A 56,880-nucleotide genomic window follows, 5' to 3' on the forward strand; every position below is an offset into this window, starting at 1 on the left:
GGCGGAAAGGAATCGCTTCAGTTCGGCGCCCATGCCGATGCCTTCGAACCCTTCGTGGCGAACCAGCGCATTTACCGGAAGGTGGCGCCGTGAGCGCGGACATGGCATGGCCCAGCCCTTTGGAAGCGCTGGTCATCGGCGCTTCCGCCGGCGGCGTGGCCGCACTGCAGACCATGCTCGGCAGCCTCCCCGGGTCGTTCCAGGCGCCGGTGTTTGTCGTGCTGCACGTGCCCAAGGATCGTCCCAGCGGCATTCCGGAACTCCTCGGAGGGTACTGCGCGTTGCCCGTGCTGGAGGCCGACGACAAGCAGCCGGTTCGGCCGGGCCACGTGTATTTCGCGCCGCCTGACTACCACCTGCTGGTGGAGAGCAGGGACGCCCTGGCGCTGTCGATGGATGAGCCGGTGCTCTTCTCGCGTCCGTCGATCGACGTGCTCTTCGAGTCCGCGGCGGCCGTTTACGACAGGGGCCTGCTCGCGATCCTGCTCACCGGCGCCAGTTCCGACGGCAGCGAAGGTGTCGCCGCCGTTCGCGCGGCAGGCGGCAAGGCCTGGATACAGTGCCCTGTCGAAGCCGCAGCCCCCGCCATGCCCAACGCCGCGCTGGCCCATGCGGGGGCCGACGCGGTCCTTCGCCTCGGCGAGATGTGTGAACGCCTCAAGGGAAGCCCCGCATGAGCCTCGCTCCTGACATCGTATCCGTGTCGCCCGCCGGCGCGCCGGAAACGCATATCCTCATCGTCGACGACGTGCCGCAAAACCTCGTCGCGCTGGAGGCGCTGCTGGCGCAGGACGGCGTCGATATCCTGAAGGCCGGTTCGGGCGCCGAGGCGCTGGAACTCCTGCTTCGGCACGATGTGGCCCTGGCATTGCTCGACGTGCAGATGCCCGAAATGGATGGCTTCGCGCTGGCCGAATTCATGCGCGGCTCGTCGCGCACGCGCCACGTGCCCATCATCTTCCTCACCGCGTCGCCGAATGACCCGGCACGCTCGTTCAAGGGATATGACGCCGGAGCGGTGGATTTCCTGCACAAGCCCCTCGATCCTCGCGTGTTGCTGGGCAAGGTGAACGTGTTCATCCAGTTGCATCGCCAGCGGCTCGAACTCAAGGAACGCAACGAGCGGCTCGAGCGCTCGCTTCAGCTCAACGAAACGATGATCGCGGTGCTTACCCACGACCTGCGCACGCCGCTGTCGGCGATCAGCCTCTGCGCCGAGCGGCTGGTGGAGGAAGCGGACGGCACGCCGCTCGCGCGCACAGCCTCGCACGTGATGACCAGCGCCGGTCGCATGGCGCGAATGATCGAGCAGCTGCTCGATTTCTCCCGCATCCGGTCCTCCGTCCTGAAGATGGACTTCCAGAAAGGCGACCTGGGCCAGGTGTGCGAGGACGTTGTGGCCGAGATGCGCCGCGCGCACGACGGTCTTCCCATCGGCCTGTCGATCTGCGGCAACCTGCACGGCGTCTTCGACGTCGTAAGGATCGCGCAGGCCGTGTCCAACCTCATCGGCAACGCCGTCCAGCACGGCGAAGCGGGCGAGGTGAACGTGGCTGCAGAAGGTGTGGACAAGGACTGGCTGGAGGTTTCCGTGCGCAACGCGGGCAGGATTCCGGAGCCGGTGCTCGGCCGCCTCTTCGAGCCGTTCAAGGGCAGCTTCCATCCAAGCAAGGGACTCGGTCTCGGGCTCTACATCGCGGACCAGTTCGTGCGCGCGCACGGCGGAACGCTTCGCGCCGAAAACCTTTCGTCCGAGGTCTGCTTCCGTCTCAGGCTCCCGCGTGTTGGGGTCGCGGCGCAAGGTTAGCTATGCTGGCGCCGGTCCATCCGGCCAGACATAGGCATTCCGACGCTTCGTGACTTCGTCGAACCACAACGCATGCGGCAGGGACGGTCGCCGCCATGGATGAGCTGGAACGGAGTTCCGAAAGGGTTGCGGCCGTTTTCATTGCGCTGATGTCGCTACTGACGCTGGCGGCCCTCAGCGCGCCGCGTTACGAGCAGGAACGGTTGGCGGCCGCGCAAGCGGCCGACGTCGCGCCCATCATGCCCGTGGTGGAGGTCTGGCTGAGCACCACGGGCGGCAAGCTCCGGCTGGCGCCGCAGCCACACCTGGCGATGGCCGCACGGGGCGATGCGCCCGTCGACATCGCCATCGATGTCGACGCCAGGTACCAGACCGTCACCGGCTTCGGGGCGGCGATGACGGATGCTTCGGCGTGGCTGATCCGCAACCGGCTCGACGAGTCGCACCGACAGGCCCTCCTTCGTGAGTTGTACGGGCCGCCGCCCGGTCTCAATTTCAACATGATGCGCCTGACCATCGGCGCGTCGGACTTCTCGTTGAACCTCTACACCCTCGACGACATTCCCTTCGGGGAATCGGACCAGGAACTGCGCTACTTCAACGTCGCGGCCAACCTGCGTGACCTGATTCCGACGGTGCGGGACGTGCTGGCGGTAAACCCCGGCCTTCTCATCGTCGCATCGCCGTGGAGCGCACCCGCCTGGATGAAGGACAGCCAGAACCTGATCGGCGGCGAACTGCTGCCCGAGTACGAGAGCGCATTCGCGGACTACCTCATCAAGTACGTCGACACCTATCGCAGTCACGGCATTCCCATCTTCGCGCTCACCTTGCAGAACGAGCCGGCGTTTTCGCCGATCAGTTATCCGGGCATGCTCATGGGCGCGGCGACACGGGCGCGCATCATCGCGAACTACCTCGGGCCCAAACTCGCGAAGCGCAAGCAGCGGACGCGCATCCTCGACTGGGACCACAACTGGAGCCATCCCGAACAGCCGCTGGCGGTGCTCGGCGACCCTGCCGCCGCGCCTTACGTCGACGGCGTGGCCTGGCATTGCTATGAGGGAAGCCAGCACGCACAGGGGCGCGTGCACCGCGAGCATCCCGACAAGGACGCCTATATCACCGAGTGCTCCGGTGGCGACTGGTCGTTGAACATGAATGGCGAACTGCTCTGGGCGGCACGCAACCTGCTGGTGACCGGCATGCGTCAGTGGGCGCGAGGGGTGATCTACTGGAACCTTGCCCTCGACGAGAACCACGGCCCGCACTTCGGCGGGTGCACCCTGTGCAATGGCGTGATCACCATCGATTCGGTGTCCGGCGAGGTGACCCGCACGGACGAATACTATGCATTGGCCCACTTCAGCCGATTCGTGTTGCCGGGTGCTTTCCGGGTGCGATCTACCGACACCGACGCCGACAAGGGCATCGCCAATGTCGCCTTCCAGAATGTGTCCGACGACTCCGTCGTTCTGGTCATGGTGAACATCCGGAAAGAGGCGCGTACCGTCTCCGTGGCGCAGGGACAGACGCGCTTCGAGTACACCATGCCGGCGGAAAGCGTGGCCACGCTTACATGGAACCCGAACCCGGTGGGCGTATGGATGCGCCGGGCCCTCGGTTGGCTGGGCAGGCCCGGCGTGCCCCCTGGGACAGATTAGACATCAGGGCTCGGGGGATTCCGTCCAGATACCCTTGATCTGCGACACCTTCAATCCACTGATGAGGCAGTGGTTGGGGTTGCCCGGCTGGGCGTCCTCGACCACCTTGGCGCCGAGACCGGTGGCCGTGGACACGCGCGCGATCCACCACGTGGGGCCGTCTCCCCACTTTCGCGTCTTGTCGCTCTGCACGAATTTCTTCACGCTGTCGGCGTCCACGTCCTTCGGCTTGATGTCCTTGCACAGCGCCGACACCTGTTGCAGCTTGCCGGTGATGTCCTCGTCTTCGCCCTCGTAGTTCTTGTCTGTGTTGGCGGCGCCGCTGCGTGCCATGAGATACGTTCCGGGAACGGGATCGCCGTTCTTCGCCACGGCGCTGGCGCTGCCGGAAAGGACGATCAAACCGACGAGCAGTGCTTTGCTGGTGCTCTTCATGAGGACTTCCTCGATGTCATGGATGCGCGGCCGTTCGGGACGGTTCCGTCCGGACGGTGGCTGGCCGACACGACGCCATCCGCCCGCCGTCAGCGTCGCTGTGCGGGCGTGCGGGGCGTATCGGCCATATGCTGATTTGCGGCGCGATCCTTGCCGATCGGGCAATGGAGATTTCGCGTGGGGCTACTTCGGCCGCAAGGGGTCGAGCAGCCGCTTCAGGCCGTTGTGATCGAGTTCCAGTGCGAGCGCGAGCAGGCTGCCGAGGCGGCCGGGCGGGAAGCCCTTGCGCGCGTACCAGGCCAGGTACGCGCCCGGAAGGTCCGCGATAAGGCGTCCCTTGTATTTCCCATAGGGCATCGCGGTAGTGACGAGGCTTTGCAGGTCTTCGGGTTGCATGGCCTCAGGGTAGCCGGAACCATTCTGAAAGGTAGGCCCGCCACAATCTTGCGACCCACGTTCTTGCGGCGGCATTCACCCCATGGCCAGATACCTGGTCTTCGCCCTGCTGGTCGGGGCAGGCTTGGCCGGTTGCGCCAGCCAGCCACTGCCCGATCTCCACGCACCCGTTCCCGGCGAGTGGCGGCACCCCGTGGCCGACGCTCCCGCAGGCGCGCCCGTCGACCTTCGCGGCTGGTGGCACAGCTTCGCCGACCCCTCCCTGGACGCGCTGGTGGATCGCGCGCTGGCCAACAACCTCGATGTGGCGCAGGCGGCGGAACGCGTGCGCGCGGCGCGGGCGCTGCATGGCGTGGCCAGTTCGGCCCTCCTGCCGCAGCTGCACGCGAAAACCGAGGACGTGGACGCCCCGGATGCCAGGGCCTCGTATTTCGTGGCCGGATTCGACGCTGTCTGGGAGCTGGATCTCTTCGGCCGTGGCACGGCCTTGCGCCGCGCTGCCCAGGGCGATCTCGATGCGGCGGCGGCGGATCTCCAGGGCGCCAGGGTTTCCCTTGTGGCCGAGGTGGTGCGCGACTGGCTGCAACTGCGCGCCGCGCAGCAACAGTTGCAATGGTTGCAGCAGATACGCGATGCCCGCCAGCACCAACTCGATCTGGTGCAGGTTCGCGAGCGCCTGCGGCTCGCAGGCGCGGAAAGCGTGCAAAGGGCCGTCGCCGCGCTCGCGCAGGCGGACGCGGCCATGCTCGAACCGCGCGAGACGATGGACGCGAACGCACAGCGCCTGGCCGTCCTGCTCGGCACGGCGGAGCCGGACCCGGCCTGGATGACTACTGGGCCGCTTCCCACGCTGGGTGCATGGAGCCTGCAAGCCGCTCCTGCCGACCTGCTCCGTTCGCGGCCGGAAATCAGGCATGCCGAGGCCGATGTGTTGCGCGCCGCCGGTGCCGCCGGCATCGCTCACGCCGATCGCTATCCGCGCGTTGCCATCGGCGGCTCGCTGACCTGGTCGGCCAGCTTGCAGTCGAGCCGTGGTGGGGGAGCCAGCCCGGTTGCTTCCATCGGCCCGCTGATCGACATTCCGCTGTTCGACTGGGGCATGCGGGCGGCACAGGAGGATGCGAAGCGGCACGAATTGCAGGCGAGTGTGCTGGCGTACCGGCAATCGGTGCTGGAAGGCGTGGCCGACGTGGAAACCGCGCTCGGACGCCTGCAACGGCAAGGCGAGCAGGAACGGCAGTGCACCGAAGCGACGGTGGCGCTCGCGCACGCCGACAGCGCGGTGGCGAAACGTGCCGCGTTACATCTCGCCGGTGCGGACGAGGAGATCGAAAGCGCCATCGCACACGACGAGGCATCGCTGGCGCTCGTGCAGGCACAGGCCGGACGTGATCTCGCGTTCGTGTCGCTGTTCAAGGCACTTGGCGGCGCACCGCTCCCATCCGTGGATAGCGCGACCACGGAGGACCGGCACTGATGGTCGCCCTGGCGCGCAAGACGCTCGTGCACGAATGGCGCCGCTTTCTGCCGGCGATCCTCGCGGTGGGCTTCGCGGGCCTGTTGCAGCTGTTGCAGGCTGCCCTGGTGCTGGGCATCTTCAGCAGCGCGAGCATTTACGTCACGGGCTCGGCGGCGGACCTCTGGGTGGGCTATCCAGGTACGCAAAGCGTCAGCCTGGGGCGGTCCATCGACCCGAACGTGGAGGGGCGCCTGCTCATGGATCCCGCGGTCGAGCGCGTCGAACCCTTCCTCTGGGTCGACGCCGACTGGCGCGGCCAGTCGGGCACGGGCGGCGAATCGGTGTACGTCTCGGGCGTCGACCCGCGTCCCGACGGGCTCGTGTTCGCGCGTGTACTGCCGCCCGCATTGCGCATGCGGTTGCGAGAGCCCGATGCCGTGATCGTCGACCAGGCCGATATGGACAAGCTCGGCGTCAGGGTGGGAGACAGCGCCACGATCAACAGCTATCGGGTACGTGTCGTGGGCGCGAGCAGCGGCTTGCGTGCGCTCGGCGGCGTGAATGTCGTCGCCTCGTTGGATACCGCTCGCGTGCTCGATACGGACCCCGCCGATCGCGACCGCCCGACCTACCTCGTTGCCCGGCTGCACGACCCCGCCGCGGCCGACGCGGTGGCGCGGCGAATCTCCGGAGCCCGCGGGTTCGACCGCTACGAGGTGTGGACCGCTTCCGCCTTCGCTCGCCGCTCGGTGCTCTACTGGATGCTGGACACCGGCGCGGGCGCCGGAGTGCTCTTTCTCGCGGGCGTCGTGTTCGTGGTGGGGGCGATCATCACCAGCCAGACCCTGGTAGCCGCCGTGGCCGGTTCGGTGCGCGAATACGCCACGCTCAACGCCCTGGGCGTGGGTATGCGGGCCCTCCGCTGGGTGGTGCTGGAGCAGGCAACCTGGGTCGGTGTGTGCGGGCTGCTCTGCGCCAGTGTGTTTGGCGCCGCGTTGCTCGCCCTCGCGCGGGGACAGGATGTGCCGGTGGTGCTGGACGTGCCGGTCGCGCTCGCGTGCGCGGTGTTGACGATGGGACTCACCACGGTTTCCGGGCTCGCGGCGATTCGCAGCCTTCGCCACGCCGATCCGGCGAGTCTGCTGCGATGATGCCCACCACCTCCGCCACCCGCGTGACACTTCGGGCCGAAGACATCGGCAAGGCATTCATGTCCGGCAAGGTGCGCACGCCGGTGCTCGACGGTTTGTCGCTATCGGTGCGGGCGGGCGAATTGACCTTGATCTCCGGGCCGTCCGGCTGCGGCAAGAGTACGTTGCTCGCCATCCTCAGCGGCTTGCAGAGGGTGGACACCGGCCGTGTGTTCGCGCTGGACCAGCGGCTGGACGATCTGGATCCGAGGGCCCTGGAGCGCTTCCGGTTGCTGCACACCGGTTTCGTTTTCCAGGGCTTCAATCTTTTTCCCGCGCTGACCGCGCGCGAGCAGGTGGAGTTGCCGCTGCACTACCTGGGCGTCCCTCGGCGCGAGGCGCGCGAGCGCGCGGCGCGTTCGCTCGAAGAAGTGGGGCTCGCGCATCGCATGGCATTGAGGCCGGCGGAGCTTTCCGGTGGCGAGAAGCAGCGCGTGGCGATCGCTCGCGCGTTGTCGAAAGAGCCGGCCCTGCTGTTCGCCGACGAGCCGACGAGCGCACTCGACGCCGCCAGCGGGCAGATCGTCATCGACATGCTGCACCGTATCGCCAGGGTGCATGGCACCACCGTGCTGTGCGTAAGCCACGATCCGCGCCTCATCGGGCACGCCGACCGCGTGTTGTCGATGGAGGACGGACGGATCCTCAACGACCGGCGCGAAACCACGCCAGGTGTCCCGACGGAAGGTCTGGTTCCATGACGCATTCCATCTTTCGCCACGCGGCCGCGCTTGCGTTTGCGACGACCCTCCTTGCGGGCTGCGACAGCCATCACGACAAGACTCCGCCAACGCAGGCGCCTGCTCCTTCCTATGCGGCCGTGGCCCGTGGCCGCGTCGACGTGGAAGGCGGCCTGCTGAGCCTGGGCATGCCCCGCGAGGGCACCCTTGCGGAAGTGAACGTGCATGAAGGCGACCACGTGCGGCGCGGCCAGCCGCTGGCGTCGCTGGATCTGGAGCCGGGCACGCTTGCCGTCGCGGCGGCACAGGCGGAACTGGACCAGGTGCAGGCGCAGCTGAAGCTCCTCGGCGACAAGCTGGCCACGGCGAAAGAGCGTGCGGGGCGCCTCGCCGCGGCGGAGCGGGCCGGTGCCGGCGACGGCCACAGCGCCGACGAGGCGCGCGCGTTGGCGACCGAACTCGCCGCGCAGCAGACCGCCATGCGTGCGGAGGTCGCAGGCGCCGGGCAGAAGCTCGCCGCCGCACGCTTCGAGCTTGCACGCCGCACGTTACGTTCCCCGATGGATGCGGACGTGCTGCGTGTGACCGCCCAGCCGGGCGCGAGCGTCTCGCCGCAGGGCGGCCCCTTGTTCGTGTTGCTGCCGCGCACAGCGAGGATCGTGCGCGCCGAGCTGAGCGAGGCCTACGCCGACGCGGTACATCCCGGCATGTCGGCGCTCGTGACGGCGGACGCCTCGGCGGACACCGACCCGTGGCCGGCTCGTGTGCTGCGCGTCGGCACGGTAGTGGGACCTTCCTCCCTCGAGGACGATCCCCAGGTACGTGCCAATAGCCGCACGGTGGAGTGCGTGCTGGCCCTGGACGGCGGGCTGACGCCACGCGTGGGCGAGCGAGTGATGGTGCGCTTCGGCCCCGGGGATTCGCGGATTCATGCGAAAGGCGAATGAAACGGCTGCGTGCGAGCCTTGTGACATCCCATTCGAGGTAGCCGCGTGATCCGCCAAGCCGAATTCTTTCTCGAAGGCGACAGCAGGGGCGTCCTGCTGATCCATGGACTGACCGGCACCCCTACGGAAATGCGGATGCTCGGCAAGGGACTGAACAAGGCCGGCTTCACCGTCCACGGCATGCAGCTGGCCGGCCACTGCGGCGACGTGGAAGACCTGCTGGCCACCGGCTGGCGCGACTGGTACGCCAGCGTGCAGCGCGCGGCCGACGCGATGCTGACGAAGGTCGACACGCTGTTCGTGGGTGGCCTTTCGATGGGCGCGCTGCTCGCTCTGAAACTGGCGGCCGACCGCCCGGGGCAGATCGCCGGCGTGGGCGTCTACGGTGCCACCTTTCGCTACGACGGTTGGAGCGTGCCCTGGACGGCGAACCTCTCGTTTCTGCTGCCCATGTTCAAGCGTCTCGGCATCGGACGTAACCGCGCCTTCCTCGAACAGCCGCCCTACGGCTTGCGCGACGAGCGCCTTCGCGAACAGGTGAGCGCGGCGATGCGCAGCGGCGACAGCACGATGGCCGGGCTGCTCGGCAATCCCTGGCATTCCCTGGCCGACCTTTACCTGCTGTCGGCACAGGTGCGCCGGCAACTGCGTGACGTGACCTCACCCTGCCTGGTGGCGCACGCGAGCAACGACGACATCGCCAGCGTGCGCAATGCCGAACTGGTGCTGCGCGAGGTGAACGCACCCGCGGAGTTGCTGCTGCTCGACGACAGCTACCACATGATCACGATCGACAAGCAACGGCGCACCCTGATCGACCGCTCCGCGCGGTTCTTCGACACGATTGCCCCCGCGCAGACGCTTTCCGCGATGGCGGGCTGACGATCATGACGCCCCTGATTCTCGGTCTCTGGATCGCCAACGTGGCGTTCGACACGGTGGGGCAGCTTGCATTCAAGGCCGCCGCAAGCGGGACGGAGGAAGATGGAGGTCTGGCGCATTGGCGCGCCATGGCCATGCGCCCCTGGATCTGGCTCGGCATCGGCTGCTACGGGGTCGAATTCCTCGTGTGGATCGCCTTCCTTTCGCTGGTGCCGCTGTCCGATGGCGTGCTGCTGGGTTCCATCAACATCGTGGCGATCATGCTCGCGGGCCGGTGGCTGTTTGGCGAGAAGCTCACCGGGCTTCGCGTCGTCGGCATCGGGCTGGTGAGCCTGGGCGTCGCGATCGTGGGGGCAGGCGGATGAGGCGCTTCTACCTGTTCGGATTCCTGCTGCTGATGGCGTTCGACACGCTTGCGCAGCTGTCGTTCAAGCTGGCCGGCAGCCATGCGCTGCCGGTGACGGCGGACGCCGCCTGGCTGGCGCGCGTGTTCGCGCAGCCGTGGGTCTACGGGGCCGTCGCCGGCTACATCGGCGCCTTCTTCACCTGGATGACCTTGCTGCGCCACGCACCCATCGGCCCGGCCTTCGCGGCGTCGCATCTGGAAGTGGTGAGCGTGATGCTGCTTTCCGCGTGGTTGCTGCACGAGCCGTTGACCTTGCCGCGCGTACTCGGCGCGGCCACGATCGTGGCCGGCATCCTGTGCCTTGCCGCCGCGGAGCGGGAGACGCTGGTGGTTGCGCCCGGCCCGGCCGGATGAGTGCCATGCGCAGGCAACCGTTTCGCGAGGTTCCCCCGACCGATGGCCTGCCGCTCCGTCTTGCCGATCTGCTGCCGGGCTCCAGCGACCTGACGGGGACGCTCGCCGCGCAGCTCGGCACGCCCCCCCTGCTGTTGACCTGCTCCGGCACGGCCGCGTTCATGGTGGCCTTGCGCACGCTATCCGAACGCGCGCCACAGCGCCGCGACGTGGTGGTGCCCGCGTACACATGCCCCCTCGTGGCGATCGCGGTGCACGCGCTGGGTTTGCGCTTGCGACTTTGCGATACGCGCGCGGGCCACTTCGACATGGACGAAACCGAGCTGTCCGCCATCTGCAACGAAGAAACGCTCGCAGTGGTGCCCACGCACCTCGCCGGGCTCGTCGCCGATGTGGATGCGGCAAGCCGTATTGCCCGGCGCGTGGGTGCGTGGGTGATCGAAGACGCCGCACAGGCGTTGGGCGCGCTCGACCATGGGCACAGCGTCGGATTGCGCGGCGACATCGGCTTCTTCAGCCTGGCGGCTGGCAAAGGTTTGTCGATCTACGAAGGTGGCCTTCTGGTGTCGCGGGACGAGACGCTTCGCGATGCGATGCGCCGCACGCATGAGGCGATGCTGCCGTACGACCGCCGTTGGGAATGGCGGCGCAGCCTGGAACTGCTCGGTCTGGCGGCCCTCTATCGTCCGGTGGGCCTGACCGTCGCGTACGGCATGCCGTTGAAGCGACGCTTGCGGCGCGGTGACACCGTTGCTGCGGTCGGGGACGACTTTCCCGCACGCATTCCCATGCATCGCGTGGGCACCTGGCGCCAGGGTGTGGGGGCGAAGGCGGCAGCGCGCTGGCCCGGCTTCCTCGCCGAACGCCGCGCGAGGGCGGCCCGGCGCATCGACCGCCTGCGGCGGATCGAGGGCCTGGAGGTGCTGTTGCCGCGCGAAGGCAGCGAGGGAAGCTGGCCCTTCCTGCTGCTGCGTTTTCCCGACGCCGCACGCTGCAACGTGGTGCTGGGAGACCTGTGGTGCGCCGGTGTCGGTGTCAGCCGGCTGTTCGTGCATGCATTGACCGACTACACCTACCTCGCCGATCGCGTGCCCCGGGTGCCGACACCTCATGCGCGCACGTTCGCGCAATGCACGGCTACGTTGAGCAACAGCGCATGGCTGGACGAAGCGACCTTCGAGCGGGTGGCCAAGGCGATCGAGCGTGCCCTTACGCAGGCTGAAACGCCGGATACGTCTCCGTGCGCTGCGCGATCGCCGCAAGCAGGCGCTCGTTGAGCCGCTGCTGTTGCGCCTGCCACAACGCCAGCTTCTCCGTGTCCACAGGCGGCTGTGCGTCCCTGGCCGAGAGCAGGCGTTTCCACAGGCTGCGATAGCGGTAGTGGGACACCTCGCCGGTGATGTCGCTGCCCACGAGCCCGCTGCGCAGGCTGTCGATGATGGCGAGTGCGTCTTCGAGCCGGAACACGCCCTGGTCCCAGTTCGTGCGGGCCACGTCTTCGGCGAACACATCCTTGTCGATGGAAAGGTAGGCCGGTAGCGGGCGGTGGGCCTGGTATTCGCGGAACGCCTCGATCAGTGCCGCCGCGCTGTCGAACCCCCGGAACGCGTGGCCGAGTCCGGAGCGGGCCGCCCACGAAACGTCGACGCCCACGCTCCAGTATGTCAGCCGCCCGTCGCGCAGCGGCGCGCGATAGTTCTCCCAGGCGTGGGCCGCGCCGATGTCCCCGGAAGTGATGCCCAGCACGTGCACATGGGCGACCCTGGGCACCATGGCCACCCGCCGCACCCACGAACCGCAATGCACGCCGAACGGGAACAGCATGTTGTCCGGATGGTTGTCGAGCACGACGACCTGGAACGTTTCACTGCCCGGTACCAGCGCGATCAGGGGCCAGCTGAGGTGGTGGAAGTCGCCACTGCCGAGCAGTACAGGGCCGCGCAGGGGGAGCTCCGCCAGCACGAGTTCGAAGCGCCTGAGGGTACGCAGCGAACAACCGAAGCGCAGGGCTTCCTGCCAATGGCCCAGCGGCACCACGAGACTTTCGGCGGGCGGGATGACCGAGTGATCGATGTCCAGGACCGTGACGCGGTTCATGCGCAGACACCCACACGACCGTTGGCCAACGGCTCGCCTTCGAAGTGACGCGCGAACCGGCGCAGCAGCATCCTTGTCACCGGGTTGCGAAGGTATACGGCGTGTCGCGTATAGCTGAGCCGCGCGCCGAGCCGCGTCTTCACTTCCGGGTCCGTCCATCCGGCTACGTAGTGGCTCAAGCCGCGCTGGCGCGCATATTCCAGGTTGTGCATCCAGCTCACGGCGTAGAGGTTGTGCTCGCGTGCCTGCGGGTAGGCGAAACCGATGTACTTGTCGATCAGCATACCGCCGTATTCGTAGCAGAGGTTCCAGCCGATCAGACCGTCGGCGCTTCGGTACATGAAGACGACGCCGTTGCTGTGCGCGTCGCGCAGTACGGCCGTGAAGAAGGCCTTGCTGAGGAGATCGAAGTGGATCTCGCTCTGCGCATGCACGTTGCGATAGAGCGCGTAGCATTCGTCGATCGCATCGTCGTCGTCGAAGTACGCGGAGCCCGTGGCCAATGCCTCCACCTGCACGCGGTCCCGTGCCTTCAGCTTGCGCCGGACATCTTTACGCCGGCTCGACGACAGCCGGGCGATGTACTCGTCGACGGAGTCGAAGTCGATCGGCACCCAGGCCAGCGGCATGCCTTCGAGGATGACGAAGCCGCGCGCGGCCAGGGCCGCTGCGAAGGCACCCGTCTTCGCGTTCGCGGAGGCATTCAGCAGCGGCGAGTCGACAGCCAGGTCCTTGACGATAAGCAGCGGGCACTCGCGGCCATGCGCTTCCAGCAGTTCAGCCACCAGTTCGTCCGCCGCGGGACGCACTGGTACGGGTGCGTACTCGGTGACCGTGCAGCCGGCGAAGCGCACGCGCCACTGGAGCAGACGCCCCCACAGGCGATACAGCGGCAGCGACGTGATCCGCCGGCGCAAGGCTTCGTCGGCCGTGGTGAGTATGTCGAAGCGCGTGTGGAAGGTTGGCATGCCGGACGCGGAGCGACCGGCCGTGAACCCTTCGGGCGGATGTTCCAGGAAGTGTTCGACGAGCGACACGGGCTCCAGGGCGGTGCAGAACGGCATGGCTGTAATACTCAGATCCGTTTCAATGCGAGTACGGCGTTCAGTCCGCCGAACGCAAAGGAGTGACTCAGCGCCGCGCGAACCGGCCAATCGCGCGCGGTGTGCGGCACGTAATCGAGGTCGCACGCGGGGTCGGGTTGGTCGAGGTTGGCGGTAGGCGGTACGACGCCTTCGGTCATGGCACCAAGCACGGCGACCAGTTCCAGCGCACCGGATGCCCCGAGCGCGTGACCGTGCATCGACTTGGTGGACGACACGGCGAGGTGTCGCGCGTGCGACCCGAACACCTGGTGGATGGCGCGAGTTTCGCTGACGTCATTTGCCTGCGTGCCGGTGCCGTGGGCATTGATGTAGTCGATGTCTTCGACGTTGAGCCGAGCCTCCGACAGCGCTTGGGTGATGGCCGCGGCGGCGCCGGCTGGGGTCGGCGCCACGATATCGCCGGCGTCGGCACTCATGCCCACCCCGGCGAGCGCGGCCAACGGCACGGCGCCCCGTGCGTGCGCGTGTTCCGCGGATTCGAGCACGAAGACCCCGGCGCCTTCGCCGAGTACCAGGCCCCGGCGGTTGGCGCTGAAGGGGCGGCAGGTATCGTCGGAAAGTACGCGCATCGCCTCCCATGCCCGGAGGGCGGCATACGTGAAGCACGATTCCGTGCCGCCGGCGATCGCCACGTCGGCAAGGCCCGCGCGAATCAGCAAGGCGGCCTGCGCTATCGCATGGTTGGACGAAGCGCAGGCGCTGGCCACGCCGAAGGCGGGGCCGCGCAGGCCGTGCGCGATGCTGATCTGGCTTGCCGGCGCATTCGCCATCATGCGCACGATGGTGAGCGGGTGCACCCTCGGCGCATGTTCCGCGTAGAGTCGCTGCGACTGCTCGTCGTGCGATGTCTCGCCACCCGCACCCGTACCGATCACCACCGCCGTGCGCGACCCGATACCGTTCGACCCGAAATCGATGCCCGACTGTGCAATGGCTTCACGCGCGGCGACCATGGCGAACTGGGAGGTTCGGTCGAGCATGGGCAGAACGCGCTCGTCGAACCACATCGACGGATCGAAGCTTTCCGGCACCTGCGCCGCGACCTTCACCCGCAGCTGGCTGGCCTGTGCGTGACGCAGCGGTCCGATGGCGCTGCGCCCTTCCCGAAGGTTCCGCCACAGGGGGCCCGCGCCCTCGCCGAACGGGCTGACGGCACCCATGCCGGTGACGACGACGCTTTGCGCACCAGGACTCACACCGCCGCCCCGGTACCGTCCGGCCGCGCCGCCAGTGCGGCCTGCACGGCGCTTATCAGGTGTCCGACGGAATCGGACTCGAAGTTCGCACCCTCATCGGGAAAGTGTATGTCGAAGTGCTCCTCGAGTTCGAAGATCAGTTCGATGGCGTCCAGGGACGATATGCCTAAATCCTTGAGCGTGGCCTCCGGAACGAGCGATGCGGGTTCCACGTGGGTCTGCTGGGCCACGATGGCTATGATCTGTTCGCCGACATGGTCGGCGAGTGGCGAGACGTTCATGGTGCATCCTCCGGTGGACGCGCTCGGCTTCAGGCACGCTTTGCGCGCGTCAGCAGCTGGTCGAGCAGGGCGATTGCCAAGTCGATTTCCTCGTGCGTGATGTCGAGCGACGGCGCAAGCGTGATCACGTTCTTGTACCAACCGCCCACATCCAGCACGAGGCCAATCTTCTTGCCGTTGTGCTCGAGATCACCGGCCAGGCCGATATCCACCATGCGGTCGAGCAGGGCCTTGTTCGGCGTGAACCCGTCCTCGGTGCAGATCTCGGCACGGAGCGCCAGACCGAGGCCGTCCACGTCGCCGATTTCCTTGTGGCGCTTCTGCAGGTCGCGCAGGCCATCGAGGAAATGGGCGCCCTTGGCCGGCACGCTGGTCTCGTAGTCCAGCTCGTAGCCCATGCGGATGACTTCCAGGCCCACGGCCGTACCGAGCGGGTTCGAGTTGAACGTGGAGTGCGTGGAACCCGGGGGGAACACCACGGGATTGATCAGTTCCTCGCGCGCCCAGAGGCCGGACAGCGGATTGAGGCCGTTGGTGAGCGCCTTGCCGAACACGAGCACGTCGGGCGTCACGCCGAAATGTTCGATCGACCAGAGCTTGCCGGTGCGCCAGAAGCCCATCTGGATCTCGTCCACCACCATGAGGATGCCGTACTGGTCCAGCACATTCTTCAGGTCACGGAAGAAGTTCATGGGCGGGATCACGTAGCCGCCAGTGCCCTGGATCGGCTCCACGTAGAACGCGGCATATTCCGCCTGGTTCACCTTCGGGTCCCACACGCCGTTGTATTCGGTCTCGAACAGACGCGCGAACTGGCGCACGCAGGCGTCCGAGTATTCCTCGGCCGTCATGCCCTTCGGGCGGCGGAACGGGTACGGGAACGGAATGAACATCGCGCGCTCGCCGAAGTGGCCGAAGCGGCGGCGATAGCGGTAACTGGAGGTGATGGACGAGGCGCCCAGGGTGCGGCCGTGGTAGCCGCCCTCGAACGCGAACATCAGGCTCTTGCCGTTGGACGCATTGCGGACGAGCTTCAGCGAGTCCTCGATGGCCTGCGCGCCGCCCACGTTGAAATGCACGCGGCCCTTGCGCCCGAACTTGCTTTCCACGTCTTGCGCAATGGTCTTGGCGAGCTGGATGCGGCCCTCGTGGAGGTACTGGCTGGCCACCTGCGGCAGCACGTCGATCTGGCGCTTCAGCGTATCGTTCAGGCGCTGATTGCCGTAACCGAAATTGACCGCGGAATACCACATCTGCAGGTCGAGGAAGGGCACGTCCGCCGTGTCGTACATCCAGCTGCCTTCGCAGCGGCGGAAGATCTTCGGCGGGTCCACGTAATGCACGGTGTCGCCGAAGGAGCTGTACTGGGCTTCGTCGCGCAGCAGCTGCGCGTCGTCGATGGCAGCGGAAGCGTGCTTGTCGAATACGTTCATGAGGGTTCCGTAAATCAGGCGAGGCTGTCTTGGATGGCGGGTAGCGTGAGGTGTTCTTCCAGCGTTCCATCGAGCAACGCGGGCAGAAGCGCCAGCGCGTCTTCGAAGCCGGTGATGGGCATGTAGGGGATACCAGCGGCGCGGCAGTGCTCGATCAGGCGGTGCTTGGCGAACACGTAGTCGACGTGGTCGGCGGCGCAGAAGTCCGACGCGCCGTCGCCGATGAGGAGGGTCTTGCGGCCGTTGGATGCGCGGCTGCGCTCGACGCAGGCGCATTTGCAGGTGCCGCTGCCGCAGCCTTCGGCCTGGAAGGGCGAGCTGAAACTCCAGCGCTGCGGCGGGGTACCCGGCGCCAGGTGGTTCGCCGCCACGGGCAGATCGTCCAGGCCATGGCGGCGCAGGATGCGATGGATGGCGTAGTCTAGGCCGTCGCTCACGATGTGCACGGGCACGTCCAGTTCGCGGGCCCTCGCCACGAAGGCGGGGAACGCATGGTCGATGCGCACGTTGGCGAGTTCGGCGTCCAGTTCTTCCGCGCTCATGTCGAGCAGCGCCACCTGTCCGCCCATACATGCGCGGGAGCCGATGAGGCCGGCGCGCCAGTCGCGTTCCAGTGCCTCCCAGCCCGGGCGCCCGTAACGATCCAGCAGGGAGTCGATCACGTCTTCCACGGAAATGGTGCCGTCGAAGTCGCAGAGGATGGTCCAGTCGCGCAGGCTCATCGAGAGGTCGCAGTGGTTGCAGGTGGATGTGGACGCTAGACCCACGATCTTTCCCGCCCCTTTCCGCGCTTTTCACGGGGTTCGCGCTAAGGCGCAACTAAGCCGCCCAATACGGCCGCAGGCATACCCGGAAGGTTCCTCGGCGAGGCAGAAGGGAATGCCCGGCGGCATCTGCGGCTCCGGATATCCGGATAGCCGCGGTGTCGCATTTTTGGAGCTTCAGCCTGGTGTTTGCGATCGCAATCGAAGAGATACACCGAACAGCCACGCGAACAGAACCAGCACGAAAAACCGGTTCGCGAGGCCATATGGCATCCCCTTGTGCAGGGTGAGGAACTGGATGACAAATCCGGCCAATATCAGGGAGGTGAGCATCCAGGCGGTTCGCCGAAAGGGGCGCCACGCCGGGTGGGTTCCGAAACTTGCCGATAGCAGAATGCTTGCGATGAAGATGCTTCCGACATTCACGAGGAAGCTCTGGTCGTGGATGGCTCCCGACCGGGTGGACGGCGCGCCAGGGATATCCGTGGGAAACGCGGCCGAGACCACCAGCCCGATCGCGGCAACGAGCAGCAGAAACATCCCCAATCGGGCGGTGATGGAGCGCAGGCCGCTGGTATGGAGGCCCGCTACGAGCGCCAACAGGCCACAGCTCATCGCGAGGAACCAGATCGTCATCACCCAGCCATATCGACCCACGGCGTAATTGCTGATGAAGTTGGTTGCCGGTGCGTAATCGGGCCGCAGAAAGTGCAGCGTCAGGAGAGCCACCGCGGCGTAGATGAAGCAGGCCAAAGCTGCTGTCGCGAAGGCGACGGATGTTGAACGTGATCCTTTCCCGGCATTCTCGATGGCCATGAGCGAATCTCCTGGCTTCTGCAGGTTATTGGAAGGCTTCCTGATCCTTTTAGCTGTCGGCTGCGGCCGAGCTTGACGGCAGTGCGGCCGACGCCAGTGGCGACTTTACGCGATTCGACCCGCACCCTTGGACTGGTAGAGCAGCTTATTGGCCGAAAGGACTAGCTAGGTCACCGTGCGACGCGGCAGGCCGGAGGTCGTTACAAATCCATATCGCCCCTGAAGCAAGCTTTTACGAGCGCACCGCTGCCGTAAACCTTCGGGCAACCTGTCCGTTCGTTGGGAGTGTTACCCCTGTAACGGAGGTTTCATGCGATCGCTCGCCGCCTGCCTGCTGGTCCTGGCCGCCCTGCCTGTCCTGGCGGATGACGCTGCACTGCCGAAGGAAGACGCCTATTGGCTCAATCGGGTTACTTTCGGCGCCGATTCGGCCACCCTCGCCAGCTTTCGCGATCTGGGCAAGCGGCGCTTCCTCGACCGCCAGCTTCACCCGTCGGGTGACGGGCTGCCGGCGGCGATCCAGGCCCGGATCGCCGGATTCGACGCGGTGAAGACGCCCGTGACCGTGCTGATGGCCCAGGTGCGTGACCAGGCCCAGGTCATCAAGGCCATGCCCGATGGCGACGCCAAGCAGGAGGCGCGCAAGGCCCAGCAGAAGCAGGGCAACGAATACGCCCAGCAGGCGCAATCCGCCGTACTGCTCGAGGCCATCTACGACGAGAACCAGCTGCGCGAGCAGCTGGTGTGGTTCTGGCTGAACCATTTCAGCGTGTTCCGTGACAAGGGGCGTGTGCGCTGGCTGCTGGCCGATTACACGCAAAACACGATTCGCCCGCACGCTCTGGGCAAGTTCCGTGATCTGGTCATGGCCACGCTCAAGAGCCCGGCCATGCTCGAATACCTCGACAACGCGCAGAACGCACGCGACAAGATCAACGAAAACTATGCGCGCGAACTCATGGAGCTGCACACACTCGGCGTGGGCTCGGGTTACACGCAGGCCGATGTGCAGGCCCTGGCGCACATCCTGACCGGCGTGGGCGTGAACTTCGACGGCCAGCCGCGCAGGATTCGTCGCGACCTGCAGCCGTATTACCTGCAGGAGGGCGTGTTCGAGTTCAATCCCAACCGGCATGACTTCAGCGACCAGGTGCTGCTCGGCCACACGATCAAGGGCGGCGGCTTCGACGAGGTGGAGAAGGCCGTGGACCTCATCGTGAACCAGCCGGCGTGCGCGACATTCGTCTCCACGGGACTGGCGAAGTATTTCGTGGCCGATGACCCGCCGCCCGCGCTGATCGAGGCCATGGCGAAGACCTTCCGGCACACGGACGGCGACATCGCGCAGGTGATGAAAACCATGCTGACCTCGAAGTACTTCACCGCTTCGCTGGGCAAGCGTTACAAGGATCCGACCCAGTTCCTGGTCTCCGCCATGCGCCTGGCCTATGACGGCAAGCCTGTGGAAAACCCGCGGCCGCTGGTGAATTGGGTGCAGCAGTTGGGCCAGGCACCGTTCGGGCGCATCACCCCGGACGGCTGGCCGTTGGCCAGTTCGGAATGGACCAGCTCGGGCCAGGTGGCGAAACGTTTCGAGATCGCCCGCTCCATTGGCAGCGGCGCCAATCATCTCTTCGACCTCAACGACGACGGCTCGCAACACCGCGGCGGCTTCCCGCAGCTGACCACGCCGACCTACTACGCGACCATCGATCCCTTCCTCGGCCCGAAGACGCGCGACGCGCTCTCGCAGGCCACGTCGCAGCAGGAATGGAACACCTACCTGCTCTCGTCCCCCGAATTCAATTACCGCTGAGGTCCGCCATGGATCGTCGCCAGTTCCTTTTCACCCTCGCTGCCACCGTGCCCGCGCTGACCCTCGGGGGCAAGGTATTCGCCACGCCGGCCACCTCGCCTCGCTTCCTGCTAGTGTTCCTGCGCGGCGGCTACGATGCCAACAATCTTCTCGTGCCCTACGCGAGCGACTTCTATTACGAGTCGCGGCCGAACATCGCGGTGGCCCGGCCGGACCCGCAGGACGACGGCTCGGCACGCGCGCTGGACGCGAACTGGGCCCTGGCGCCGGCCGTGCTGAAGTCGATGGGGCCGCTGTGGGATCGCAAGCAGCTGGCCTTCGTTCCCTTCGCGGGCACCGACGATCTGTCGCGTAGCCACTTCGAAACCCAGGACAATATCGAATCGGGCGAGGCAGGCGACGCACGCCGCTACGCCTCCGGTTTCATGGGGCGGCTGAGCGGCGTGCTGCGCGGCGTGCCGCCGATCGCCTTCACGGATGCGCTGCCGCTCTCGTTTCGCGGCGCGGGGGACGTGCCCAACGTGTCGCTGAAGGGCAACGGCAATGCCACGTTCGACGATCGCCAGTCGAAGATCCTCGCCGGCATGTACCAGGGCACCGCGTTGCAGGCGCAGGCCGCCGACGGCCTGCAGTTGCGCCAGGACGTGGCCAACGATCTCAAGACAGAGATGACCGCGGCCAGCCGCGGCGCGGTGAACGCCCGTGGCTTCGCCCAACAGGGCGAGCGCATGGCGACGCTGATGCGCGACCGCTTCCGCCTCGGCTTCGTCGACGTGGGCGGCTGGGACACGCATGTGAACCAGGGCGGCGCGCAAGGCCAGCTCGCGAACAACCTGGATAACCTGTCGCAAGGCCTCGCGGCCTTCGCCGACGGTCTGGGCGAAAAGGAATGGAACGACACCGTCGTGGTCGTCGTCTCCGAGTTCGGCCGCACCTTCCGCGAGAACGGCAACAAGGGCACCGACCACGGCCACGGCACGACGTACTGGGTGCTGGGCGGAAAGATCGATGGCGGTCGCATCGCGGGGCAGCAGGTCGCGATCAATGCGGGGAACCTGCTGCAGAATCGCGACTATCCTGTATTGAACAACTACCGCGATGTGCTTGGCGGGCTCATGCGGCGGATGTATGGGTTGTCGGACAAGGACCTCGGCACGGTGTTCCCCGGCGCGAAGCCAACCGACCTCCGCCTGGTCTAGCGTCGCCCCCCATCAATCTTCCGGGCTGGTGCAGGCGGCGTAACGGTCGCCCTCCACCCGCGTCACCTCGCTGCCGCCTTCGGACGTGACGCTGCCTGTGTAGTGCTTGGCGCTGTCGAAATCCACATGCGCTGAAGCCGGCGCGGCGGTCTTGCAGGTGAGCTTCCACGCCAGCGAAGTACTGCGGCGTTGCTGGTCCGTGGCGGTGCACTCGCCGGCCGCCGGCGTCCACGCGGCGAACGTGGTCCAGGGATCGGCACCTTCATCCACGCAATGCCATTGCACTTCCGGTGCATCGGCCTTGCCATGGGCCACGTGCCGCACCTGGATCTTCCACAACCCCGGCATGGCACCGAAGTCGCCGGCATCGGCGTGGACGGGGGTGACCGCAGCCAACGGGATCAGGGCGATTACGCCAACGACCCATCCGAGCAGGGAAAGCTTCATCGTCGTCTACTCCTTGCATCGCGAAAACCCCGCCCGCTTGCGCGGGCAGGGTCGTTGTCTCGTTAACAGCGAATGCTCAGTCGGCAATCGCGGTGACGTCGCTGACATCCTTGTGGGCAAAGTTGAACATGTCCATGAGGTTGCCGATGGCCGGCGCGTTTACCGGGACATACGGGTTTTCCCGGAATGACACCGGGTTCGGCAGGTTGTCGCGACTGCGGGCGGAGATCTGATCCCTCAGGTTCCAGTTGGCCTCGACGAATTTGTCGAACGAGACATGGTCGTAGTACGTATGCACGACCTTGCCGCCAAGCGAGTACTTCGACACCACCAGCAGCGGGATCCGCGTGCCGTCGCCGAAGAAGTCGATCGGCTGGATGTAGCCGGAATCGTAGTAGCCGCCACCTTCGTCGAAGGTGACCATGATCGCGGTGTCGTTCCATACCCCCGGATTGGCCTCGACCATTTCGACGATCTTGCGCACGTAGCCTTCAAAGAGGTCAAGCTTCGACGAGGCCGGATGACCATCGAGAATGCCGTCCGGCTTGGCAATGGAAACGGCCGGCAGCGTGTCGTTCTGGATGTCGTCGTACAGGTCGTTGATGTCCTGGTTCTTGGCACGAAGTTCCGGGTTGGTCATGACCTGGGTGGAGTACAGGAACGGATTGCAGATGTTGCAGAAGGTGCCGCCCTCGCCGTCTTCCTTGCCGCCGGCGAAGCCCTCGCCGTAGTACTTCCAGGAAACGTTGTGCTTCTCCAGCAGCAGCGCCAGGTTTTCTTGTGTGGTCGGCGGGATGGTGAACTGGTCGTCGCCCAGCGGAGCCGGCGTGCCGTCGCCCAGGTAGCCCGGGTTGTAGTTGTTCACCAGGTAGTACGCCTTCGGCTTGCAGTCCGTGCCCCTGAACGTCTGGTACGGCAACGAACGCAGATAGTTCTTGATCTGCTTCACGCCCGGCTGGCTTTCGTCGGAGCAATTGACGTAAGAGCCACCGCTGTAACCGTCCTGCACCCACCAGTTGTTCGTACCGAATTGGGAATCCGGGTTCTCGATCTGGTTTTCCGGCGGCGTGGCGGGTTTGCCGTTCGCATCGGCGTAGTAGATCAAGGTGCCGTAGCCAAGCATGATGTGATTGGCGCCCGTGCCGCCCATCACCGACTGGTGGAAGTTGTCGCTCAACGCGTACTTCTGGGCCAGTTTCTTGAAGTAAGGCGCATCGCCCTGGGCCATGTTCAGGAACTGCATGGCGGTGGCGCCTTCACCGGTGCTCTGGTCGGTGAAGTTCGCCGGCTGCTCCTTGCCGTTGCTACCCGCGCCGATGGTGGTTTCCACCCAGGGGAAGAGATCGTTGCGACAGCCGCTGGGGTTGGTTGGGGTAGCGGCCCGGGTGTCGCAATCGAGCTGCTGCCACATCTGGAAGAAGCGATGCACGGGGCTGTTGGCGTAGGCGTCGTAGCTGATCGACGCATGCAGGTCCACCGGCGCGTTGGGTAGCTCGGCGGGGAAACGGGTGTCGACCACCTTCTTGGGCAGGCCGGTGCCGCCGACAGCGAGCATGTCGTAGGTACCATCGGGCAGGGCCGGCTCGATGGCCTGTGCCTGCGCTGCCGAAGCGAACGGTGCTTCAGTAGGTGCGCCGCCGGTATTCATCTGCGGAAGCAGCTTGTACTTGCCGGCCTTCTTCGGCGACATGTCGAACTTGCCGGTGTTCGAAGCCATGAACTGGGCGGCAAGGTCCACGTTCGGCCCCGGCGTGCCGTCGGCGTTGACGATGCCCTTGGACAGCAGGTTGTCCACGTGCTGCCCCTTCGGCGCGGTGTAGGTGCCGTAGACGTGGTCGAACGTGCGGTTCTCGCCGATCAGAAGGATCACGTGCTTGATCGGGGTGACGGTGTTGTTGCTGTTGTCCCGACCCCGGGGCGGCTTGTGCAGTACGACGATGCCACCAGGAAGGCCGGTCTGCCCCTTGAAGGGGGCCACAGGCACGTTCTGGCGGAACTGCGCGTCGTGGTCGGGTGGCGTGGTGTCCTGTGCGCTGACGATGCCGGTAAGGCCGACGGAAAGCGCGGCGATCAACAGCGGCGAAGGCCGCGTGTGGCGCAACCATGTGAGCATTGTGAATCTCTCCCTACTGGAAGTCTTCCCCCTGATGCTTGTCGAGCCAGGATGTGGGTGCCCGTCGACAGCCGTGAGCATCGGCCTGGCATGTGACGAATCGTTGGCGTGCAGGCGACAATGCGCGAGTGCGTGATGACGCTCACGTGTCAACGCAAGATGTTGCGAACAATTCAGACCAGTTCGTAAGGACGCATCATTTCGTTGTCTTCGTGCTCGAGGTAATGGCAGTGCCAGACGTACTTGCCTGGCTCGCCGTCGAAGCGCGCGACGATGCGGGTGACCATGCCGGGATCGCAGCGCACGGTGTCTTTCCAACCGGCTTCGTGCGCGGCCGGTAGTATCGGTGGCCCGGTGAACTTCAGTTCTTTCCGCGCGTTCCACGCGAAAAGGTCGAACGGACGGCGCTCCACTATCTGGAAGCGCACAAGGTGCAGATGCATGGGGTGCGCATCGCCCGTCACATTGACGAACGTCCAGGTTTCTACCGTGCCCTTCCTGGGCTTTTCGCTGATGGGATCGCTCCACATCTTTCCATCGAGCAGCATCGTCATCGGACTACCGCCCGAATCGTCTTGCTCGCCCAGTGCGAGTACGCGGTCCTGCACCGCGGTGGAAGGGTCGATGCGCTGTACCGGCCGCAAGTTGGCCGGCACCACGGAGGTATCGCGGCGGCCCTTGGCGCGAACGCGGAACTCCACGATGCCTTCGGACTGGTGACGCAGCTGCACCGACTGACCTGCGTAGGCACTGAAGTCCACGATCACCTCGGCGCGTTCGGCCGGGTAGAGTTCGATGTTCGTGCGATCGGTGGGCGCCGCCAGCAGTCCCTGGTCGCTGCCGATCTGCTGGAACGGCTTGCCGTGTGACAGCGACAGATTGAAGAAGCTGGAGTTGGCGACGTTGATCAGTCGGAAACGGTAGCGGCGCGGCTCCACGTCCAGATACGGGTACAGCTTGCCGTTGCACAGCACCGCATCGCCGTGGCATTCGGACACCCAGGGGGCCTCGGGGTCTTCCGAAACCGGGTAGTAGAGCTTGCCGCTCTTGGCGAGCAGGCGGTCGTACAGCACCAGCGGCATGTCGAATTCGCCGGAGGGGAGGCCCAGTGCCTGCTCTTCGTCGTCGTGCACCAGGAAGCTGCCGAAGAGGCCTGCGTAGATGTTCAGCCGTGTGATGCCCATGGCGTGATCGTGGTACCACAAGGTGGTGGCGTCCTGGTCACCTGGGTAAAGGGAGGTTACCGACTTGCCTGGCACGTACCAGTCTTCGGGCCAACCGTCGTTCGGCGCCGAGACACGTGCACCATGCACATGGGTGACGGTGCGAACCTCGGGTTTGGATTTCTCCGCGCCATGAATGCCGTGATCGATAGGCAGGAAATGACGGACAGGAAGCTCGTTGGCCCATTCCACAAGCACCGGCTCGTCACGTCGCGTGACGATGGTGGGGCCCGGCGTGCATCCGGCATAGCCCCATTGCGGCGTGGGTGGAAGATCCCGGTGAACCTTGGCGCTGAACGCCCGCATCGGCAGGCGATAGAGCGGCAGTTGTCGCGCACCGAACGCGGGGTGGGCACGCTTGCCGACGGGCAACGCGATCGGCGGCACCGGCAGGGCATCGACGAACTTTGCCATGGTGACCGGATTGACCAGCGGCACGTTTGGCGCGGCCAGCCCGGGCATGGTCATCCGCTGTTTCATCGGCATGGCCATCGACGCATCCATGGCGCGCGCAACGCGCCATGGTTCGACGAGAACGCATGCACCGGCGAAGCCGCCGGCGACGCCCAGGAAACGGCGTCGAGAGGTATCCATGGGAGTGGCCGTTGTTTGCTGTCGAGCAACCCACCGTAGGTCGCTGGAATGACAGGGACGTTTCAGTCCACGGCGTCAACCATGCGCAAGAAATTGCGTCGTGTTCCGCGCCGTCAGGCGCGCATCGAACCCGTGTCCAGCCAGCGCTGATGCCACGACAGCGCCTCCGGCAGCAGGTGTGGCGTGTGTTTGCCGAAGCTCGCTCGCGACGCCCGCTCGAAGTAATCCTCGAGCTGCGCCCGATAGGATGGATCCACGCAACGATCCAGGATCTGCCGGGCGCGATGCCGCGGCGGCAGGCCGCGCAGATCGGCCAGGCCGTGCTCAGTCACGATGATCGACACGTCGTGCTCCGTGTGGTCGACATGGCTCACCATCGGCACCAGTGCCGAGATGCTGCCGTTCTTGGCCGTGCTCGGGCTCAGGAAGATCGACAGGAAGCTGTTGCGCGCGAAGTCGCCGGAGCCGCCGATGCCGTTCATGATCTTGCTGCCCATGACGTGCGTGGAGTTCACGTTGCCATACAGGTCGGCCTCGATCATCCCGTTCATGGCAATGCAGCCCAACCGGCGCACCAGTTCCGGATGATTCGAGATTTCCTGGGTGCGCATGATGATGCGCTCGCGGTAGAAATCGATATTCCGCTTGAACTCTTCGTTCGCAGCCGGACTCAGGGCGAAGCCGGTGCACGACGCCACGCGCAACACGCCGTCGCGCAGCATGTCGAGCATGCCGTCCTGGATGACTTCGGTGAACGCGGCCATGTCACGGAAGCCGCTTTCGGAGAGCCCCGCCAGCACGGCATTGGGAATGTTGCCCACGCCCGACTGCAGCGGCAGCAGGTTTGCCGGCAGACGGCCCTTCTTCACCTCGTGCTGCAGGAACTCGATCAGGTGCGCGGCGATGCGCTTGCTGGTGTCGTCCACCGGCGCGAAGGGGCTGTTGCGATCGGGGCCGTGCGTACGCACGACGGCCACGACCTTGTCCGAATCTACGCGCAACGACGTCTCGCCGATGCGGTCGTCCGCATGCAGCAGCGGGATCGGTTTGCGGTGCGGGGGCAGGGCAGTGCCGTAGTACACGTCGTGCATGCCGTCGATGCCTTCCGGCTGCCAGTCGTTGACCTCGATGATCACCTTCTTCGCGAGATCCAGCCACGTCTTGTTGTTGCCGATGGACGTTGAAGGAATCAGCGAGCCGTCTTCGCGAATGCCTGCCACCTCGACCACGGCGGTATCGATATCGCCGTAGAAACCGAACCACACGTGCTGTGCCACGTGGCTCAGGTGGATGTCGATGTAATCGAGCGTGCCCGCATTGATGCGCTGGCGGGCATCCGGATCGGTCTGGAACGGCATGCGCAGTGCGATGCCGTCGGCCTTGGCCAGGGCGCCGTCGAGTTCCGGCGCGGTGGAGGCGCCGGTCATGAGGCGGATGCGAAACGCTTGGCCGGCCACGTGCGCATCCTCGATGCGGCGGGCCAGCGCCAGCGGCACGGCCTTCGGATAACCGGAACCCGTGAACCCGCTCATGGCCACGGTCTCGCCCGGCTGGATGAAGGCGGCGGCAGCCTCGGCGCTGACCACGCGGTCACGCAGGAGGGAAGAGCGGATGCGATCGGTGGACATGGACAGAATCGTGCGGCCGAAAGGGACCGGCCATTTTCTCACCGGCCGCTGGGCAGCGCATGTTCGACCATGGTGGTATGGCAACGTGTCGCAGGGGTGGTCACGGCTGAACGAAGCGAGACACGGTGCCGGAATCGCGGCCGCCCTGTTGCTACCCTAGGGCGGGCCGCGACCTGGCGGCAACGGAAGGAGTCGCGATGCCCCGGCAACGCTTGCGTCAACCCGGTTTGCTCGGCCATCCCACGCGGTTGGCCTTCGCCACCTTATTAGCCGCCTCGGCCCCGCTAACGCACGCTACCGAAGCGAAGGAGACACCCCGCATGAACGCGTCCATCGCCCACGTCACCGCCGAGCAGGCCATGCACGGCATGTTGGAACTGATCCGCACGACGCCATCGGTGGCGGAACTCACGCCGGAAGCCATGGGCGAGCGTCTGGGCCTGCCGATCAAGCGCCTGAGCACGGATCACTTCGGCTACGCGCAGCCGCTGAGCGGTGGCTGGGCCTTCAGCGTCGAGCGGCAGAAGGTGGGTGCGGTGGGGCCGCGTATCGACCTGATATTTTCCCCGATCGGTGAAGACCGCCCCGCTGCAACGCCGATCTGCACACCTGACTTTGCTCACTTCACGCAGGAACTGGAGCGCATGGGCTTCAAGCGTCAGAGTGCGCACGGTGAGCACGGGCGCTGGACCTACGATGCCTTCGACCGCCCTGGCCAACATGTCGAGGTCTATCCCCTGGTCACTGAAGGCGAGGATGCCTCGGCGGCCTGTGTGCACATGGTCCTTGTGCGCTAGAGGGGCTGGCCATGCCACTGAATGCGAAAGCCATCGCGGTTCTCCATGCGTTTGGGAGAGAACCGGGGGTCACATCCGATCAGCTGAAGAACCTGACCGATACGATCAATGCCTCGCCGGCGCTGATTGATGAGGTCAACCGCGCCGTTGACGCGGGCCACCTGCAGCGCATCGTCGCCTTGAACAACCCGCACGCGGGAGGTGAATACAACGCGCGTGCGCACGAAATGCGCCTGCCCCTCGCCAGCCTTTCCACCCCGGCCGGCGGCAGGTACGACGCGTCGGAGGCGACGTTTGTCCTTGGTCACGAATTGCAACACGGATTCAATGCGGCCGACATCGCGCAAGCCAATGGTCAGTTCACCCAAGACCTGCAGGCCGTGGCGCAATCGCGGACCACGCCCCACGACTACACGAAACCCGTGGGAGACGTGATCGCCGCGAGTCGCCGCGATGAGGCCGGTGCGGAGATCTCCGGGTGGAACGCAACGGTCAGCGCCGCACAACTCGAGGCGCAGAAGAGCCACGCGCCCCCGCCCACGCTCGAAGACATCTACAAGCGTCACCCCGCGCGCATGGACGATTTCATTCATGTGGACCGGAGCCAGCTTCCCGCGAAGTACAGCATGCGTTCGAATCTCACGGTGAACGCCGACCTGACCATGCCCTCCACGCCGGCCAATATCGAAGGCATGGGCAAGAACTACTTTGATCGGTCATCGACACTCGGACATAACGGCAATTCGTCGTATGCAAATTACTACGGCGCCTGGGCGGTGGGCTTGGCCGTGCAGTACGAGCGGCATTACGGCAACGGGCAGGCGCCCATGGCGCTCGATCTGAAGTCGCTGCACCTCGATCCGAACATCATGGCGCAGAACGGCATCTCTCTCGGCGCCAACCACAGTGCCATGCCTTATCTGGACACCAGCACGCAGCCGCCGACGCCAAGAAACTTCCCCAACTCGGCTACCTCGCACGTTTATCAGCCGGTGGTGCCAGATTCGGCACCCGTCACGCTGGATCACGTGGATCACCCAGACCATGCGCTTTTCAGGCAGACGCAGGGCGCCGTGCACCGGCTCGATGCGCAGCATGGCAGGGTGCCTGACCGGCAGAGCGAAAACCTTGCCGGTGCACTGACAGTTGCGGCTCGCGAGCAGGGCCTGAAGTCAGTCGACCACGTAGTGCTTAGTGCAGATGCGTCGAAAGCGTATGCCGTGGAGGGTCGGCTGGATTCGCCGCACAAGCGCATCGCGGAAACAGCCACGCAGCAGGCCGTCAACACGCCTATCGAGCAAAGCAGCGTCACGTGGCAGGCTCTCGCAGAGCGCACGCAACAGGCCAGCCATCAGCAGGTCGCAACGCAGCAACACGTTGCGCAGCAGGCTCCGGCACAGTCCCAGGCGCCGGTCATGTCGCACTCCATGCTTGGTCCGTGACCGCATGGTGTGGCCTTTGAGGCCTAACGCCGAGAGGCATCAGTTCGTCGGTTGGTCCAGCGAGTGCCCGACAGGCACCGCCTCAATCAAGAAAGCGTTCGCCCAACTGTAGGCGTGGACATGCGTCACGCGGACCACGCGAAACCCGGCGTCCGCAAGTTCAATGATCCAGGCAGTCTTGGACTGTTCGTGATTGGAAGGCTCGGCGGCGCGAAGTTGGCCCAGAAGCATCGGTGCAAGAAATCCGCCGGCGACGAGTTCGGCGTCTTCGCCGCAGTCCGAAGCCGCCTGTTCGTAGCGAGCCGCCAGGGAGGCGCGGTACTCGGGTGTGCCGGCCACGAGATCGGGCACGTCGAACTCGACGATGACCAGCCGGTCCACATGCGCGGCGAGCAAGCGAAGCGCGGTCTTGCGTGCATCAGGTGCGATCGACTGCAGCGCGAAGGTCGACTGCGCCATGTCCCAGTGCGCGGTGGCTGGCAGATCGGAGACAAACTGCTCCAGTGTCGTCTCGTGCCCCTCGACCATGGGCAGGTTCGCCATCAGGCTGGCGAGCAACGTGGTGTTTGGTTCGACCACATCAAGGCGGTTGATGGCGTCATCGGAAGCGCGGACCGCCGGTGCGAGCGCCATGCCGTCACCTGCGCCGATGTCCAGCAACGAATGCGGGCGATGGGTGGCGTATATGCTCGCCAGTTCCGCGCTTACGGCGTCGTAGAGTGCACGATTGCCATCACCTCGAATGAAGCGTTCGAACGCGCGCGGCTGGTCATAGGCATTGGAAACCTCGCTGCCGGCCAGTGTGTGGAGCAGGCCTGCGGCCATGTGCGAGCCGCGCTCCGACGCCATCGCCAGCAGATCGCGCGCTTCGCCGTCCTTTCCAGCCTCGAGTGCCGTGAGCGCGTTCGCCAGGAGGTTTGACCATTCTTGTGTATTCATGATCATCGATCCTCTACGTTTCGAAGGTGCCGGGAGCGAGGGCATCGACCATGTAATCGATGAAGCAGGTGATGCGCGAGGCGAGTGTCGTATTCCGGTAGTAGACGGCATTGATCGACTGCCGGACATCGAGTGTCGACTTCGGCAGCACCTGCACCAGATTCCCGGCCTTGCGATCGGCCGCCGTCAGGAAGTCGGACAGGCAGACGATGCCTTCGCCAGCTAACGCCAACTGCCGCAGGGTTTCGCCACTGGACGATGCGAGATTGGGGCGGATGTGCAGCGGATTGCCACCCGCATCGCGCACCGGCCACTGGTTGAGGGACTCCGGCTGTGTGAAACCTAGCAGCGAATGGGCGGCCAGATCCGCAACTTGCTTGGGCGTCCCGGCGCGCTCCAGGTAGGCCGGGCTGGCCAGCAAGCGCAAACGGCTGGTGCCGACCGGGCGCGCGTGCAGCGTCGAGTCCTTCAGCGGTCCAATGCGGAACGCCACGTCGGTGCGCTTCTCCAGCAGGTCGGTGATGCCCTCATTGCTGGCAAGTTCCAGTTCCACCTTCGGGAACTGCTTCCGGAATCCACCGATGCGCGGCACGATGACGTGCAACATGAAGGGTGTGGCTGCGTCCACGCGCAGACGCCCAACCGGCTGTTGCCGCCGCGCGGCCATCTGCTCCTCGGCCTCCTCGACCGAATCCAGGATGGCGCGGGCCCTGCTCAGAAAGGTCGCGCCTTCTTCCGTGAGCTCAAGCCGGCGGGTGGTCCGACGCAGCAACGTCGTTTCCAGTTTGGCTTCCAGGCGACCCAGGGTGCGGCTGATGCCGGAGATCGTTTGTTCCAGATGCTCGGCGGCCGCCGTGATCGAACCCGTATCCACGACGGTGGCGAAGGCCTGAAGCTCAGTCAGCGTGATCTTCACTATTGGCGCCGAGTCAAAGGTACTCAGGCCATTAGAATGTTTTTCCGAAGAATGTAAAGTCCCTCAGATTGTTATCGGCCCCGTGTTGTTTACCCAATGGCTTGCCCGACTGCTCCGTACCTCGTACGGGTCGATGGCGGAATGGCATCGCATCCCTAAGGCTTCGGCTGTGGGGTCGTGGCCACGCTCGGCGGCAGGATCGGCAATGTCACGGCCGGTTGCGGACCGGTCAGCGTGCCCAGGAAGGCCTCGATCTTCCCGACCTCATCATCGGTAAGCGTCTGGCCAAGCTGGCTGCTGCCCATGATCGCGATGGCCTGGCGTAGATCCCATACCTTGCCCGAATGGAAATACGGCGCCGTGAGCGCAATATTTCGCAGCGGCGGCACGCGGAACACGTATTCGTCGCTGACGGTCTTGGTCACCGCGAATCGCCCTTTGTCATTGGGTGGCAGGATCTGGGACCCGGGTTTCTCCACGACGCCGAAGGGCGCGTATCTGTCGCCGCCCATATTGATACCGCTGTGACAACCGACGCAGCCCTTGGTGATGAAGAGGGACAGGCCTTCCTTCTGCGCCGCATCGAGCGCCTTGTCGTTGCCTTGCAGGTAATGGTCGAACGGCGCACCCGGGGTGATGAGCGTGGCTTCGAACACGGCGATGGCCCTGCGTACGTTATCGAACGTCATGGGCTCCTTTTCGGTGGGAAAGGCTTGAGCGAAGAGCGTCTGGTAGCCAGGAATACCTTTCAGCTGTTCGATCACGTGGCCTTCCGTCGTATCCATCTCCACCGGATTGACCAGCGGACCGCCGGCCTGCTGTTCGAGGTCCTTGGCGCGCCCGTCCCAGAATTGGGCAGTATCGAAAACTGCGTTGTAGACAGTGGGCGCGTTGCGGCCGCCATGCTGCCAGCGATGGCCCAGGGACGTCTCCTGCAGATCGACGCCACCCATGCCCACCATGTGGCAGGAGTTGCAGCTGATGGCGTGGCTCTCCGACAAGCGGGGGTCGAAATAGAGAGCCTTGCCCAACGCCACTTTAGCGGGCGACGCGGGGTTGCCGGGAAGCGCGGGCGGGGTTGCCGGGATCGGCTTGAACAGGCCCTGGGCCTGCTTCTGCAACGTCGTCTGGGACCATGCCCCGCCGGTCAGCAAGAGGCCGAGCACCACCAGAGAAACGGTTGGCAGGATGCGCATACTCCTTCTCCTTCACCCGAAGTGCCGAGGAGAACCAGGCGGCGTGCATCACATGCCTCCAGCCGAGGCAGCGAGATGGTCCTTCCCCTCGTCGACCTTGTGCTTGCTACCTGGTCCGAGGCGCCAGTGAGGCACGAGCGAGGCATGGCCGTATTGATGCAGGTCAATCAGCGTGCGCAATCCTTGTGTCCGAGGCGACTTCGCGATCTCGCCTAGATTGGCCGCTGCCTCGCACTGCTCAAGAACACCGGCTTAACCGCGATTAACATTTCTTGCCCGCTCGCTGGGTCAGCGCCGAGCCAGCGGACGTCTTTGCAAGCTTGCTGGAATTGGGATTGCGAAGGGCTTTCGACGCTGCCGATGCGGCGCTTGCAGACGTTACCTTCGGCGGTGCGTTTCGTTGCGAAAGCGCCGAGCCGGCCGCCGACTTGGCGGATTTACTTCCATCACTACTCCGAAGTACTTTGGACGCCGCATATGCGGCAGTACGGCTGGTGACTTCACGCTTAGTGGCCATCGACACTTGCCTCCGCCGGAGTGTTGAGTTTTTTGGCAATGGCGATAGGTGACGTATCGTTTACGACGAGAAACCAAATCGCCACTAACAGAGCACCAAAGAGCAACGAGCTTGCAATGCCTCCGGCAAGGTTAACGCCAAAGTTTGGCCAGAAGCGCCCCAGCGATTTGATCTGGCTGACGATTACACTTTCTTCGATCTTGCGCCGGTACTCTTCATCCATCGAGGCGGCCACCTCCGAAGAAAAGGCCTGGAGCGCGTTTTCTGCCTCGCCTTTGGCTCGCAGGAGCGTGCCAGATGGCTGCTGCTCGTACCACGACTGAATGTGCTCAGCCGTGGGAACGCTACCAGTGCGCTCTTGATGGTGTCGCATCCATTCGATTCGTTGCTCTTCCACGATCGCAAACGCGACAAGGCCTAGAAGCCAGCTCTCCTGCGAATCTTCTACAAGCTCCCGGTATACGTCCACGGAGCCCGAGTAGGACTTTGATGTTTGTGCCGTCACTGTCATTCCCGATCTCTCCCTGTGGGCACCAAATACCTGCATGTACGGACGAGCCTGTCCGGTTGTACATCAACGCTCGGTGGTGGGCCCACCAGGACTCGAACCTGGAACCAAAGGATTATGAGTCCTCTGCTCTAACCATTGAGCTATAGGCCCTGCGCTGAGCGGGAAGTTTAGCCGATGCGGGGGAGGGTTTGGCGTAGGTGGGGTTGCCGGTTGCGATGGGCGCGTTGTCGACTGGCGGGGTGGACTGGGGCGCTGGGCTCCTGCTTTTCGCAGGAGCGACGGGGTGGTGGGGATTCGGCAAGTGCCAAAGAAAACGCCCGCTTGCGCGGGCGTTTCGGTCTTGCGGGCTGTGCTATCGATCAATCGATATCGAGGAACGAGCGCAGCGTCTCCGAGCGGCTCGGGTGGCGCAGCTTGCGCAGGGCCTTGGCTTCGATCTGGCGGATGCGCTCGCGGGTGACGTCGAACTGCTTGCCGACTTCTTCCAGCGTGTGGTCCGTGTTCATGTCGATGCCGAAGCGCATGCGCAGCACCTTCGCTTCCCGCGGGGTGAGGCCGGCCAGGACGTCGCGCACGGTTTCCATGAGGCCCGTTTCGGTCGCCGACTCGATGGGCGAGCTGGCGTTGGTGTCTTCGATGAAGTCGCCGAGATGCGAATCTTCGTCGTCGCCGATCGGGGTTTCCATGGAGATCGGTTCCTTCGCGATCTTCAGGACCTTGCGGATCTTGTCTTCCGGCATCTCCATTTCCTTCGCCAGCTCTTCCGGCGTCGGCTCGCGGCCGAACTGCTGGAGCATCTGGCGGGAGATGCGGTTCAACTTGTTGATCGTTTCGATCATGTGCACCGGAATACGGATGGTGCGGGCCTGATCGGCGATCGAACGGGTGATGGCCTGGCGGATCCACCACGTGGCGTACGTGGAGAACTTGTAGCCGCGACGGTATTCGAACTTGTCCACGGCCTTCATCAGGCCGATGTTGCCTTCCTGGATGAGGTCGAGGAACTGCAGGCCGCGGTTGGTGTACTTCTTGGCGATGGAGATCACCAGGCGCAGGTTGGCCTCCACCATTTCCTTCTTGGCGCGGCGGGCCTTGGCCTCGCCCACCGACATGGCGCGGTTGATTTCCTTGATGTCGGTCAGCGGCAGGTACAGGGTGCGCTCGATCTGGGCGAGCTTTTCCTGCTCCGCGTCGATGGCCTCGCGGAAGTTCTTGATGTTCGGCGACCACTTCTGGCGCTTGCGCGACAGCTCGGCGGCCCACTCGAGGTTGCCCTCGTTGGACGGGAAGCTCTTCAGGAACTCGGCGCGGGGCATCTTCACCTGCTTGACGAAGATGTCCATGAGCACGCGCTCGTGGTGACGGATGTCGTTCACCACTTCGCGCAGCTTGCGCACGAAGCTGTCGATCAGGGCTGACGGAAGCTTGAGGTTGAGGAAGGCCTCCGACATCTGCTCGCGGATCTTCGCGACCTTCTTGTCGTTGATCTCGGCCTTCGGCGCCGCCTTCTGGAACTTCGCGTGCAGCGAGCGCAGTTCTTCCATGCGGCGCTTCACTTCTTCCGGATCGGGACCGGTCGGACCGGTGTCCTCGTCCTCGGAGGAAGCCTCGACGTCGTCATCGTCGTCGTCGCTGTCGCCGTCCACTTCGGGGGCGTTATCGGCTTCGGCCTGGGCGGCGTCGGCGGCTTCTTCCAGATCGGCAAAGCCGGCCAGGATCTCGCTGAGGCGGCGCTTGCCTTCCACGTGCTGGTCGTATTCCTCGAGCAGCAGCTGGATGGTCAGCGGGAAGCTGGCCAGCGCGGTCTGCACCTGGCTCAGGCCTTCCTCGATGCGCTTGGCGATGGCGATTTCGCCCTCGCGGGTAAGCAGCTCGACGGTGCCCATCTCGCGCATGTACATGCGCACGGGGTCGGTGGTGCGGCCCACCTCGGCGTCGACGGCCGACAGCAGCGCCACGGCTTCTTCGGCCGCGGACTCGTCGTCCGTGCTGGTGCCGGGGGCGGCGCCGTCGGAAATGGTGTCGGTGTCGGGCGCGGAATCGTGGACCTCGATGCCGACGCCCTTGAGCACCGCCATGATGTCTTCGATCTGCTCCGGATCGACGATGTCGTCCGGCAGGTGGTCGTTGATTTCGGCGTAAGTCAGGTAGCCCTGCTCCAGACCCTTGGAGATGAGCTGTTTGATTTCAGACTGTTGCTCGTGAGCTTTATTAGTCATGCCGACCGCCGCGGGTTACAGGAACCGATCAGTATAGTCATTTGATGATTTTTTGACCAGTTTTCAAGTGGATCGGGCTCATCGTGACCACGCAAGAATCGCGCCAGATGGCCGTTCTGGCCGGGCGGGTTCCGGGTGGCGATGAGAAGGATGCGGGACATGGAAACTCCGCGCAGTGATGCCTCAGCGCACCTCCAGGCGGAAGGTGACCGGGCCGTCGTTGATCAGATGTACCTTCATATGGGCACCGAACCGCCCGGTTTCCACCCCCGGCTGCGCTTCGCGCGCCAGCGTCACCACGCGGTCGAACCAGCGCCGGCCCTCTTCCGGGGGCGCTGCCGTGGTGAAACTGGGCCGCATGCCCTTGCGGGTGTCCGCTGCCAGGGTGAACTGGCTGACCAGGAGCAGGCCGCCGCCGCTCTCGGCGAGGCTGAGATTCATTTTCCCCTCGGCGTCTGAGAAAACCCTGTAACCGCGCAGTCGCTCGACCATGCGCACGCACTGAGCCTCGCCGTCGCCTGGCTCGACCGCAACCAGGGCGAGCAGCCCGGCGCCGATGGCGCCCACGGTTTCGCCCTCCACTTCGACATGGGCGGATTCGACTCTCTGGATGACAGCGATCATGAGTGCGTTAGCGGCTGGTGGGCGCCAAGCTTAATCGCGAACTACACTTCGCAGAATGCGTCCCGATATCTATGTGCTTTACCTGCTGCTCAGGCTCGTGAGCCTGCTTCCCCTGCGAACCGTCCACGCCATCGGCGCCTGGATCGGTCGCCGCTCCCTGCGGTCCAACTCGCGCAGCGCACGCTATACCGCCGTGAACCTGCGCCTCACCCGGCCGGAACTGGGGGAGGCGGAGCGCGCCGACCTGCTGCGCCGGACCATGGAGGAAGCGGGCAAGTCGGTGGCCGAGGTCGCCGCCATCTGGGGCGGCGGGGCGGAAAAGTCCCTGGGGCTGGTGCGGGAAGTGGTGGGCGGGGAACTGTTCGCCGACGCACTGGCGTCCGGCAAGGGGGTGATCGTCGCCGCGCCGCACCTGGGCTGCTGGGAACTGCTGAACTATTGGCTCTGCAGCAAGACGCCCATGGCCATCCTCTACCGGCCGCCGCGCATCCAGGCCATCGAAGCCCTGCTGCGCAAGGTGCGCGGCAAGCTGGCGCCGGAGCAGGTGCGGGCAGAAGGTGCCGGCGTGCGCACGCTGTTCAAGCGACTCGGCGCCGGCGGCACCGTCGGCATCCTTCCCGATCAGAAACCGCGGGAAGGCGAGGGCGAGTTCGCGCCGTTCTTCGGCGTGGAGGCGCTCACGATGGTGCTGCTGCCGCGCCTGGCGGCGCGTACGGGCGCCATCGTGCTCTTCAGCTTCGCGGAGCGGCTGCCGGATGGTGAGGGGTTCCGAATCCATGTGCTGCCGGCCCCCGAGGGCATCGACAGCACCGATCTCAAGGTGGCCTGCACGGCGCTGAACCGTGGCGTGGAGCAGTGCGTGGAGCGTGCCTTCCCGCAGTACCAGTGGCACTACAAGCGCTACACGGCCCACGACAGGCCGGATCCTTACAAGGTCACTGCGAACGCAACAGGCGGTTGAGGAAGACCGACATTTCCTTCGCGGCCTGGATGTCGCCGCGGCCGCTGGCCGTTTCGATACCCGATCGCCATGCGGCCGCGGCACCCTCGGTGTCGTCGACGGCGAGCAGCGCCTTGCCCAGCAGCTTCCACGCTGCCGAGTAATGCGGATCGAAGTCGATGGCGTCGCGGAAGGCTTGCGCCGCATCCGCATATGCCCCCTCGCCCAGGAAAGCGTTGCCCAGCGAAAAACGCAGCAGGGCCCCGTCGCGGGGGCCGCCGAGTTGCGCGCGCAGCCGTTCGACGAGGGGATCGGTCATCGCAAAGCGGTCCGGGTGCGCCAGTAATCCTGGGGGTAGAGGAGCGTCGGTTGCCGCGGTTCCGGCGGCAGGCGACCGCTCTGCAATGCATTGAGCGTGGTGGCGTCCCAGATCATGAGCCAGCCCGTGCGCGACGGCTGGATCAGGCGCGCGTAACGAAACGCATTGGCTGGCGGGTGCTTCGCGTACGAGACGATGAGGCCGTCGGGATGGTGGCTGGCGAAGTCGGCAAGGGTGTCGCCGTCGTGCACCACATCGTCGTCGTCTTCGTCGACTTGCGCGGCCATGCCCGGGGCGAGCGCGATCTTCGCGATGGGATGCATCAGGCGTCCGGCGAAGTGGTACTGGCCGTTGTACGACACACCCAGGTTGCCGATGGGGCGGCCTGCGGCATCGGCCTGGGCAAGGAAGAGCGCGGCAGGTGTCAGGTCGTACCGGTACCAGAGCCCGAGCGTGAACAGCGCATTGAGCGCCACGGTACCGATGAGGCCGGCAAAGGCCAGTCGGCGCATCTCGCCCCGGCCGCGCAGGAGCAGCAGCCCGCCCAGCACGATGAAGATCACACCGAAGAAGCGGGCATAGGGCGCCATCCCCACCAGCCAGATGTTGTCCGGGAAGCGCGTGGGTACCACGGCAGGCATCGCGAACAACACGAGGGCGAGCAGGAAGGCCCCCAGCGAGAGGGGCCACGTGCCCAGCGCATAGTGCGATGCCAGTCCGGTATGGCGTTCGCGCAGATCGGCCACCGCCGCCGCCACGAGCATCACGGCCCCGGCCAGTTCCGGCAGCACGTAATAGAGCTGCTTGCCGGTGATGAGCGAGAAGGTGAGCAAGGTGGGCAGCAGCCAGGCCACGAGGAAACGAAGGCCCGGCTCCAGCGGCTGGCGGATGAGCGCCAGGAACAGCGGCAGGACGAAGAGGACGACGAGCACATTCGCCACCCACGCCGGGGCGCTGGTCAGCGCGGTGGCGAGGAGCAGAACCAGGGCGATGCAGGCAGCGACGATGGCGGCGCCGGTGCCGGCGCGCCACGGCTTGCGGAACAGTGCCGTGGGCACGGCCACGATGCCGCGCAGCCAGCCGGACAGCGGGAAGAGAATGACCGGCAGGAAGACGAGGTAATACCAGGCGGGCCTTGCGTGGTTCTGCAGGTCGGGCGACTTCGTATCGACCACCCGGCCCGCGGTTTGCGTGAAAAAGAGCCGCTGGCGATAAGCTTCGCCGCCCACTTCGGCGGCGGGAAGGGCCCAGGCCAGAAGCAGGGCGAAACCGAGCAGCAGGCCGAGCACACCGAAGCCGTACCAGCGCGCCTTGTTCTGCCGGGCCCAGTCGTTCCACAGGGGGCCGAGCAGGAACGGGAACAGCACGTGCACGATCATCACCGGGCCCTTGGTGAGCAGGCCGGCGCCGACCATCAGGCCGAACAGCCACCAGCGCGGGGAGGCGCGCGTGGCCGTGGGAGTAAGGCAGAGCAGTGCGGCCAGCACCCAGACCACGAGGAGCACCTCGTACATGATCTGCAGGCCGAACAGGAAGGAGTAGGCCAGGGCCATGAGCAGCCACGGCGTGGCCTTCGACACCCACGGATGCGATGGGAACAGGCGCCCCGCAAGCACGGAGGCGAGCACCAGTTGGATGCCGCCGAAGATCACCTCGAGGACGCGCGGCCACACGTCGCTGACACCGAACACCGCCCAGCCCGCGTGGATCATCCAGAACAGCAGCGGCACCTTCTCGCTGTACGGTTCGCCGTTGATGTGCGGCACCAGCCAATGGCCGTGCGCCCACATCTCCCAGGCCACGGCGAGCGTGCGGGTCGAGAACATCGGCATGGGGCCGTGCGCAAAGATGGCAAGCAGGGCCATCGCGGTCCACAGCGGCAGCCAGGGCCACAGGGCGCGAATGTGTTCCGACCGGGTATAGGCGCTGTTGAGCAAGGGCGTCGTCACCGCAAAGTGGATAATGAATTCTAAACGAACGATATCAGAGCAGTGCGTCCAGCGCCCTGCGCAGGCGTTCCGCGAAACCGGCCTGATTCCTCTCGTACCAGGCACGCGCATTCCGCCCGAGGCGATTCACCTCCTCGTCCGGCATGGCCGCCGCTTTCGCCACGCAGGCTTCCAGCGCCGCCTCGTCGAACTGCCACAGGGCAGAGGCGTTGAGCGTGCCGCTCTCCGTGGCGTGCACCAGCAGGCCGCGGTCGCCGCTCACCAGTTCGTTCATGGGAGGGGCGTCCGTCGTGAGCACCACGGCGCCGCAACTCATGGCTTCCACGATGTAGTGCCCCCATCCCTCGGCCTCGGAAAGGCAGACGTGGAAAGCATGGGCATTCTGTAGCCTGCGGATGGTCTCGATGTCGTCGACATAAGCCACGCGATGGTCGAGATTCGCGGCGGCCGGAGGCCGGTCCGTTCTGGCCGTCGACGGCGACTGCAACACGTGCAGCGTGGGCCATTCGGGATGCCGCCGCCAGACTTCGAGCAGACGCTCCGTGCCCTTCATGCGGCTGGCGCCTGCAAGGTGCAGGAAGCTCCTGTCGCGTGCGATGCCCTCGCGGCGGCAGTCGATGCTCTGGAAACCGATCACGTGCACGGGCAGGCCTTGCGCCTCGAACGTGGCGCGCGCCACTTCGGTCTTGCACAGGATGGCGTCGAAACGATGGAGCTGGCGGCGATCGCGGCGCGACAGCCATTCGGGGTTCGGCACCAGCGCGTTGCGTCGGGCGAGCGCCAGGTAGGCCGTATGCACGTGTTCGAGCGTGATGCCGAGGTCGTAACGGCGCGGGCCACGGCCCGCTAGCCAGTGCAGGTGCATGCGCAGAGCCTGCCACCACGCGCGCCACGGAAGCCCGCGGCTGCGCCGGGGCACCGGCGTGATCGACACCGTGTGCCCGAGCTCGCGCAGTGCCGCTTCGAGCAGGCGGATGTCGTGGCTCAGGCCCCGCCCGTTGTCGCAGGCGATCAGGTGGATCGACGCCACGTCAGCGCCCCGCCTGCCCGTGCGGGGAAAGCTGCCGCCCGATGTAGACGGCGAGGCCGAGGGTCAGAAAGAAGTAAAGCGAATGGGGCATGGCCCGGTAGAAAACGTTGTCCGTGAGGGCGCAGAGTGCATACAGGCACGCGGTGCTGAGTCCCGCCGTGGCGGGCATGGCGATGGCGTTGTCCGGATGCAGCGCATACCGGCCGAAGAAGACAAGCGCGCTTCCGAACAGGAGAACGAGCAAGGCGAGGCCCGGAATGCCACCCGTCACCGCCCACTCGAGGTATTCGCTGTGCGGGTGGTCGTAACGCTCGACCGTCGCGTTCACCTTGCCTTCGGCAATGCGGGCCCGCGCGTAGTCGCCGAACTGATTGAGGCCGAGGCCGGCGAGGGGGTGATCCTCCACCGCCATGCGTGCCGTGCGCCACATTTCCAGTCGCTCGCGCACGGCGCCGGTCGCGTCCTGTTCGCTATAGGTGGACACCTCCTCGGATACCGCGGCGAAACGCGAGAGCATCTCCCCGTGCAGGGTGGCTACGGCCGCCAACGCGGTGCCGACGCCCAGCGCGATGAAGAGAAGACCCTCGCGCCAGCGCCCGGTGCGTCGCGACTGGATCAGCACCACGGTGGCGAACGCGGGCAGGAAGGCGAGCATCGGTCCGCGGCTTTGCGTGAGGATGGCGCCGTAGAGGCCCAATGCCGCACAAAAGCCATGGAGGAGGCGTTCGCCGGCCCGCAGTTCCCTGCGCATCGCCTGTGCGACGGCAATCAGCGACAGCACGAGCATGAACATGCCGAATTCGATGGCGCCCCAAAGGCCGTTGTTGATGCCGTAGACCCGGTCGATGCCTTCGATGTAGTGCTGTTCCAGACAGATGCACCCCAACACCGCGGCCGTCAGGCTGAAGCCGACCCGCAATACCGCGGTGCGTAGCGGTGAAGCGAAGTTCGCCGCTATGAGCAGGAAGGCCAGGATGTGCGAGGTGACGTCGAACTCCCGCATGTCCACATCGTGGCCGGCGACGTTCGCCAGCCAGAAAACGAACGCCAGCGTGGCGGGGCCGATCACCCAGACGGCACGGCGATAGGCGCGACGGGTTTCCGGGTCGCGCAGCAGGGCCCACGCGCCGGCCAGGAAGAGGATGGCCGCAGGAACCGATTTTGCCTTGAGCGGCAGGGCGAACGTCAGCGGCATGACGGCAATGAGCACCGAGACGATCCACATGCGCCATGGATTGGAATTTTCGAACACTCGGCACCTTGCTGGGATCGGGACGGCACGGCGGCCACGCCTCACGGCGACCCCGGCCGCCGGAGTGGCGCGAGGGCATGGTACTTTAACTGATGGCCGATGCCGCTCGGCGCCCGCTGGCACAGCGGCCGGAATTCAGCTTTCCTTATGGCCACCCGGAACCCTGGCGCCCGATGAAGCTCCTCTTCACGAATTTCCACGACGGCGACGGCGGCGGTCACACCACTTACATCCTCGGGCTTGCGCGCGGACTCGCCGCGCACCACAGCGTGCATGTCGCGGCGCCGCCCGGCAGTCGGCTGAATCGCGAGGCGCGAGGGATCGCAGGCGTTCAGGTGCTGGACCAGCCTTTCCCGAACGGTCTGGGGCGCCTGCCGGCGCGACGTCGGGCCAGGCAGCAACTCGCTGCCTGTCTGCGTCGCGAGCGTTTCGACGTCGTGCACGTGAACGGGTCGGCCGACCATCGGCTCACCATGTCGGCCTTGCGCGGCATCCGGCCGCGTCCGGCCATCGTGCTCACCAAGCACAACTCCAAACCGATGACCGGCATCGGCCACGCCTGGCGCGCGCGCTTCGGCACCGACCAGGTCATCGCGGTGTGCGATTTCGTGCGTCGCCAGGTGCAGGCGTCGGCGTATGCGCGTTGCCGCATCGCCACGGTCTTCAATGGCGTGGACATCCAGCGCTTCTCTCCGTCGCTCCCCGACCCGGCACAACGAGCGAGCTGGCTCGAACCTGCCGAATCCGCTGAGCCTCTTCTTATCGGCAGCAACGCCGGCACGGCGCGTTACAAGGGCTGGATGGATCTGGTGGAGGCGTTGGCCTTGCTGTCGCCCGAGCGGCGATCGCGCTTGCGCGTGGTGCTTGCCGGTGCCTTGCCCAACGCGGACGACGTTGCGCGCATCGACGCGCTGGGTGTCGCCGCGCAGGTTCATTTCACCGGGCGGCTGGACGACGTGCGTCCCATGGTGGCCGCACTGGACGCCGGCTTCGTGCTGTCGTGGGACGTGGAAACCATTTCCTTCGCATGCCGCGAAATGATGGCGATGGGAAAGCCGGTGCTGGTCAGCGACTATGCGGGGTTGCCGGAAAACATCCACGCGGGCGAGGACGGATGGATCGTGCCGGCACGAAATCGCGAGGCGATCGCCACGGCGCTGTCACGAATGCTCGACGATCGCGAAACCCTTCCGGCGATGGGGCGAGCCGCCCGGGCGCACGCGGAGGCCGAATTCGGCATGGATCGCTTCGTGAGCGCGACCGAGGCCGTTTACGCAGCGCTCGTACGCGACCTTTCCAGCAAGGCGTAGTACATGCCGTCGAGGTCGCCGTCGCCGGGCAGTACCTGCCAGCCGACCTTGGCCGGCCGGCCCACAGGCAGCGTGAAGGGGATGGGCGAGGCGTCGGGGGTGCCGGCGAGGAAGGCATTCACCACGCCCTCGTTCTCCCGTCGCAGCAGCGAACACGTGACATAGAGCAGCCGGCCACCCGGTGCCAGCGTTTTCCAGCAGGCCGCAAGGATGCGCTCCTGCTGCGCCACCAGTGCATCGATATCGGCGGCACGACGGTGCAGGCGTACGTCGGGACGCCGGCGGATCACGCCCGTGGCCGAGCAGGGCGCGTCGATCATCACGCGATCGAAAGGCCGGCCGTCCCACCACGCGGAAGGATCAGCCGCATCGCCGACGACCACCTCCGCGTTCAGCCCCAGGCGTTCCAGATTCTGGCGGATACGCGGCGCGCGTTTCGCCTCGAACTCCACGGCCAGGAGATTGACGTTCGCCCGCTCCAGCGCGTGGCAGGCCTTGCCGCCCGGGGCGGCGCAGGCATCGAGCACGCGCTGACCATCGGCGAGGTCGAGAAGGTCGGCGGGAACCTGCGCGGCGCCGTCCTGCACGGCGAATAGACCTTCCGCGAATCCCGGCAGGCGCGTGACGTCGGTGCTGTGCGGCAGGACCAGGCCGTCCGCCAGCCAGGGATGCAGCGTGACGTCCTGCCCCGCATCGCGCAGCCGTTCCGCCAGCGTGTCGCGCGTCGTCCGCCGCCGGTTCGCGCGCAGCATCAGCGGCGGCTCGGTGTTGGCGGCTGCCAGCACGTCGTCCACTTGGTCGGGCCAGTCGCGCGCGATGGCATCGGCAAGCCAGGACGGATGGGCATGGCGTGTGGCGGGCGTGGCATCGAGCGTGGCCGACAAGGCCTCGCGCTCGCGCTGCCAGCGGCGCAGCACGGCGTTCACCAGCCCCGCGAGGCGAGGGCGGCGGAGTTCGCGAGCCGCTTCGACCGTGGCGGCCACGGCGGCATAGCCCGGCAATTCGAGTATGTCGAGCTGCACCAGTCCGCTCACCAGAAGCGCGTGGATTGCCGGTTCGCTGCGTCGGATCGGCTTGTCGAGCAGCAGGTCGAGCGCCGCGTCGAAACGCGGCCACCAGCGCGCGCCGTCGTTCAGCAAGGCGGTGAGCAGCGCGCGGTCGCGCGGGTCGGGCAAGCGCGGCAAGGCGCGGTCGGCCACGTCGCGCAACGAGTGGCCGGACAAGGCGATGTCGGCGAGGGCCTCGGCCGCCAGAGCGCGCACGGAGGGGGCGCGACTCACGGCGCTGCCTGCTTCAGCTCCGGTCGAGCGTTGAGGTAGTCCGCGGCGCCGATCCGGCGGCCGCCGGCCCGCTGCACGGCGAGAAGGCGCAGCGCGCCGTCGCCACACGCCACGTCGATGCCGTCACGGGTAGCCGCAAGGACCTGCCCGGGTTCGGCGCCGGACACGCCTGGCACCGCACGCGCGGACCAGATGCGCAGGCGTTCGCCGGCGATATCGGCTTCCGCCACGGGCCAGGGGTCGAAAGCGCGAACCTTGCGTTCGAGGTCGATGGCCGGTTGCGCGAAGTCGAGACGTGCTTCGGCCTTGTCCAGCTTGTGCGCGTAGGCGACGCCCTCCTCCGCCTGGGCGCGCGGCGCGAGGGTTTCGCCCGCCATGACGCGGCGCAGTCCTTCGGCGAGTGCATCGGCACCGAGCGCAGCAAGGCGGTCGTGCAGGCTGCCGCCGGTTTCGTCCGCCGCGATGGGCGTGCGCCGTTCGATCAGCACGGGGCCCGTGTCGAGGCCGGCTTCCATCTGCATGAGATCGACGCCGCTTTCCGCGTCGCCCGCGAGGATGGCCCGCTGGATGGGCGCGGCGCCGCGCCAGCGCGGCAGCAGCGAGGCATGCACGTTCCAGCAGCCGAGGCGCGGGATCGCCAGCACCTTGCGCGGCAGGATGAGACCGTAAGCCACGACCACCATGAGGTCCGGCGCATGGGCGGCCAGCCGTGCGCGGTCTTCCTCGGCCTTGAACGATTCCGGCTGCTCGACGGGGATACCGGCGGCCAGCGCGGCTTCCTTCACCGGGCTGGCGGCAAGCTTGCGCCCGCGGCCCGCCGGGCGGTCAGGCTGGGTGTAGACGGCCACGACCTCCGCGCCGGAGGCGCGGCAGGCTTCGAGACAGGGAACGGCGAAATCCGGCGTTCCGGCGAACACCACGCGCAGGGAACGGCTCGCCATCGGTCAGGCGCTGGCCTTGCGCTGCTTTTCCATCCGCTTGAGCAGCATGCCGCGCTTCAACGGCGAGAGGTAATCCACGAAGACCTTGCCGGCAAGGTGGTCCATCTCGTGCTGGATGCAGACGGCGAGCGGGCCTTCGGCCTCCACGACGATCTCGTTGCCGTCGACGTCCTGCGCGCGAACCTTCACGTGCAGCGCGCGGGTCACGTCCGCGTAGATGCCGGGGAACGACAGGCAGCCTTCCTGGTAGACCTGCTGGCCGTCCTTCTCGAGGATTTCCGGGTTGATCAGCACCATCGGCTGGTTGCGCTCGTCGCTCATGTCGGCGACCAGCACGCGCTTGTGCACGTTCACCTGGGTGGCGGCCAGCCCGACGCCGTTGGCGGCATACATGGTTTCGTACATGTCGGCCACGAACTGCTTGAGTTCGGCGTCGAAGACGGTGACTGGCGCGGCGACGGTGCGCAGGCGCGGATCGGGGAATTCGAGGATGGCGAGGGTGGACACGGTGTCACCTTGAACGTTCACGGGCCGGTGCGGCGCCTCGTCCGCGGATTTGCGGGCAAATCGGCGAAATCCAAGCAGCGGCGAAGGTAGGATGCCCGCGTATTCTAGCGCGGGGCACGTATTGTGCCCATTAACGATTCGGTTACACTCGCGACAGCACCGGGGAAGGGGGAAAACCCGCCATGATCAAGAAGTTCGCCATGCTGCTTGGCGGCATGCTGTTCACCGTGGCCGCTTATGCGGCAGTGTCCGAGCTCCGTCCCGACCATCCGGACACCTACACGGTGCGCAAGGGCGACACCTTGTGGGATATCTCGGCGCGATTCCTCCGCAAGCCCTGGCTCTGGCCGGAGATCTGGCAGGCCAACCCGCAGGTGCGCAACCCTCACCTGATCTACCCGGGCGACGTCCTCAACCTGTCCATGTTCGGCGGCGGCCCGCGCATCGGCCTGCAGCCGCGCGTGCGCAGCGAAGGCGAGCCGATCACGGCCATTCCGCTCAGCGAACTGCGCATGTTCCTGAAGGAACTGCGCGTGATGAATGCGGATGAGGTGGAGCAGGCGCCGTACCTGGTGGGCTTCGAGGAGGCGCACCTGCGCGCCACGCCGGGCAACAAGATCTACGCCCGCGACCTCGACGCCGCGCAGCCGGGCCAGCGCTGGGCCATCGTGCGCCCCACCAACCGCTTCCGTGACCACGGCGGCGACGAGGGCGGCTTCGACATGCTGAACAATCCGTCGCACGGCTCCTTCGTGGCCGACGAACTGGACAGCGATGTGTCGATGGCGCCCAGCCCCTGGCGCGAGGATTCCCGCCACGACACCCACACGGGCAAGGGGCAGGACCGCGGCGTGGAAGTGTCCGTGATCGGCACGGCCGAGGTCATCGCCACCAACGGGGACGTCGCCAGCCTGGTGCTGGTCGATTCGACCCTCGAGGTGCGCAAGGGCGACCGCCTGATGCAGATCGACGACAAGCCCTACGACCCCTATTTCTACCCGCACGCACCGAAGTCGGTGCCGGCCGACGCACGCGTCATCGGCTTCACGGATGCGATGAACGGCGTGGGCAGCCGCCAGGTGGTGTCCATTTCGGCCGGCTCGGCCGACGGCGTGGACAACGGCACCACTTTCACCGTGATGAGCCAGGGCGAAACCATCGCCGACGAAGTCAGCGGCAACTACAACCGCCGCGACACCTCGCGGAAGGTGAAGCTGCCGGACGAATACGGCGGCCACCTCATGGTCTTCCGCACCTTCGACCACGTGAGCTACGCCCTGGTGATGGACGCGCTGCGCCCGCTGAAGAAGGGCGACAAGCTGGTGATGCCGGAATAAGCAATCCACCCGCGATTCAATGGTTCCGGAAGCGGGGATGACGCTTCCGGAAAAACCTTGCGATCGCATGCAGCGGCGTACGCCGCCCCCATGAACTCTTTCGAGGCATTCATGACCGGATCACCGACGTTCAGGCTCTTTCGCCATGCCCTGCCGTTACTGCTCGCCTTGGGGGCCCTGCCCGCGGCGGCCCACAACAACAATGCGTATGTTGGCAATCAGTTTGGCAATTCCGTATCCGTAATCGACATGGCGTCGAACACGGTGATGGCCACCATTCCGGTTGGCAAGAGCCCTGCCGGGGTCGCTGTAAGCCCGGATGGAGCGGAGGTCTACGTGGCCAATGCCAATGATGACACCGTTTCCGTTATCGACACGGCCTCCAACGCCGTTGCAGCAACGGTGACGGTGGAAAGCACGCCCGCGTCCGTCACCGTCAGCCCGAACGGCGCCGAGATCTATGTGGCGAATGCCAACGCCGGCACGGTCTCCGTGATCGATCGTCTGAGCCGTGTTGTGGTCGGCACCGTCAGCGTCGGCAGCGTACCCATCGCCATCGCCGTGAGCCCCAATGGTCGCCGTGTATACACGGCCAACGCCGGCGACGGCACCGTGTCCGTAATCGACACGACCACACGCGCGGTTACCGCCACCATCCCCGCAGGCGACACGCCCTACGGCATCGCCGTCGGCCCCGTGGGCGCCCGCGTCTATGTCGCCAACGCCGGCTCCAACGACGTGTCGGTCATCGATGCGACGACTGACACCGTGAAAGCCACCATCGGGGCCGGCGAGGGTGTCGCCGCGGTGGCGGTGAGTCCGATCGGCATTCCCGTGTACGTCGCGAACTTTGTCGACAACACCGTTTCCGTGGTCAACCCATTCAACCGTACCGTCATGGGGTCCATACCGGTGGGGAATTCACCGGCCGCCCTGGCCGTCAACCGGAGGTCGGGCCGCATTTATGTCGCCAACGGCGAGTCGGACACCGTCTCGGTGATCAACCCATTCACCAACAAGGTGATGGCGACGATACCCACCGGGCGCGTGCCCGGTGCGGTGGCGATACAGCCCTGACGGAGCCCGAAGCGGATATACGCCACTCGCGCAGGCGGCTTGCTCGGACAGGAACGAGCCGCACGCGCTCTAAACTGCGCGGATGACCGAGCCCGACCACGACCTGCGCGACTGGCTGATCCTCCTCCGCATTCCCGACTTCAGTGCGCGGCGCCTGCGCGAGGGCCTTGTCGCCCGCGGCAGCGCGTCCGCCTTGCTGCACTGGCTGCAGCGCCACCCGGACGCCCTGGGCCCCGACGCCCAGGCCTGGATCGAGCGCCCCGATGAGGCCACGCTGGCCCATGACCTCGCGTGGCTCGCCGGGGACGACCAGCGCATGCTCCGTTGCACCGAGGAGGATTTCCCGCCCCAGTTGGAGGCCATCCCGGATCCGCCCGCCGCGCTCTTCGTGAAAGGCGACGCGTCGCTCCTCCTGCGGCCTCAGGTGGCCATCGTGGGTGCCCGCCGGGCCCAGGAGCCGGGCCTCGCCAACGCGCGGCGCTTTGCCGGCGAGCTGGCTACCGCCGGGCTCCTGGTTACCAGCGGGATGGCCGACGGCATCGACGGGGCGGCACATGCCGCGGCCCTGGACGCCGGCCAGCCGACCGTGGCCGTGATCGCCACGGGTCCGGACCGGGTCTACCCGCGCAAGCACCATGCCCTGGCCCGCCGCATCGCGGCGGAGGGCGCCATCGTCAGCGAGTATCCGCCGGGTGTTCCGGCCCTCGCGCACCAGTTTCCGCAGCGCAACCGGATCATTGCCGGCCTCAGCCTGGGCGTGATGGTGGTGGAGGCCGGCCTGCGCTCCGGCTCCCTTATCACCGCTCGCTACGCCGGGGAACAGGGGCGAGAGGTCTTCGCCCTGCCGGGATCGATCCACAACCCCCTGGCGGAGGGCTGCCACGCCCTCATCGGCGACGGGGCCCGTCTCGTCCAGCGCCCGGACGAGGTCCTGGCCGCCCTGGCCCCGGCCGCCATGGAGCTGGGGGCCGAACTGCGGGCCAGGCTGGAGCGCGGAGGCCCGGCCGCCGGGGCGAACAGACGCAAGACCGGCCCCTTCGACTGGCGGCAGGATGAGGAATATCGCCGCCTGCTCGACGTCATGGGGTACGATCCCGCCTCCCTCGACGCCCTTGTGGGCACGACGGGCCTTTCCCCCGGGGCGCTGTCGTCGATGCTGCTGATACTGGAACTCGAAGGCGAGATCGCGACGCTGCCCGGCAACCGTTATCAGCGCGTGGTCCGGTAGCCACGGCTTGACAGCCGTCACGGCGATATGTTTCCAACTAAATATATACATGCGCTGGGGTTCACTCGCCCCGCGCTCCTGGGAATCGGTTAACGCATGGCAAAGAACCTCCTCATCGTCGAATCGCCGGCCAAGGCCAAGACGATCAACAAGTACCTGGGAGCCGACTTCCAGGTGCTGGCATCGTATGGCCACGTCCGCGACCTCCGGCCGAAGGAGGGCGCCGTCGATCCCGAGCACGGCTTCCGCATGGCCTATGAGGTGATCGACCGCAACGAGAAGCACGTCGACGCCATCGCCAAGGCCGCCAAGGCCGCCAGCAGCATCTATCTCGCGACCGACTTGGATCGCGAAGGCGAGGCCATCTCCTGGCACATCAGCGAGATCCTGAAGGAGCGTGGGCTGCTGGAGGGCAAGGACGTCCAGCGCGTGGTCTTCAGCGAGATCACCCCCAAGGCCATCAAGGAGGCCGTGGCCAACCCGCGCAAGCTGTCGCACGACCTGGTCGACGCCCAGCAGGCCCGCCGCGCCCTCGACTACCTGGTGGGCTTCAATCTCTCTCCGGTGCTCTGGCGCAAGGTGCAGCGGGGCCTCTCGGCCGGCCGCGTGCAGTCGCCGGCGCTGCGCATGATCGTCGAGCGCGAGCTCGAGATCGAAGCCTTCAAGGCGCGCGAGTACTGGACCATCCAGGCCAGTCTGGCCCACCCGGAAGGCGCCTTCGAGGCCCGTCTGGTCAAGCTGAACGGCAAGAAGTTCGAGCAGTTCGACCTCACCAACGAAGCCGATGCCATGGCGGCGCGCGGCGCGCTGGAAAAGGCCGCCGCCGGCAAGTTCACGGTCGGCGAGGTCACCAGCCGCGAGCGCAAGCGCCGCCCGGCACCGCCGTTCACCACCTCCACGCTGCAGCAGGAGGCCGCGCGCAAGCTCGGTTTCTCCACCAGCCGCACCATGCGCGTGGCCCAGGGCCTCTACGAAGGCGTGGCGCTCGGCAGCGAGGGCAACGTCGGTCTCATCACCTACATGCGTACCGACTCCGTCGCGCTCTCCGACGACGCCGTGGCCGAGCTGCGCGACCTGATCGGGCGCGAATACGGCAAAGGCGCGCTCCCAGACGGTGTCCAGGTCTACAAGTCCAAGTCCAAGAACGCACAGGAAGCGCACGAGGCCGTTCGCCCCACCTCGGCCATGCGCACGCCCCGCAGCGTTGCCTCGTTCCTCAACGACGACCAGCGCAAGCTGTACGAGTTGATCTGGAAGCGCACCGTCGCCTGCCAGATGGTGCATGCCACCCTGAACACGGTGTCCGTCGAGTTTCCGGTGGCCGATTCCGCCTTCCGCGCCAGCGGCACCACCGTGGTCGACCCCGGCTTCCTTGCCGTTTACGAGGAAGGCCGCGACCAGAAGAACGAGGACGACGACGATCAGCGCCGCCTGCCGCGCATGGTGCAGGGCGACGTGGTGCCGGTATCGAAGATCGACGCCGACCAGCATTTCACCGAGCCGCCGCCGCGTTATTCCGAAGCCAGCCTGGTGAAGACGCTCGAGGAATACGGCATCGGCCGCCCGTCCACCTATGCCAGCATCATCCAGGTGCTGCTGAGCCGCGAATACGTGCTCCTCGAGAATCGCCGCTTCAAGCCGACCGACGTCGGCCGGGCGGTCAGCCAGTTCCTCTCCGGGCACTTCACGCAGTACGTCGATTACGACTTCACCGCGCGTCTGGAAGACGAGCTCGACGCGGTCAGCCGCGGCGAAGAGGCCTGGGTGCCGCTGCTCGAACGCTTCTGGCAGCCGTTCAAGACGCTGGTGGACGACAAGACCGAGTCCGTCGATCGTAGCGAAGCCACCGGCGCGCGCGAACTCGGTACCGATCCCAAGACCGGCAAGCCGGTGTCCGTGCGCCTCGGCCGCTACGGCGCCTATGCGCAGATCGGCAGCAAGGACGACGAGGCCAAGCCCACGTACGCCAGCCTGCGCCCCGGCCAGAGCATGCACACCATCACGCTCGACGAGGCGATGGAACTGTTCAAGCTGCCGCGCACGCTCGGCCAGTCAGAAGCCGGCGAAGACGTCACCGTGGGCATCGGCCGCTTCGGGCCCTTCGTGAAGCAGGGCAGCACGTACGCGTCGCTGAAGCCCGAGGACGACCCGTACACCATCGAGCTGCCGCGCGCCTTGCAACTCGTGCAGGAAAAGCTGGAAGCCATCGCCAACCGCACCATCCTCGACTTCGGCAACGGCGTGCAGGTGCTCAACGGTCGCTATGGTCCTTACATCACCGACGGCGAGAAGAACGCGCGCATCCCGAAAGACCGGGATCCGAAGACCCTCACCGAAGCCGAGTGCGCCGAGCTGCTGGCCGCCGCTCCGGTGAAGAAGCCGCGTGGCGGCCGCGCCGCGAAGAAAACCGCCACGAAGAAAGCGGCGGCGAAGAAGACCGTCGCCAAGGACGCCACCGCCAAGAAGGCCGCCGTGAAGAAAACGGCGGCCAAGAAAGCGACGAAGAAGGCGAGCGCTAAAAAGGCTCCGGCAAAGAAGACGGCCGCCAAGAAGACCGCGGCGAAGAAGGCAGCCGTGAAGACGGCGGCGGCCAAGGCCACGAAGACGGCGTCCCGCACGGCGGACTGATATGCGGCGCTTGCAGCTTTCCGAACTCGACGCCGCCGTCGCGATCCTGCGCGACGGCGGCGTGCTCGCCTATCCTACCGAAGCCGTCTTCGGCCTCGGCTGCGATCCTCACGACAGGACGGCGTTCGAGCGCATATTCACGTTGAAGGGGCGCCCGGCCACGCAGGGCGTGCTGTTGATCGCTTCGGATTTCGCGCAGGTGGAGCCGTATATCGACCTCGCGCGGGTGCCCTCCGGCGTACTGGCGCAAGTGCGCGCCTCCTGGCCCGGCCCGAACACCTGGGTCTTCCCGCGAAGTGCCGAGGTTCCCGAGTGGGTCGCGGGGGCGCATGCCGGCATCGCGTTGCGGGTGACCGCCCACGAACCTGCGGCCGCGTTGTGCCGCGCCTTCGGCGGGCCGCTGGTGTCCACGAGTGCGAATCCGCATGGCGAGCCGCCGGCCCGGGACCTCGCCACGCTGGAACGCTACTTCGGCAACCGCCTGGACGGCGCGCTGGACGCGCCCCTCGGGGGCCTCGATCGGCCCACCGTCATCCGAGACGCCCTGAGCGGCGCTATGATCCGCGCCTGAGTCGGGGGGAAATCAGTTGTCGTCGAACGTTCATGAGATCACCGGGCGCCTGGTGGGCGCACCCTCGCCGCTGCTCGTCGGCACCCTGACAAGACCTGTCGCCTGGCGTGAAGGCCGCCCGGTCAGCGCCGCGACCTTCCTGGGCCACGTGCACCAGGTGGCGGCCCTGCTTCCCGAGGCCGACAGCGCGGTGAACCTCTGCGAGGACCGCTACGCCTTCCTGGTCGCGTTCGCGGCGCTGGTCGTTCGCGGCCAGGCCAACCTCCTGCCCCCCTCGCGCGCACCGCACGCGGTCGACGAGGTCATGGCCGGCCATCCCGGGTCCTACGCGATCGGCGAGCTGGCGTTGTCGCCCGCACCCGCCGGCTATCTGCGCATGCCTCCGCTCCACGACGACGTGACGCCAAGCCACGAGGTTCCGTCCATATCGGCGGATGCGGTGGTCGCCATCGGCTACACGTCGGGTTCCACGGGTCGGCCGAAACCCAACATCAAGACCTGGGGCGGTTTTGTCGCCAGCAATGCGGGCAACGTGCGGATGCTCGACAAGGCCGTCGGGGGCGCCTTCGACCTCGTGGCCACGGTGCCCCCGCAACACATGTACGGCATGGAGATGTCGGTGCTGATGCCGCTTCTGTCCGAAGTGAGCGTGCATGCCGGGCGTCCCTTCTTTCCCGCCGATGTGGCCGCGGCGCTAGGCACCATGCCCGAACCTCGCGTGCTGGTCATCACGCCCGTGCACCTGCGCGCCATCGTGGAATCCGGCGTGCAGCTACCGACGCTCGCGGCGTTCGTGTCCGCCACCGCACCGATGCCGCCCGAGCTGGCGGCGGAAGCGGAGAAGCGTTTCGGCGCCCCGGTATGCGAGGTCTTCGGTTCCACGGAAACCTGCGTCTTCGCCAGCCGGCGCACATCGGTGGACGAAGAGTGGACGCTCTATGACGGCGTGACCTTGCACCCGCAGCCCGACGGCACGCTGGTGCACGCCCCGCAACTGGCCGAACCGATCGCGCTCGCCGACATCGTCACGCTGCACGACGAAGGCCGCCGCTTCCGCCTGCGCGGACGCAATACCGATCTGCTGGAAATCGCGGGCAAGCGCGCATCGCTCGGCGACCTCAATCGCCGCCTGCTGGCCATCGAGGGCGTGCGCGATGGCGTGCTGTTCCAACTCGACGAACCCGATGCCTCCGGCATCCGCCGCATCGCCGGCCTGGTGGTCGCCCCGGGCATGACCGAGCAGGCGGTTCTCGCCGTGTTGCGCCAGGCGATGGATCCCGTCTTCCTTCCCCGTCCGCTGCGCATGGTGGACGCCTTGCCGCGCAACGAAACCGGCAAGCTCCCGCGCGGCGACCTGCTGGCGCTGATTCGACCCGCGCTTTAGTGTGGGAGCCGCTTCAGCGGCGATGGGTGCTTGCGGCAGGGTTGCCCGCTGCCGCGGGATCGCCGGCATAGCCGGCTCCCACAGAAGCCCTCTCCGAGCAGGAGGTTTCTTCGCCCGCATCCGGGCCCACGCTAGAATGCGTGGCTCGACATCCGGAGAATCCCATGAAAGTCCTCGTCATCGGCGGCGGCGGGCGCGAACACGCGCTGGCCTGGAAAATCGGCCAGTCCCCGCGCGTGGACGAGGTGATCGTGGCGCCGGGCAACGCCGGAACGGCGCATGAGCCCGGTATGCGCAATGCCGCGGTGGCCGTGACCGATATCGATGGCCTGGTGAGCCTGGCGCGCAGCGAGGGTGTCGGGCTCACCGTGGTGGGCCCCGAAGTGCCGCTGGTGGCCGGCGTGGTCGATCGCTTCACGCAGGAAGGCCTGCGCTGCTTCGGACCGACCGCCGCTGCCGCGCAGCTCGAGGGCAGCAAGGCGTTCGCGAAAGACTTCCTTGCCCGCCACGGCATTCCCACCGCGCACTACGCCGTGTTCACCGAACTGGCGCCCGCACTCGCGCATGTTCGCGAGAAGGGCGCGCCGATCGTCATCAAGGCCGATGGCCTTGCCGCCGGCAAGGGTGTGATCGTGGCGATGACACTCGCCGAAGCCGAGGCAGCGCTCGAAGACATGCTCGGCCAGCAGGCCTTTGGCGACGCCTCCTCGCGCGTGGTCATCGAGGAATTCCTCGACGGTGAAGAGGCGAGCTTCATCGTGATCGCCGATGGCGTGCACGCCCTCCCGATGGCGACCAGCCAGGACCACAAGCGCCGCGACGACGGCGACAAGGGCCCGAATACGGGAGGCATGGGCGCGTACTCGCCGGCGCCCGTGGTGACGGACGAAGTATCCGCCCGTGTCATGCGCGAAGTGATCGAGCCCACGCTTGCGGGCATGGCGGCCGACGGCATGCCCTTCACCGGTTTCCTCTATGCCGGCCTCATGATCGACAAGACCGGTGCACCCAAGGTCATCGAGTTCAACGTGCGTTTCGGCGATCCCGAAACGCAGCCGATCATGCTGCGGTTGCGCTCGGATCTCGTGGATCTCGTCGAGGCGGCGCTCGACGGCCGTATCGCCGCCGTGCAGGCGGAGTGGGATCCTCGGCCCGCGCTGGGCGTGGTGATCGCGGCAGGCGGTTATCCCGGAAAGGTGCGATCGGGCGATCTGATCGAGGGAGCGGACACCGATTTCGGGCCGGACGTGAAAGTGTTCCATGCCGGTACCGCGGAAGGCGCGGACGGACGCCCGGTCACGGCGGGCGGACGCGTGCTTGCCGTCTGTGCGCTCGGGGCCGACCTGGTCGAGGCACGCGGGCGAGCCTATGCGGCGGTCGATGGCATTCGCTTCAGCGGTGCCTTCCATCGCAGCGACATCGCGCACCGCGCACTGTCACGCAGGTAACCCGGTAGCCGCGCACGGCAGACCGCCGCACCCATTCCGATGCCGTTCTTCTGATAGGAGCGCGTCGGCGCGACCGGCTACACTGGCGCGAATTCAACAGGGTGCACCGGATGTCGCAGTTCTCCCTTCTCGCCAAACGGCGCTTCGCGCCGTTCTTCTGGACACAGGCGCTCGGTGCGTTCAACGACAACGCGTTCCGTAACGCGATGGTGATGCTGGTGGCCTTCCAGATGGGGCTGCCGGACGCGCAGGTATCGCTCTACACCAACCTCGCGCCCGCGCTCTTCATCCTTCCGTATTTCCTGTTCTCCGCCACGGCCGGTCAGCTTGCGGAGAAGTTCGAGAAGACGCGGATCATTCGCTACGTGAAGTTGTTCGAGATCGCGGCCATGGCGATCGCCGCCGTCGGCTTCTTCACCCATCACGTGTCCCTGCTGCTGGTGGTGCTGTTCCTCATGGGCGTGCATTCGACCGTCTTCGGGCCCATCAAGTACTCCATCCTTCCGCAGGCGCTGGAGCGCAGCGAACTGGTCGGCGGAAATGCGCTGGTGGAAACGGGTACGCAGCTTGCGATGCTGATCGGCATGATCGTCGGTAATTCGCTCATGCTGATCGCCGGCTATGGCACGCTGGCCGCCTCGTTGACGACGATCGGCATCGCGTGTGCCGGCTACCTCGCCAGCCGCGCCATTCCCTCCGCCCCGGCCACCGCGCCGGGCCTGCGATTCAACTGGAACCCGTTCAGCGAAACCTGGCACGTGCTGAGGATCACGCACGAAGACCGTGCGGTGTTCAACGCCGTACTGGGCATCTCCTGGTTCTGGTTCTTTGGCACGGTGATGATCGCCCAACTACCCACCTATACACGCCACGTGCTGGGCGGTGACGGGTCGGTCAACACGCTGGTGCTCACGCTGTTCTCGCTGGGAACGGGCCTCGGTTCGCTCATGTGCGAACGGCTGTCGCGCAAGCGCGTCGAAATCGGCCTGGTGCCGATGGGCGCGTTCGGACTCACCGTCTTCGCGGTCGACCTGTACTTCGCGCGCCCCGCCGTCACGGCAGGCGTGGCGCTGAACTGGGCGGCGTTCGTGGGTGTACCCGGCGCGTGGCGCGCCATGCTCGACCTCACCATGATCGGCGCGTTCGCCGGATTCTACGTGGTGCCGCTGTTCGCCTTCGTGCAGAGTCGCGCACCGCGCGAGCGCCTGTCGCGGGTGATCGCCGGCAACAACATCGTGAATGCGTTGCTGATCTGCGCGGCCGCGGCGTTCGGTATCGGTCTGACGGCGTTGGGTCTCGACGTGCCGACGATCTTCCTCGTCACCGGCCTGGTGAACATCGCGGTGGCCGTGTACATCTTCACGCTCGTCCCCGAATTCATGATGCGCTTCGTCACCTGGGTGCTGGTGAACACGCTCTATCGGGTGCGCGTCGACGGATTGAAGAACGTGCCGGACGAGGGTGCGGCGCTGGTGGTGTGCAACCACGTGAGCTTCATGGACCCATTGATCCTCATGGCCAGCGTGCGCCGGCCGATGCGTTTCGTCATGTACTACAAGATCTACGACATTCCCGTGCTGAATTT

52 protein-coding genes and 1 tRNA gene (2 of these 53 only partly in view) are annotated in these 56,880 nt (G+C 66.1%); 26 read left to right on the forward strand and 27 right to left on the reverse strand.

Translation table 11 applies throughout. The features are described from left to right. The 4 genes from HBF26_RS08075 to HBF26_RS08090 all read left to right on the forward strand — a co-directional run. Positions 1-93 carry the 3' portion of a CheR family methyltransferase gene (locus HBF26_RS08075; protein ID WP_167125503.1) on the forward strand. Its footprint begins 765 nt before the window's first position, so only the last 93 of its 858 coding nucleotides appear in the window; the start codon falls outside the window, past its left edge; it ends in the stop codon at positions 91-93. A gap of 8 nt (positions 94-101) precedes the next feature. Further along, the gene (locus HBF26_RS08080; RefSeq protein WP_167124869.1) at positions 102-677 is read left to right on the forward strand and encodes a chemotaxis protein CheB; all 576 of its coding nucleotides are present in this window, start codon (positions 102-104) and stop codon (positions 675-677) included. Beyond that, positions 674-1,807 (forward strand): hybrid sensor histidine kinase/response regulator, encoded by a 1,134-nt coding sequence (locus tag HBF26_RS08085; RefSeq protein WP_167124871.1) that lies wholly within the window; start codon positions 674-676, stop codon positions 1,805-1,807. Before HBF26_RS08080 ends, HBF26_RS08085 begins: the two co-directional genes overlap by 4 nt. A 95-nt stretch (positions 1,808-1,902) precedes the next feature. Further along, the gene (locus HBF26_RS08090; protein ID WP_167124873.1) at positions 1,903-3,471 is read left to right on the forward strand and encodes a glycoside hydrolase family 30 protein; all 1,569 of its coding nucleotides are present in this window, start codon (positions 1,903-1,905) and stop codon (positions 3,469-3,471) included. Between the two features lie 3 nt (positions 3,472-3,474). Here the strand turns inward: HBF26_RS08090 and HBF26_RS08095 are convergent, their stop codons facing one another. Together HBF26_RS08095 and HBF26_RS08100 are read right to left on the reverse strand one after the other, a co-directional pair. After that, positions 3,475-3,906, reverse strand: a complete 432-nt coding sequence (locus HBF26_RS08095) for a hypothetical protein (RefSeq protein ID WP_167124875.1) — start codon at positions 3,904-3,906, stop codon at positions 3,475-3,477. Between the two features lie 183 nt (positions 3,907-4,089). Continuing rightward, on the reverse strand, positions 4,090-4,302 hold the full coding sequence (locus HBF26_RS08100; protein WP_167028962.1) for a DUF3820 family protein: 213 nt from the start codon (positions 4,300-4,302) through the stop codon (positions 4,090-4,092). An 82-nt stretch (positions 4,303-4,384) separates the two neighbouring features. Here HBF26_RS08100 and HBF26_RS08105 point away from each other — a divergent pair, with 82 nt between their 5' ends. From HBF26_RS08105 to HBF26_RS08140, 8 genes are read left to right on the forward strand one after another with little or no spacing between them, the layout of a single operon-like run. Then, positions 4,385-5,779, forward strand: a complete 1,395-nt coding sequence (locus HBF26_RS08105; protein WP_167124877.1) for an efflux transporter outer membrane subunit — start codon at positions 4,385-4,387, stop codon at positions 5,777-5,779. After that, positions 5,779-6,912: an ABC transporter permease gene (locus tag HBF26_RS08110; RefSeq protein WP_167124879.1), complete on the forward strand. Its 1,134-nt coding sequence runs from the start codon at positions 5,779-5,781 to the stop codon at positions 6,910-6,912. Before HBF26_RS08105 ends, HBF26_RS08110 begins: the two co-directional genes overlap by 1 nt. Next, positions 6,912-7,652: an ABC transporter ATP-binding protein gene (locus HBF26_RS08115; protein WP_205287619.1), complete on the forward strand. Its 741-nt coding sequence runs from the start codon at positions 6,912-6,914 to the stop codon at positions 7,650-7,652. Before HBF26_RS08110 ends, HBF26_RS08115 begins: the two co-directional genes overlap by 1 nt. Next, positions 7,649-8,578, forward strand: coding sequence for an HlyD family secretion protein (locus HBF26_RS08120; protein WP_167124883.1), 930 nt, complete (start codon positions 7,649-7,651; stop codon positions 8,576-8,578). The genes HBF26_RS08115 and HBF26_RS08120 overlap by 4 nt, the downstream gene beginning before the upstream one ends. A 45-nt stretch (positions 8,579-8,623) precedes the next feature. Further along, positions 8,624-9,460 (forward strand): alpha/beta fold hydrolase, encoded by an 837-nt coding sequence (locus tag HBF26_RS08125; protein ID WP_167124885.1) that lies wholly within the window; start codon positions 8,624-8,626, stop codon positions 9,458-9,460. A gap of 5 nt (positions 9,461-9,465) precedes the next feature. Beyond that, positions 9,466-9,825 (forward strand): DMT family transporter, encoded by a 360-nt coding sequence (locus tag HBF26_RS08130; protein WP_167124888.1) that lies wholly within the window; start codon positions 9,466-9,468, stop codon positions 9,823-9,825. Next, a complete protein-coding gene (locus HBF26_RS08135) occupies positions 9,822-10,220 on the forward strand; it encodes a DMT family transporter (protein WP_167124890.1) in 399 nt (132 codons plus the stop codon). Before HBF26_RS08130 ends, HBF26_RS08135 begins: the two co-directional genes overlap by 4 nt. Beyond that, positions 10,217-11,497, forward strand: coding sequence for a DegT/DnrJ/EryC1/StrS family aminotransferase (locus HBF26_RS08140; RefSeq protein ID WP_167124892.1), 1,281 nt, complete (start codon positions 10,217-10,219; stop codon positions 11,495-11,497). The genes HBF26_RS08135 and HBF26_RS08140 overlap by 4 nt, the downstream gene beginning before the upstream one ends. On the opposite strand, the gene HBF26_RS08145 is transcribed toward HBF26_RS08140, so the two are convergent. The 7 genes from HBF26_RS08145 to HBF26_RS08175 all read right to left on the reverse strand — a co-directional run bounded on the left by HBF26_RS08145 (position 11,430) and on the right by HBF26_RS08175 (position 17,913). Then, positions 11,430-12,317 (reverse strand): arginase family protein, encoded by an 888-nt coding sequence (locus tag HBF26_RS08145; protein ID WP_167124894.1) that lies wholly within the window; start codon positions 12,315-12,317, stop codon positions 11,430-11,432. The genes HBF26_RS08140 and HBF26_RS08145 overlap by 68 nt on opposite strands. Beyond that, positions 12,314-13,381 carry a peptidogalycan biosysnthesis protein gene (locus HBF26_RS08150; protein ID WP_167124896.1) on the reverse strand — a complete coding sequence of 356 codons (1,068 nt, stop codon included), beginning with the start codon at positions 13,379-13,381 and terminating at the stop codon, positions 12,314-12,316. Before HBF26_RS08150 ends, HBF26_RS08145 begins: the two co-directional genes overlap by 4 nt. A gap of 11 nt (positions 13,382-13,392) precedes the next feature. Continuing rightward, positions 13,393-14,619, reverse strand: coding sequence for a beta-ketoacyl-[acyl-carrier-protein] synthase family protein (locus HBF26_RS08155; RefSeq protein ID WP_338039645.1), 1,227 nt, complete (start codon positions 14,617-14,619; stop codon positions 13,393-13,395). Next, positions 14,616-14,900, reverse strand: coding sequence for an acyl carrier protein (locus tag HBF26_RS08160; RefSeq protein WP_167124898.1), 285 nt, complete (start codon positions 14,898-14,900; stop codon positions 14,616-14,618). Before HBF26_RS08160 ends, HBF26_RS08155 begins: the two co-directional genes overlap by 4 nt. A 29-nt stretch (positions 14,901-14,929) precedes the next feature. Next, a complete protein-coding gene (locus tag HBF26_RS08165) occupies positions 14,930-16,333 on the reverse strand; it encodes an aspartate aminotransferase family protein (protein ID WP_167124900.1) in 1,404 nt (467 codons plus the stop codon). Between the two features lie 14 nt (positions 16,334-16,347). Continuing rightward, positions 16,348-17,055 (reverse strand): MtnX-like HAD-IB family phosphatase, encoded by a 708-nt coding sequence (locus HBF26_RS08170; RefSeq protein WP_167125506.1) that lies wholly within the window; start codon positions 17,053-17,055, stop codon positions 16,348-16,350. Positions 17,056-17,274: 219 nt separating this feature from the next. After that, positions 17,275-17,913, reverse strand: a complete 639-nt coding sequence (locus HBF26_RS08175) for a DUF998 domain-containing protein (RefSeq protein WP_167124902.1) — start codon at positions 17,911-17,913, stop codon at positions 17,275-17,277. 310 nt (positions 17,914-18,223) lie between these two features. On the opposite strand from HBF26_RS08175, the gene HBF26_RS08180 reads away from it, so the two are divergent. Together HBF26_RS08180 and HBF26_RS08185 are read left to right on the forward strand one after the other, a co-directional pair. Continuing rightward, positions 18,224-19,729 carry a DUF1800 domain-containing protein gene (locus tag HBF26_RS08180; protein ID WP_167124904.1) on the forward strand — a complete coding sequence of 502 codons (1,506 nt, stop codon included), beginning with the start codon at positions 18,224-18,226 and terminating at the stop codon, positions 19,727-19,729. A gap of 8 nt (positions 19,730-19,737) precedes the next feature. Next, positions 19,738-20,928 carry a DUF1501 domain-containing protein gene (locus HBF26_RS08185; protein ID WP_167124906.1) on the forward strand — a complete coding sequence of 397 codons (1,191 nt, stop codon included), beginning with the start codon at positions 19,738-19,740 and terminating at the stop codon, positions 20,926-20,928. A gap of 12 nt (positions 20,929-20,940) precedes the next feature. Here the strand turns inward: HBF26_RS08185 and HBF26_RS08190 are convergent, their stop codons facing one another. The 4 genes from HBF26_RS08190 to scpC form a co-directional block, all read right to left on the reverse strand. Beyond that, on the reverse strand, positions 20,941-21,375 hold the full coding sequence (locus HBF26_RS08190; RefSeq protein ID WP_167124909.1) for a DUF3617 domain-containing protein: 435 nt from the start codon (positions 21,373-21,375) through the stop codon (positions 20,941-20,943). Between the two features lie 76 nt (positions 21,376-21,451). Next, positions 21,452-23,488 (reverse strand): alkaline phosphatase family protein, encoded by a 2,037-nt coding sequence (locus HBF26_RS08195; RefSeq protein WP_167124911.1) that lies wholly within the window; start codon positions 23,486-23,488, stop codon positions 21,452-21,454. A 173-nt stretch (positions 23,489-23,661) separates the two neighbouring features. Beyond that, positions 23,662-25,305 carry a multicopper oxidase family protein gene (locus tag HBF26_RS08200; protein WP_167124913.1) on the reverse strand — a complete coding sequence of 548 codons (1,644 nt, stop codon included), beginning with the start codon at positions 25,303-25,305 and terminating at the stop codon, positions 23,662-23,664. Between the two features lie 113 nt (positions 25,306-25,418). Beyond that, positions 25,419-26,933: a succinyl-CoA:acetate CoA-transferase ScpC gene (gene scpC, locus HBF26_RS08205; protein ID WP_167124915.1), complete on the reverse strand. Its 1,515-nt coding sequence runs from the start codon at positions 26,931-26,933 to the stop codon at positions 25,419-25,421. Between the two features lie 320 nt (positions 26,934-27,253). On the opposite strand from scpC, the gene HBF26_RS08210 reads away from it, so the two are divergent. Together HBF26_RS08210 and HBF26_RS08215 are read left to right on the forward strand one after the other, a co-directional pair. Continuing rightward, positions 27,254-27,730, forward strand: coding sequence for a hypothetical protein (locus tag HBF26_RS08210; protein WP_167124917.1), 477 nt, complete (start codon positions 27,254-27,256; stop codon positions 27,728-27,730). 11 nt (positions 27,731-27,741) lie between these two features. Next, positions 27,742-29,172 carry an XVIPCD domain-containing protein gene (locus HBF26_RS08215; protein ID WP_167124919.1) on the forward strand — a complete coding sequence of 477 codons (1,431 nt, stop codon included), beginning with the start codon at positions 27,742-27,744 and terminating at the stop codon, positions 29,170-29,172. A 39-nt stretch (positions 29,173-29,211) separates the two neighbouring features. Here the strand turns inward: HBF26_RS08215 and HBF26_RS08220 are convergent, their stop codons facing one another. The 7 genes from HBF26_RS08220 to dtd all read right to left on the reverse strand — a co-directional run bounded on the left by HBF26_RS08220 (position 29,212) and on the right by dtd (position 36,094). Next, a complete protein-coding gene (locus HBF26_RS08220) occupies positions 29,212-30,156 on the reverse strand; it encodes a small ribosomal subunit Rsm22 family protein (RefSeq protein ID WP_240151255.1) in 945 nt (314 codons plus the stop codon). Then, positions 30,125-31,027, reverse strand: coding sequence for a LysR substrate-binding domain-containing protein (locus tag HBF26_RS08225; protein ID WP_167124921.1), 903 nt, complete (start codon positions 31,025-31,027; stop codon positions 30,125-30,127). Before HBF26_RS08225 ends, HBF26_RS08220 begins: the two co-directional genes overlap by 32 nt. A gap of 155 nt (positions 31,028-31,182) precedes the next feature. Further along, positions 31,183-32,223 carry a cytochrome-c peroxidase gene (locus HBF26_RS08230; RefSeq protein ID WP_167124923.1) on the reverse strand — a complete coding sequence of 347 codons (1,041 nt, stop codon included), beginning with the start codon at positions 32,221-32,223 and terminating at the stop codon, positions 31,183-31,185. Positions 32,224-32,729: 506 nt separating this feature from the next. Then, positions 32,730-33,251 (reverse strand): hypothetical protein, encoded by a 522-nt coding sequence (locus HBF26_RS08235; protein WP_167124925.1) that lies wholly within the window; start codon positions 33,249-33,251, stop codon positions 32,730-32,732. Between the two features lie 74 nt (positions 33,252-33,325). Beyond that, positions 33,326-33,401, reverse strand: a tRNA-Ile gene (locus HBF26_RS08240). A 209-nt stretch (positions 33,402-33,610) separates the two neighbouring features. After that, on the reverse strand, positions 33,611-35,470 hold the full coding sequence (gene rpoD / locus HBF26_RS08245; RefSeq protein ID WP_167124927.1) for an RNA polymerase sigma factor RpoD: 1,860 nt from the start codon (positions 35,468-35,470) through the stop codon (positions 33,611-33,613). A gap of 183 nt (positions 35,471-35,653) precedes the next feature. Continuing rightward, the gene (dtd, locus tag HBF26_RS08250; protein ID WP_167124929.1) at positions 35,654-36,094 is read right to left on the reverse strand and encodes a D-aminoacyl-tRNA deacylase; all 441 of its coding nucleotides are present in this window, start codon (positions 36,092-36,094) and stop codon (positions 35,654-35,656) included. 55 nt (positions 36,095-36,149) lie between these two features. Between dtd and HBF26_RS08255 the strand changes: the two genes are divergently transcribed. Next, on the forward strand, positions 36,150-37,055 hold the full coding sequence (locus HBF26_RS08255; RefSeq protein WP_167124931.1) for an LpxL/LpxP family acyltransferase: 906 nt from the start codon (positions 36,150-36,152) through the stop codon (positions 37,053-37,055). Here the strand turns inward: HBF26_RS08255 and HBF26_RS08260 are convergent. The 4 genes from HBF26_RS08260 to HBF26_RS19860 are packed head-to-tail and all read right to left on the reverse strand — an operon-like array spanning position 37,030 to position 41,584. Then, positions 37,030-37,353 (reverse strand): tetratricopeptide repeat protein, encoded by a 324-nt coding sequence (locus HBF26_RS08260; RefSeq protein ID WP_167124933.1) that lies wholly within the window; start codon positions 37,351-37,353, stop codon positions 37,030-37,032. The genes HBF26_RS08255 and HBF26_RS08260 overlap by 26 nt on opposite strands. Beyond that, complete coding sequence (locus HBF26_RS08265) at positions 37,350-39,302, reverse strand: ArnT family glycosyltransferase (protein WP_425482975.1); 1,953 nt, start codon at positions 39,300-39,302, stop codon at positions 37,350-37,352. Before HBF26_RS08265 ends, HBF26_RS08260 begins: the two co-directional genes overlap by 4 nt. Positions 39,303-39,336: 34 nt before the next feature. Beyond that, positions 39,337-40,332, reverse strand: a complete 996-nt coding sequence (locus HBF26_RS08270; protein WP_167124935.1) for a glycosyltransferase — start codon at positions 40,330-40,332, stop codon at positions 39,337-39,339. A 1-nt stretch (position 40,333) separates the two neighbouring features. Next, the gene (locus HBF26_RS19860) at positions 40,334-41,584 is read right to left on the reverse strand and encodes an O-antigen ligase family protein (protein WP_167124937.1); all 1,251 of its coding nucleotides are present in this window, start codon (positions 41,582-41,584) and stop codon (positions 40,334-40,336) included. A gap of 173 nt (positions 41,585-41,757) precedes the next feature. Between HBF26_RS19860 and HBF26_RS08280 the strand changes: the two genes are divergently transcribed. Beyond that, positions 41,758-42,894 (forward strand): glycosyltransferase, encoded by a 1,137-nt coding sequence (locus HBF26_RS08280; RefSeq protein WP_167124939.1) that lies wholly within the window; start codon positions 41,758-41,760, stop codon positions 42,892-42,894. Here the strand turns inward: HBF26_RS08280 and rsmB are convergent. From rsmB to def, 3 genes are read right to left on the reverse strand one after another with little or no spacing between them, the layout of a single operon-like run. Then, positions 42,855-44,174, reverse strand: a complete 1,320-nt coding sequence (gene rsmB, locus HBF26_RS08285) for a 16S rRNA (cytosine(967)-C(5))-methyltransferase RsmB (protein ID WP_338039646.1) — start codon at positions 44,172-44,174, stop codon at positions 42,855-42,857. The two genes, HBF26_RS08280 and rsmB, sit on opposite strands and share 40 nt — an antisense overlap. Next, positions 44,171-45,115, reverse strand: coding sequence for a methionyl-tRNA formyltransferase (fmt, locus tag HBF26_RS08290; RefSeq protein ID WP_193569824.1), 945 nt, complete (start codon positions 45,113-45,115; stop codon positions 44,171-44,173). The genes rsmB and fmt overlap by 4 nt, the downstream gene beginning before the upstream one ends. 3 nt (positions 45,116-45,118) lie before the next feature. Further along, positions 45,119-45,622, reverse strand: coding sequence for a peptide deformylase (gene def / locus HBF26_RS08295; protein ID WP_167125517.1), 504 nt, complete (start codon positions 45,620-45,622; stop codon positions 45,119-45,121). A 182-nt stretch (positions 45,623-45,804) separates the two neighbouring features. On the opposite strand from def, the gene HBF26_RS08300 reads away from it, so the two are divergent. From HBF26_RS08300 to HBF26_RS08335, 8 genes are all read left to right on the forward strand, one after another. Then, the gene (locus HBF26_RS08300; RefSeq protein ID WP_167124941.1) at positions 45,805-46,959 is read left to right on the forward strand and encodes a LysM peptidoglycan-binding domain-containing protein; all 1,155 of its coding nucleotides are present in this window, start codon (positions 45,805-45,807) and stop codon (positions 46,957-46,959) included. 90 nt (positions 46,960-47,049) lie between these two features. Further along, on the forward strand, positions 47,050-48,036 hold the full coding sequence (locus tag HBF26_RS08305; protein WP_167124943.1) for a YVTN family beta-propeller repeat protein: 987 nt from the start codon (positions 47,050-47,052) through the stop codon (positions 48,034-48,036). 82 nt (positions 48,037-48,118) lie between these two features. Further along, positions 48,119-49,264 carry a DNA-processing protein DprA gene (gene dprA / locus HBF26_RS08310; RefSeq protein ID WP_167124945.1) on the forward strand — a complete coding sequence of 382 codons (1,146 nt, stop codon included), beginning with the start codon at positions 48,119-48,121 and terminating at the stop codon, positions 49,262-49,264. Positions 49,265-49,360: 96 nt separating this feature from the next. Then, the gene (locus HBF26_RS08315) at positions 49,361-51,892 is read left to right on the forward strand and encodes a DNA topoisomerase I (protein ID WP_167124948.1); all 2,532 of its coding nucleotides are present in this window, start codon (positions 49,361-49,363) and stop codon (positions 51,890-51,892) included. A 1-nt stretch (position 51,893) separates the two neighbouring features. After that, complete coding sequence (gene tsaC / locus HBF26_RS08320; RefSeq protein ID WP_167124949.1) at positions 51,894-52,463, forward strand: L-threonylcarbamoyladenylate synthase type 1 TsaC; 570 nt, start codon at positions 51,894-51,896, stop codon at positions 52,461-52,463. Between the two features lie 37 nt (positions 52,464-52,500). Beyond that, positions 52,501-53,847, forward strand: a complete 1,347-nt coding sequence (locus tag HBF26_RS08325; RefSeq protein ID WP_338039662.1) for an AMP-binding protein — start codon at positions 52,501-52,503, stop codon at positions 53,845-53,847. A gap of 164 nt (positions 53,848-54,011) precedes the next feature. Then, the gene (purD, locus tag HBF26_RS08330; protein WP_167124953.1) at positions 54,012-55,295 is read left to right on the forward strand and encodes a phosphoribosylamine--glycine ligase; all 1,284 of its coding nucleotides are present in this window, start codon (positions 54,012-54,014) and stop codon (positions 55,293-55,295) included. A gap of 110 nt (positions 55,296-55,405) precedes the next feature. After that, on the forward strand, positions 55,406-56,880 hold the 5' portion of the coding sequence (locus HBF26_RS08335; RefSeq protein ID WP_167124955.1) for an MFS transporter. It continues 400 nt past the right edge of the window; the window shows 1,475 of its 1,875 coding nt (coding positions 1-1,475); its start codon is at positions 55,406-55,408; the stop codon falls past the right edge of the window.

Origin of the sequence: Luteibacter jiangsuensis (genome assembly GCF_011742555.1) — a bacterium.
Classification (GTDB): Bacteria; Pseudomonadota; Gammaproteobacteria; order Xanthomonadales; family Rhodanobacteraceae; genus Luteibacter; species Luteibacter jiangsuensis.

Excerpts from the sequence above, each read along its gene's own strand:
- HBF26_RS08080 (WP_167124869.1), top strand. The coding sequence starts at position 102 with ATGGCATGGCCCAGCCCTTTGGAAGCGCTGGTCATCGGCGCTTCCGCC.
- HBF26_RS08085 (WP_167124871.1), top strand. The coding sequence starts at position 674 with ATGAGCCTCGCTCCTGACATCGTATCCGTGTCGCCCGCCGGCGCGCCG.
- HBF26_RS08090 (WP_167124873.1), top strand. The coding sequence starts at position 1,903 with ATGGATGAGCTGGAACGGAGTTCCGAAAGGGTTGCGGCCGTTTTCATT.
- HBF26_RS08095 (WP_167124875.1), bottom strand. The coding sequence starts at position 3,906 with ATGAAGAGCACCAGCAAAGCACTGCTCGTCGGTTTGATCGTCCTTTCC.
- HBF26_RS08100 (WP_167028962.1), bottom strand. The coding sequence starts at position 4,302 with ATGCAACCCGAAGACCTGCAAAGCCTCGTCACTACCGCGATGCCCTAT.
- HBF26_RS08105 (WP_167124877.1), top strand. The coding sequence starts at position 4,385 with ATGGCCAGATACCTGGTCTTCGCCCTGCTGGTCGGGGCAGGCTTGGCC.
- HBF26_RS08110 (WP_167124879.1), top strand. The coding sequence starts at position 5,779 with ATGGTCGCCCTGGCGCGCAAGACGCTCGTGCACGAATGGCGCCGCTTT.
- HBF26_RS08115 (WP_205287619.1), top strand. The coding sequence starts at position 6,912 with ATGCCCACCACCTCCGCCACCCGCGTGACACTTCGGGCCGAAGACATC.
- HBF26_RS08120 (WP_167124883.1), top strand. The coding sequence starts at position 7,649 with ATGACGCATTCCATCTTTCGCCACGCGGCCGCGCTTGCGTTTGCGACG.
- HBF26_RS08130 (WP_167124888.1), top strand. The coding sequence starts at position 9,466 with ATGACGCCCCTGATTCTCGGTCTCTGGATCGCCAACGTGGCGTTCGAC.
- HBF26_RS08135 (WP_167124890.1), top strand. The coding sequence starts at position 9,822 with ATGAGGCGCTTCTACCTGTTCGGATTCCTGCTGCTGATGGCGTTCGAC.
- HBF26_RS08140 (WP_167124892.1), top strand. The coding sequence starts at position 10,217 with ATGAGTGCCATGCGCAGGCAACCGTTTCGCGAGGTTCCCCCGACCGAT.
- HBF26_RS08145 (WP_167124894.1), bottom strand. The coding sequence starts at position 12,317 with ATGAACCGCGTCACGGTCCTGGACATCGATCACTCGGTCATCCCGCCC.
- HBF26_RS08150 (WP_167124896.1), bottom strand. The coding sequence starts at position 13,381 with ATGCCGTTCTGCACCGCCCTGGAGCCCGTGTCGCTCGTCGAACACTTC.
- HBF26_RS08160 (WP_167124898.1), bottom strand. The coding sequence starts at position 14,900 with ATGAACGTCTCGCCACTCGCCGACCATGTCGGCGAACAGATCATAGCC.
- HBF26_RS08165 (WP_167124900.1), bottom strand. The coding sequence starts at position 16,333 with ATGAACGTATTCGACAAGCACGCTTCCGCTGCCATCGACGACGCGCAG.
- HBF26_RS08170 (WP_167125506.1), bottom strand. The coding sequence starts at position 17,055 with ATGAGCCTGCGCGACTGGACCATCCTCTGCGACTTCGACGGCACCATT.
- HBF26_RS08175 (WP_167124902.1), bottom strand. The coding sequence starts at position 17,913 with ATGGCCATCGAGAATGCCGGGAAAGGATCACGTTCAACATCCGTCGCC.
- HBF26_RS08180 (WP_167124904.1), top strand. The coding sequence starts at position 18,224 with ATGCGATCGCTCGCCGCCTGCCTGCTGGTCCTGGCCGCCCTGCCTGTC.
- HBF26_RS08185 (WP_167124906.1), top strand. The coding sequence starts at position 19,738 with ATGGATCGTCGCCAGTTCCTTTTCACCCTCGCTGCCACCGTGCCCGCG.
- HBF26_RS08190 (WP_167124909.1), bottom strand. The coding sequence starts at position 21,375 with ATGAAGCTTTCCCTGCTCGGATGGGTCGTTGGCGTAATCGCCCTGATC.
- HBF26_RS08195 (WP_167124911.1), bottom strand. The coding sequence starts at position 23,488 with ATGCTCACATGGTTGCGCCACACGCGGCCTTCGCCGCTGTTGATCGCC.
- HBF26_RS08200 (WP_167124913.1), bottom strand. The coding sequence starts at position 25,305 with ATGGATACCTCTCGACGCCGTTTCCTGGGCGTCGCCGGCGGCTTCGCC.
- scpC (WP_167124915.1), bottom strand. The coding sequence starts at position 26,933 with ATGTCCACCGATCGCATCCGCTCTTCCCTCCTGCGTGACCGCGTGGTC.
- HBF26_RS08210 (WP_167124917.1), top strand. The coding sequence starts at position 27,254 with ATGAACGCGTCCATCGCCCACGTCACCGCCGAGCAGGCCATGCACGGC.
- HBF26_RS08215 (WP_167124919.1), top strand. The coding sequence starts at position 27,742 with ATGCCACTGAATGCGAAAGCCATCGCGGTTCTCCATGCGTTTGGGAGA.
- HBF26_RS08220 (WP_240151255.1), bottom strand. The coding sequence starts at position 30,156 with ATGCCCTCGCTCCCGGCACCTTCGAAACGTAGAGGATCGATGATCATG.
- HBF26_RS08230 (WP_167124923.1), bottom strand. The coding sequence starts at position 32,223 with ATGCGCATCCTGCCAACCGTTTCTCTGGTGGTGCTCGGCCTCTTGCTG.
- HBF26_RS08235 (WP_167124925.1), bottom strand. The coding sequence starts at position 33,251 with ATGACAGTGACGGCACAAACATCAAAGTCCTACTCGGGCTCCGTGGAC.
- rpoD (WP_167124927.1), bottom strand. The coding sequence starts at position 35,470 with ATGACTAATAAAGCTCACGAGCAACAGTCTGAAATCAAACAGCTCATC.
- dtd (WP_167124929.1), bottom strand. The coding sequence starts at position 36,094 with ATGATCGCTGTCATCCAGAGAGTCGAATCCGCCCATGTCGAAGTGGAG.
- HBF26_RS08255 (WP_167124931.1), top strand. The coding sequence starts at position 36,150 with ATGCGTCCCGATATCTATGTGCTTTACCTGCTGCTCAGGCTCGTGAGC.
- HBF26_RS08260 (WP_167124933.1), bottom strand. The coding sequence starts at position 37,353 with ATGACCGATCCCCTCGTCGAACGGCTGCGCGCGCAACTCGGCGGCCCC.
- HBF26_RS08280 (WP_167124939.1), top strand. The coding sequence starts at position 41,758 with ATGAAGCTCCTCTTCACGAATTTCCACGACGGCGACGGCGGCGGTCAC.
- fmt (WP_193569824.1), bottom strand. The coding sequence starts at position 45,115 with ATGGCGAGCCGTTCCCTGCGCGTGGTGTTCGCCGGAACGCCGGATTTC.
- HBF26_RS08300 (WP_167124941.1), top strand. The coding sequence starts at position 45,805 with ATGATCAAGAAGTTCGCCATGCTGCTTGGCGGCATGCTGTTCACCGTG.
- HBF26_RS08305 (WP_167124943.1), top strand. The coding sequence starts at position 47,050 with ATGAACTCTTTCGAGGCATTCATGACCGGATCACCGACGTTCAGGCTC.
- dprA (WP_167124945.1), top strand. The coding sequence starts at position 48,119 with ATGACCGAGCCCGACCACGACCTGCGCGACTGGCTGATCCTCCTCCGC.
- HBF26_RS08315 (WP_167124948.1), top strand. The coding sequence starts at position 49,361 with ATGGCAAAGAACCTCCTCATCGTCGAATCGCCGGCCAAGGCCAAGACG.
- tsaC (WP_167124949.1), top strand. The coding sequence starts at position 51,894 with ATGCGGCGCTTGCAGCTTTCCGAACTCGACGCCGCCGTCGCGATCCTG.
- purD (WP_167124953.1), top strand. The coding sequence starts at position 54,012 with ATGAAAGTCCTCGTCATCGGCGGCGGCGGGCGCGAACACGCGCTGGCC.